General features: G+C 72.6%; 54 protein-coding genes (2 of these 54 cut by a window edge). 36 read left to right on the forward strand and 18 right to left on the reverse strand.

Going from position 1 to position 57,671, the window contains the following annotated elements; translation table 11 throughout:
- A protein-coding gene (locus C1701_RS14630) for a glycosyltransferase family 2 protein (RefSeq protein ID WP_103056035.1) crosses the window boundary here: on the reverse strand, positions 1-117 show its 5' portion. It extends 873 nt beyond the left edge of the window; only the first 117 of its 990 coding nucleotides appear in the window; it begins with the start codon at positions 115-117; the stop codon falls past the left edge of the window.
- Positions 118-224: 107 nt separating this feature from the next.
- Here C1701_RS14630 and C1701_RS14635 point away from each other — a divergent pair, with 107 nt between their 5' ends.
- The gene (locus tag C1701_RS14635; RefSeq protein ID WP_026419322.1) at positions 225-1,379 is read left to right on the forward strand and encodes a glycosyltransferase family 4 protein; all 1,155 of its coding nucleotides are present in this window, start codon (positions 225-227) and stop codon (positions 1,377-1,379) included.
- A 27-nt stretch (positions 1,380-1,406) separates the two neighbouring features.
- On the opposite strand, the gene C1701_RS14640 is transcribed toward C1701_RS14635, so the two are convergent.
- Positions 1,407-2,339, reverse strand: coding sequence for an arylamine N-acetyltransferase family protein (locus C1701_RS14640; RefSeq protein WP_103056036.1), 933 nt, complete (start codon positions 2,337-2,339; stop codon positions 1,407-1,409).
- A gap of 287 nt (positions 2,340-2,626) precedes the next feature.
- On the opposite strand from C1701_RS14640, the gene C1701_RS14645 reads away from it, so the two are divergent.
- Positions 2,627-3,778, forward strand: a complete 1,152-nt coding sequence (locus tag C1701_RS14645) for a glycosyltransferase family 4 protein (RefSeq protein WP_026419320.1) — start codon at positions 2,627-2,629, stop codon at positions 3,776-3,778.
- 121 nt (positions 3,779-3,899) lie between these two features.
- Positions 3,900-4,799 carry a glycosyltransferase family 2 protein gene (locus C1701_RS14650; protein ID WP_026419319.1) on the forward strand — a complete coding sequence of 300 codons (900 nt, stop codon included), beginning with the start codon at positions 3,900-3,902 and terminating at the stop codon, positions 4,797-4,799.
- 282 nt (positions 4,800-5,081) lie between these two features.
- On the opposite strand, the gene C1701_RS14655 is transcribed toward C1701_RS14650, so the two are convergent.
- Positions 5,082-5,543: a hypothetical protein gene (locus C1701_RS14655; RefSeq protein ID WP_035292470.1), complete on the reverse strand. Its 462-nt coding sequence runs from the start codon at positions 5,541-5,543 to the stop codon at positions 5,082-5,084.
- Between the two features lie 186 nt (positions 5,544-5,729).
- Between C1701_RS14655 and C1701_RS14660 the strand changes: the two genes are divergently transcribed.
- Both C1701_RS14660 and C1701_RS14665 read left to right on the forward strand, forming a co-directional pair.
- Complete coding sequence (locus C1701_RS14660) at positions 5,730-6,854, forward strand: sugar phosphate nucleotidyltransferase (RefSeq protein ID WP_051314089.1); 1,125 nt, start codon at positions 5,730-5,732, stop codon at positions 6,852-6,854.
- 95 nt (positions 6,855-6,949) lie between these two features.
- A complete protein-coding gene (locus C1701_RS14665; RefSeq protein ID WP_026419317.1) occupies positions 6,950-7,816 on the forward strand; it encodes a hypothetical protein in 867 nt (288 codons plus the stop codon).
- Here the strand turns inward: C1701_RS14665 and C1701_RS14670 are convergent.
- The 4 genes from C1701_RS14670 to C1701_RS14685 all read right to left on the reverse strand — a co-directional run bounded on the left by C1701_RS14670 (position 7,790) and on the right by C1701_RS14685 (position 11,692).
- The gene (locus C1701_RS14670) at positions 7,790-8,386 is read right to left on the reverse strand and encodes an NUDIX hydrolase (protein ID WP_026419316.1); all 597 of its coding nucleotides are present in this window, start codon (positions 8,384-8,386) and stop codon (positions 7,790-7,792) included. The two genes, C1701_RS14665 and C1701_RS14670, sit on opposite strands and share 27 nt — an antisense overlap.
- Entirely contained in the window at positions 8,383-9,819 is a 1,437-nt protein-coding gene (locus tag C1701_RS14675; protein WP_248784492.1) for a coenzyme F420-0:L-glutamate ligase, read from the reverse strand. The genes C1701_RS14670 and C1701_RS14675 overlap by 4 nt, the downstream gene beginning before the upstream one ends.
- A complete protein-coding gene (gene cofD / locus C1701_RS14680) occupies positions 9,816-10,826 on the reverse strand; it encodes a 2-phospho-L-lactate transferase (protein ID WP_103056037.1) in 1,011 nt (336 codons plus the stop codon). The genes C1701_RS14675 and cofD overlap by 4 nt, the downstream gene beginning before the upstream one ends.
- Positions 10,827-10,927: 101 nt before the next feature.
- Entirely contained in the window at positions 10,928-11,692 is a 765-nt protein-coding gene (locus C1701_RS14685) for a site-2 protease family protein (RefSeq protein WP_026419313.1), read from the reverse strand.
- Positions 11,693-12,079: 387 nt separating this feature from the next.
- Here C1701_RS14685 and C1701_RS14690 point away from each other — a divergent pair, with 387 nt between their 5' ends.
- Positions 12,080-12,337, forward strand: a complete 258-nt coding sequence (locus tag C1701_RS14690) for a WhiB family transcriptional regulator (protein WP_169533982.1) — start codon at positions 12,080-12,082, stop codon at positions 12,335-12,337.
- A 227-nt stretch (positions 12,338-12,564) separates the two neighbouring features.
- Here C1701_RS14690 and C1701_RS14695 read toward each other — a convergent pair whose 3' ends face one another.
- A complete protein-coding gene (locus tag C1701_RS14695; protein ID WP_016699407.1) occupies positions 12,565-12,915 on the reverse strand; it encodes a DUF3499 domain-containing protein in 351 nt (116 codons plus the stop codon).
- Positions 12,916-13,103: 188 nt separating this feature from the next.
- On the opposite strand from C1701_RS14695, the gene C1701_RS14700 reads away from it, so the two are divergent.
- The 7 genes from C1701_RS14700 to C1701_RS14730 all read left to right on the forward strand — a co-directional run bounded on the left by C1701_RS14700 (position 13,104) and on the right by C1701_RS14730 (position 20,928).
- Positions 13,104-13,577, forward strand: coding sequence for a metallopeptidase family protein (locus tag C1701_RS14700; protein WP_081715528.1), 474 nt, complete (start codon positions 13,104-13,106; stop codon positions 13,575-13,577).
- Between the two features lie 105 nt (positions 13,578-13,682).
- Positions 13,683-15,032, forward strand: coding sequence for a phosphomannomutase/phosphoglucomutase (locus tag C1701_RS14705; protein WP_026419311.1), 1,350 nt, complete (start codon positions 13,683-13,685; stop codon positions 15,030-15,032).
- A gap of 62 nt (positions 15,033-15,094) precedes the next feature.
- Positions 15,095-15,343, forward strand: a complete 249-nt coding sequence (locus C1701_RS14710; protein WP_026419310.1) for a Trm112 family protein — start codon at positions 15,095-15,097, stop codon at positions 15,341-15,343.
- A 5-nt stretch (positions 15,344-15,348) separates the two neighbouring features.
- On the forward strand, positions 15,349-16,473 hold the full coding sequence (locus C1701_RS14715) for a hypothetical protein (RefSeq protein ID WP_337662276.1): 1,125 nt from the start codon (positions 15,349-15,351) through the stop codon (positions 16,471-16,473).
- A gap of 65 nt (positions 16,474-16,538) precedes the next feature.
- Positions 16,539-17,765 carry a mannose-6-phosphate isomerase, class I gene (gene manA / locus C1701_RS14720; protein ID WP_026419308.1) on the forward strand — a complete coding sequence of 409 codons (1,227 nt, stop codon included), beginning with the start codon at positions 16,539-16,541 and terminating at the stop codon, positions 17,763-17,765.
- Between the two features lie 293 nt (positions 17,766-18,058).
- Entirely contained in the window at positions 18,059-18,967 is a 909-nt protein-coding gene (locus C1701_RS14725; protein WP_026419307.1) for a cation diffusion facilitator family transporter, read from the forward strand.
- A gap of 281 nt (positions 18,968-19,248) precedes the next feature.
- Positions 19,249-20,928, forward strand: a complete 1,680-nt coding sequence (locus C1701_RS14730) for an amino acid permease (RefSeq protein WP_026419306.1) — start codon at positions 19,249-19,251, stop codon at positions 20,926-20,928.
- A 610-nt stretch (positions 20,929-21,538) separates the two neighbouring features.
- Here the strand turns inward: C1701_RS14730 and C1701_RS14735 are convergent.
- Positions 21,539-24,100, reverse strand: coding sequence for a hypothetical protein (locus C1701_RS14735; protein ID WP_337661681.1), 2,562 nt, complete (start codon positions 24,098-24,100; stop codon positions 21,539-21,541).
- Between the two features lie 199 nt (positions 24,101-24,299).
- Between C1701_RS14735 and ahcY the strand changes: the two genes are divergently transcribed.
- From ahcY to secA, 9 genes are all read left to right on the forward strand, one after another.
- Positions 24,300-25,763 (forward strand): adenosylhomocysteinase, encoded by a 1,464-nt coding sequence (ahcY, locus tag C1701_RS14740; RefSeq protein ID WP_026419304.1) that lies wholly within the window; start codon positions 24,300-24,302, stop codon positions 25,761-25,763.
- A 972-nt stretch (positions 25,764-26,735) separates the two neighbouring features.
- A complete protein-coding gene (locus tag C1701_RS14745) occupies positions 26,736-27,377 on the forward strand; it encodes a dTMP kinase (protein WP_026419302.1) in 642 nt (213 codons plus the stop codon).
- Positions 27,361-27,981, forward strand: a complete 621-nt coding sequence (locus tag C1701_RS14750) for a hypothetical protein (RefSeq protein WP_026419301.1) — start codon at positions 27,361-27,363, stop codon at positions 27,979-27,981. Before C1701_RS14745 ends, C1701_RS14750 begins: the two co-directional genes overlap by 17 nt.
- A 225-nt stretch (positions 27,982-28,206) precedes the next feature.
- Positions 28,207-28,884 carry an MtrAB system response regulator MtrA gene (mtrA, locus tag C1701_RS14755; protein ID WP_026419300.1) on the forward strand — a complete coding sequence of 226 codons (678 nt, stop codon included), beginning with the start codon at positions 28,207-28,209 and terminating at the stop codon, positions 28,882-28,884.
- Between the two features lie 16 nt (positions 28,885-28,900).
- Positions 28,901-30,838: an MtrAB system histidine kinase MtrB gene (gene mtrB, locus C1701_RS14760; RefSeq protein ID WP_026419299.1), complete on the forward strand. Its 1,938-nt coding sequence runs from the start codon at positions 28,901-28,903 to the stop codon at positions 30,836-30,838.
- The gene (locus tag C1701_RS14765) at positions 30,835-32,625 is read left to right on the forward strand and encodes an LpqB family beta-propeller domain-containing protein (protein WP_026419298.1); all 1,791 of its coding nucleotides are present in this window, start codon (positions 30,835-30,837) and stop codon (positions 32,623-32,625) included. The genes mtrB and C1701_RS14765 overlap by 4 nt, the downstream gene beginning before the upstream one ends.
- Positions 32,626-32,704: 79 nt before the next feature.
- Positions 32,705-33,448: a ComF family protein gene (locus C1701_RS14770; RefSeq protein WP_051314088.1), complete on the forward strand. Its 744-nt coding sequence runs from the start codon at positions 32,705-32,707 to the stop codon at positions 33,446-33,448.
- A gap of 440 nt (positions 33,449-33,888) precedes the next feature.
- A complete protein-coding gene (gene hpf / locus C1701_RS14775; RefSeq protein ID WP_103056040.1) occupies positions 33,889-34,587 on the forward strand; it encodes a ribosome hibernation-promoting factor, HPF/YfiA family in 699 nt (232 codons plus the stop codon).
- 272 nt (positions 34,588-34,859) lie between these two features.
- Entirely contained in the window at positions 34,860-37,763 is a 2,904-nt protein-coding gene (gene secA / locus C1701_RS14780; RefSeq protein WP_026419296.1) for a preprotein translocase subunit SecA, read from the forward strand.
- A gap of 14 nt (positions 37,764-37,777) precedes the next feature.
- On the opposite strand, the gene C1701_RS14785 is transcribed toward secA, so the two are convergent.
- A complete protein-coding gene (locus C1701_RS14785; protein WP_337661682.1) occupies positions 37,778-38,410 on the reverse strand; it encodes an Rv3235 family protein in 633 nt (210 codons plus the stop codon).
- 281 nt (positions 38,411-38,691) lie between these two features.
- Between C1701_RS14785 and C1701_RS14790 the strand changes: the two genes are divergently transcribed.
- The gene (locus C1701_RS14790; protein ID WP_103057053.1) at positions 38,692-39,075 is read left to right on the forward strand and encodes an HAD-IA family hydrolase; all 384 of its coding nucleotides are present in this window, start codon (positions 38,692-38,694) and stop codon (positions 39,073-39,075) included.
- A 43-nt stretch (positions 39,076-39,118) separates the two neighbouring features.
- Here C1701_RS14790 and C1701_RS14795 read toward each other — a convergent pair whose 3' ends face one another.
- Positions 39,119-39,889 carry a TrmH family RNA methyltransferase gene (locus C1701_RS14795; RefSeq protein WP_030105011.1) on the reverse strand — a complete coding sequence of 257 codons (771 nt, stop codon included), beginning with the start codon at positions 39,887-39,889 and terminating at the stop codon, positions 39,119-39,121.
- A 167-nt stretch (positions 39,890-40,056) separates the two neighbouring features.
- Here C1701_RS14795 and C1701_RS14800 point away from each other — a divergent pair, with 167 nt between their 5' ends.
- The 4 genes from C1701_RS14800 (at position 40,057) to C1701_RS14815 (ending at position 44,885) form a co-directional block, all read left to right on the forward strand.
- Positions 40,057-41,529: a WS/DGAT/MGAT family O-acyltransferase gene (locus C1701_RS14800; RefSeq protein WP_026419293.1), complete on the forward strand. Its 1,473-nt coding sequence runs from the start codon at positions 40,057-40,059 to the stop codon at positions 41,527-41,529.
- Positions 41,526-42,035: a DUF6912 family protein gene (locus C1701_RS14805; protein WP_026419292.1), complete on the forward strand. Its 510-nt coding sequence runs from the start codon at positions 41,526-41,528 to the stop codon at positions 42,033-42,035. The genes C1701_RS14800 and C1701_RS14805 overlap by 4 nt, the downstream gene beginning before the upstream one ends.
- Positions 42,036-42,353: 318 nt before the next feature.
- Positions 42,354-43,982 carry an L-glutamate gamma-semialdehyde dehydrogenase gene (gene pruA / locus C1701_RS14810; protein WP_026419291.1) on the forward strand — a complete coding sequence of 543 codons (1,629 nt, stop codon included), beginning with the start codon at positions 42,354-42,356 and terminating at the stop codon, positions 43,980-43,982.
- 123 nt (positions 43,983-44,105) lie between these two features.
- A complete protein-coding gene (locus C1701_RS14815; protein WP_155886186.1) occupies positions 44,106-44,885 on the forward strand; it encodes a hypothetical protein in 780 nt (259 codons plus the stop codon).
- A 145-nt stretch (positions 44,886-45,030) separates the two neighbouring features.
- On the opposite strand, the gene C1701_RS14820 is transcribed toward C1701_RS14815, so the two are convergent.
- The 3 genes from C1701_RS14820 to aroA form a co-directional block, all read right to left on the reverse strand.
- Positions 45,031-45,909 carry a hypothetical protein gene (locus tag C1701_RS14820; RefSeq protein ID WP_026419289.1) on the reverse strand — a complete coding sequence of 293 codons (879 nt, stop codon included), beginning with the start codon at positions 45,907-45,909 and terminating at the stop codon, positions 45,031-45,033.
- A 175-nt stretch (positions 45,910-46,084) separates the two neighbouring features.
- Positions 46,085-47,098 (reverse strand): ribosome small subunit-dependent GTPase A, encoded by a 1,014-nt coding sequence (gene rsgA, locus C1701_RS14825; protein WP_026419288.1) that lies wholly within the window; start codon positions 47,096-47,098, stop codon positions 46,085-46,087.
- Complete coding sequence (gene aroA, locus C1701_RS14830) at positions 47,095-48,402, reverse strand: 3-phosphoshikimate 1-carboxyvinyltransferase (protein ID WP_103057054.1); 1,308 nt, start codon at positions 48,400-48,402, stop codon at positions 47,095-47,097. The genes rsgA and aroA overlap by 4 nt, the downstream gene beginning before the upstream one ends.
- A 320-nt stretch (positions 48,403-48,722) precedes the next feature.
- Here aroA and C1701_RS14835 point away from each other — a divergent pair, with 320 nt between their 5' ends.
- From C1701_RS14835 to C1701_RS14845, 3 genes are all read left to right on the forward strand, one after another.
- The gene (locus tag C1701_RS14835) at positions 48,723-49,499 is read left to right on the forward strand and encodes an SOS response-associated peptidase (RefSeq protein WP_026419287.1); all 777 of its coding nucleotides are present in this window, start codon (positions 48,723-48,725) and stop codon (positions 49,497-49,499) included.
- Between the two features lie 79 nt (positions 49,500-49,578).
- A complete protein-coding gene (locus tag C1701_RS14840) occupies positions 49,579-50,349 on the forward strand; it encodes an SOS response-associated peptidase (RefSeq protein WP_030105015.1) in 771 nt (256 codons plus the stop codon).
- Positions 50,350-50,363: 14 nt separating this feature from the next.
- A complete protein-coding gene (locus C1701_RS14845; protein ID WP_026419285.1) occupies positions 50,364-50,984 on the forward strand; it encodes an alpha/beta hydrolase family protein in 621 nt (206 codons plus the stop codon).
- 36 nt (positions 50,985-51,020) lie between these two features.
- On the opposite strand, the gene ybaK is transcribed toward C1701_RS14845, so the two are convergent.
- Positions 51,021-51,497 carry a Cys-tRNA(Pro) deacylase gene (gene ybaK, locus C1701_RS14850; protein ID WP_026419284.1) on the reverse strand — a complete coding sequence of 159 codons (477 nt, stop codon included), beginning with the start codon at positions 51,495-51,497 and terminating at the stop codon, positions 51,021-51,023.
- A 220-nt stretch (positions 51,498-51,717) separates the two neighbouring features.
- On the opposite strand from ybaK, the gene C1701_RS14855 reads away from it, so the two are divergent.
- Both C1701_RS14855 and rsrA read left to right on the forward strand, forming a co-directional pair.
- Positions 51,718-52,380: a sigma-70 family RNA polymerase sigma factor gene (locus C1701_RS14855; protein ID WP_026419283.1), complete on the forward strand. Its 663-nt coding sequence runs from the start codon at positions 51,718-51,720 to the stop codon at positions 52,378-52,380.
- Positions 52,377-52,718 (forward strand): mycothiol system anti-sigma-R factor, encoded by a 342-nt coding sequence (gene rsrA / locus C1701_RS14860; protein ID WP_026419282.1) that lies wholly within the window; start codon positions 52,377-52,379, stop codon positions 52,716-52,718. The genes C1701_RS14855 and rsrA overlap by 4 nt, the downstream gene beginning before the upstream one ends.
- A 69-nt stretch (positions 52,719-52,787) precedes the next feature.
- Here rsrA and C1701_RS28140 read toward each other — a convergent pair whose 3' ends face one another.
- The gene (locus tag C1701_RS28140; protein WP_372493020.1) at positions 52,788-52,862 is read right to left on the reverse strand and encodes a 50S ribosomal protein bL37; all 75 of its coding nucleotides are present in this window, start codon (positions 52,860-52,862) and stop codon (positions 52,788-52,790) included.
- A gap of 365 nt (positions 52,863-53,227) precedes the next feature.
- Between C1701_RS28140 and C1701_RS14865 the strand changes: the two genes are divergently transcribed.
- Together C1701_RS14865 and C1701_RS14870 are read left to right on the forward strand one after the other, a co-directional pair.
- The gene (locus C1701_RS14865; protein WP_026419281.1) at positions 53,228-53,443 is read left to right on the forward strand and encodes a biotin/lipoyl-binding carrier protein; all 216 of its coding nucleotides are present in this window, start codon (positions 53,228-53,230) and stop codon (positions 53,441-53,443) included.
- Between the two features lie 47 nt (positions 53,444-53,490).
- The gene (locus C1701_RS14870; protein WP_026419280.1) at positions 53,491-54,987 is read left to right on the forward strand and encodes a sensor histidine kinase; all 1,497 of its coding nucleotides are present in this window, start codon (positions 53,491-53,493) and stop codon (positions 54,985-54,987) included.
- A gap of 242 nt (positions 54,988-55,229) precedes the next feature.
- Here the strand turns inward: C1701_RS14870 and C1701_RS14875 are convergent, their stop codons facing one another.
- Both C1701_RS14875 and C1701_RS14880 read right to left on the reverse strand, forming a co-directional pair.
- Positions 55,230-55,484, reverse strand: coding sequence for a WhiB family transcriptional regulator (locus tag C1701_RS14875; RefSeq protein WP_016698240.1), 255 nt, complete (start codon positions 55,482-55,484; stop codon positions 55,230-55,232).
- Positions 55,485-55,764: 280 nt separating this feature from the next.
- The gene (locus C1701_RS14880) at positions 55,765-56,685 is read right to left on the reverse strand and encodes a diacylglycerol/lipid kinase family protein (RefSeq protein WP_026419279.1); all 921 of its coding nucleotides are present in this window, start codon (positions 56,683-56,685) and stop codon (positions 55,765-55,767) included.
- A gap of 182 nt (positions 56,686-56,867) precedes the next feature.
- On the opposite strand from C1701_RS14880, the gene C1701_RS14885 reads away from it, so the two are divergent.
- Both C1701_RS14885 and C1701_RS14890 read left to right on the forward strand, forming a co-directional pair.
- Entirely contained in the window at positions 56,868-57,338 is a 471-nt protein-coding gene (locus tag C1701_RS14885; protein WP_026419278.1) for a hypothetical protein, read from the forward strand.
- 51 nt (positions 57,339-57,389) lie between these two features.
- Positions 57,390-57,671: the 5' portion of a GNAT family N-acetyltransferase gene (locus C1701_RS14890; protein WP_026419277.1), read on the forward strand. The gene runs 201 nt beyond the window's last position; the window shows 282 of its 483 coding nt (coding positions 1-282); the start codon lies at positions 57,390-57,392; its stop codon lies off the right edge, out of view.

Here is a 57,671-nt window from a genome sequence, read left to right on the forward strand (position 1 = left end):
CGGCCGGGTCTGTGCCGCCAGCGCGTCCAGGCAGTGTTCGAGGTGGTCCCTCGCCCGCCAGGTCACGATGACGACGGTGCTGCGAGCCGATGTGGTCCCGGGGTCGGCCGTGTCCATGACCGACCAACCTACCCACGGGGCCGGGGCCGGTGGCGGCCGGCGGTCCCGGCTCCGGATCGTCCGGTCCCGGCGAAACGCCGCGGGGTTCGTGGCAGTGTTGGCGGGTGCCGCTCCTCGTTGTGCTCACCGAACAGCTGCTCGCTCCCGTCCCGGGTGGGACGGGCCGCTACACCCGGGAACTCGCCGCCGCGCTCGCCGGGACGGCGCCCCCGGGGTGGGATGTCGCCGGGGTCGTCGCGAAGCACGCCGACCCGGACGCCGCCGTGATCCCCGGGCTGATCGGACCGAAGTCGTTGCCCTACCCGAGGCGGGTGCTCTCCGCGTTGTGGGAACGCGGGATCCCGGTCTGGCCCGGAGGTGACTCGGTGCACGCGCCCACCCCGTTCGCCCCGCCGTCCGTGCCACGGGGGCGGGGGCTGGTGGTCACGGTGCACGACACCGTGCCGTGGACCCACCCCGAGACGCTGACCCGTCGGGGCGCGGCCTGGCACCGGCGGATGGTGGGCCGCGCCGCCCGCCGTGCCTCCGCGCTGGTGACCCCGACCGCGGCCGTGGCGGCGGAACTCGCCAGGCACCTCGACGCCGACCGGCAACGGTCCGGGGCGGGCACGATCGGCGCCACCGGCCCCCGGACCCACGTGGTCGGCGAGGGCGTCTCGGACGCGTTGCGCCGTCCGTTGACCGACGAGTTCCAGCAGCGGGTGGGCCGGAAGTTGAGACTGCCAGACCGGTACGTCCTCGCCGTGGGCACCGTGGAGCCCCGGAAGGGCATCGACGTCCTCATCCGGGCGATGGCCGGTGCCAGGGGCCCGGATCTCCCCCTGGTCCTGGTCGGAGCCAGCGGCTGGGGCGGGGTCGACCCCCGGCGGCTGGCCGAGGAGCACGGGCTCGCCCGCGATCGGCTGCGGGTGCTGGGGCGGATCGAGGACACCGAGCTGTCCGCCGTCCTCCGGCAGGCGACGGTCCTCGCGGCACCGAGCCGGGCCGAGGGTTTCGGGTTACCGGTCCTGGAGGCGATGGCCGTCGGCGTTCCAGTGGTGCACACCGACGTGCCCGCGCTCGTCGAGGTCGCGGGCGGGGCGGGTCTGGTGGTGCGAAGGGGGGACCCGGACACCCTGGCCGGGGCGCTGCGCGCCGTGGCCTCCGACTCCGGGCGGGCCCAGGCGATGATCCGCGCGGGTCTGCGCCGGGCCGAGCACTACGACTGGGAACGCGCGGCGCGGGCGCTCTGGCGGATCCACCTCGACGCGGTCGGCTGACGCCAGCCGACCGCGGCCAGGAGTGGTTCAGCCGGAGGTCTCCCGGTCCGCGCGGGCGCGCTCGCCGATCACCACCAACTCGTCGGCCTCCTCCGATGTCAGGGGAACGTCCAACACGTCGCGGAAGTACCCGGGGAGTTCGTCGGGCCCCAGGACGACCACCTCGTCCGGGGAATCGGGGCGGGACAGCGTCAGGTCCAGGCCGGAGAGGCTGTGCGCCGTCTCCTCCCCGCCGCGCGAGCCGAACAGGGTTCGGCGGAACGGCGAGGTCGGGTGGGTCGCCGCGAAGTGGTTCTGCACCACGTAGTCCACGCGGTAGTGGGGTTCCAGGGTGAAGCCGTAGAGGTCCTGCCAGTCCTCGCCGCGCGCCAACTGGAGTGCCCAGGTCCCGTCCTCCTCCCGTGCGAGGCGGTGCCGCCACCCGGCCCCCTGCCGAACCTCGGCTCCCGACACCAGGGGTGTCGGTTCCAGCACGCCCTGCTCGCCGACGCTGACGTCCGCCAACCACATCCGCTCCTCGGCCTCGACGAGGAGGGCGGCGTGCGCGGCGGGCCGCACGTTCCGGGAACCGAGCCGGATTCGGGTGCTCACTCCGGACACCCGGTAGCCGAGGCGCTCCAAGGCGGCGGCGAGCAGGACGTTCTGCTCGAAGCAGTAGCCGCCACGACGGCGCCGGACCAGTTTGTCCTGGAGGGAGGCCGTGTCCAGTCGGACACCCCCACCTGAGAGGAGGCCCAGGTTCTCGAACGGGACGGTGGTGGCGTGGGCGCGGTGCACCGCGCGCAGCGTGTCGGCGTTGGGGGCGCGGTCGCCGTCGTAGCCGATGCGGGCGAGGTAGGCGTCCAGGTCGAGATCGGCGGAAGCCCACCCCCGCGCGGTCTCCGGTGCCGTGTCGAGTTCCGGGCCGACCAGCGGATCGTGGGCGAGGGTGGTCGTGCTGTCCTGTTCGGTCGTCGTCATGCCACCATCGTTCAACCTGAACGATTGTTGAGGTCAAGGTCCTCGGGTCGGCCGTGCGGACACCTCGGACCACCACGGTCCGGCGGCCCGCCACCGTGCCCCGCCCGGCCGTCCCCAGGCGGGTCGACGGGAAGGGGAACGGCCACGGCCACGGAGCGCGGGAACCCGGGCACGGGAGGCGAGCGCGGACCCGTCGCCGAGGCGCGTGGACGTGGGGCTGCCCACTGCCGGCCGCCGATTCGGCCAAAGGCGCCGGATCGCGTGTGAAGCGGCCGTAGGCTTCAGTGGTGCGGTCTGCCGAACCCAGCGTCCTGATCGACGCCACCGCTGTGCCCACCGACCGAGGTGGAGTGGGCCGGTACGTGGACTCGTTGATCGCTGGCCTTGACGCCGCCGGGGCCCAGCTCAGCGTCGTCTGCCAACCTCGTGACGCCGAGCTGTACACCAGGACCGCGCCGTCCTCCCGGGTCGTTCCGGCCTCGGAGTCGGTGGCGACCAGGACGGCGCGCCTCAGCTGGGAACAGCTCACCCTGCCCCGGCTCGTCCGACGACTGGGCGTCCGGGTGCTGCACTCACCCCACTACACGATGCCGCTGGCCAACCCGGTGGCCAGCGTGGTCACCCTGCACGACGCGACCTTCTTCACCGACCCCGCGTTGCACTCGTCGGTCAAGGCCGGGTTCTTCCGGGGGTGGATCCGCGCGTCCCTGGCCCGCGCCACGCTGTGCGTCACCCCCAGCGACGCGACGACCAGCGAACTCGTCCGGTTGCTCGGCGCCAGGCGCAGCGCCATGTCGGTGGTGCCGCACGGCGTCGACACCAACCGGTTCCACCCGCCGACCCCGGAGGAGGTCGCCGAGGTTCGCCAGCTGCTGGGTCTGCGGGACGCGCCCTACGTCGCCTTCCTCGGCGCGCTGGAACCCCGGAAGAACGTGCCCTCGCTGATCCGGGGGTTCGCGAAGGCGTGCCAGGGACGGGAGGACCCGCCCACGCTGGTGTTGGCCGGTCAACCGGGCTGGGACGGTCAGGTCGAACGAGCCCTGGACTCGGTTCCCCACCGCGTGCGGGTGATCCGGCCCGGCTACCTCCCGTTCCGGAACCTCGCCGGGTTCCTGGGCGGCGCGGAACTGGTCGCCTACCCGAGCCTCGGGGAAGGCTTCGGCCTGCCGGTGTTGGAGGCGATGGCCTGCGGGGCCTGCGTCCTGACCACCCAGCGCCTCAGCCTCCCCGAGGTCGGCGGCGACGCGGTCGCCTACTGCGGGGTGGGGGCGGCGGACATCGCCCAGGCGATCACCGAGCTCCTGGACCAGCCACGGCGGCGCGCCGAGCTGAGCACCGCCGCGCTCACCCGGTCCAAGGAGTTCTCCTGGGCGGGGTGCGCCGCCGGGCACCTGGAGGCCTTCGCGCGGGCTGACTGGATCCACCGGCGCGGCCGTTGACCGTCTCCGACACGCCCCGCTCGCCGGCCGCGACACGCCGTTCGCGCCGCGGGAGCGCCAGCTGGACCGAGGACGCGGGGGGCCGGTGGCGCACGAGCGGTCCACGGCAGAATGGTCCGCCGTGACCTCGTCGAGTGCGCAGAGCCGGAAACCAGCGACCTACGGCGACGATGTCGCCGTCGTCACCGTCACCTACTCACCAGGGGAGACGATCGACCGCTTCCTGGACACCCTGGTCACCGCGACAGAACGCACCCCGAAGGTCGTCCTCGCCGACAACGGGTCCACCGACGGCGCCCCAGAACGGGCGGCCGAACGACCGAACGTCGAACTCGCCCCCACCGGGGGCAACCTCGGGTACGGGCGGGCGGCCAACCACGGTGTCGAGCGCCTCGGGGACGAGGTCGGCTGGGTCGTCGTCGCCAACCCCGATCTGGAGTGGACGCCGGGAAGCCTCGACGTGCTGTTGGCCGCCGCCGAGCGGTGGCCGCGCGGCGGGGCCTTCGGCCCGCTGATCCGGGAGCCCGCCGGCGACGTCTACCCGTCCGCGCGCCTCCTGCCCTCCCTGGGGCGCGGCGTCGGGCACGCCGTCCTCGGGAAGGTCTGGAGCGACAACCCGTGGTCCAGGGCCTACCGGCAGTCCGACACCGCCGTCGTCGAGCGGACCGCTGGCTGGCTCTCCGGGTCCTGCCAGCTCTTCCGCCGGGAGGCCTTCGACTCGGTCGGTGGCTTCGACCCCCGCTACTTCATGTACTTCGAGGACGTGGACCTGGGCGATCGGCTGGCACGGGCCGGCTGGCTCAACGTGTACGTGCCCAGCGCCGAGGTCATGCACGTCGGGGGAGCGTCCACCTCGACGGCGTCGGAACGGATGCTCGCGGCCCACCACCGCAGCGCCTACCGGTACCTCAGCGACCGGCACCAGGGGCCCGCCTGGGCTCCGCTGCGGTTCGCCCTGCGCACCGGCCTGAACGCCCGCTACCGCTGGGAGCTGCGCGGCTCCCGACGCACCGGGGGCTGACCCGGAGGTGGAGCGCGGTGACGGGGCACGGCACCGTCACCCCGGGCCGACGAGTGGCCGCACCCCGCCTCCGGCCGACCGGGACCCCGGCGTCCTCATCCGGAGGTGGCGCCCCGCCCAGCCCGTTCGACGCACCGGGCCCGAGTTCGTCCGGCGCCAGGGCCAGGAGGGCGGGTTGCCGCCGGCACGCGCGCGGGCCGGCGGCCGGCGCCGCGCCCGACCCGTGACGGCCAGTCGCGCCCGGTGGAGCGGGCGCTGGCCTGGGGAACGCGCCTGGGAGGCCTAGAACTGCTGGTTGTGCCAGGGCGGGGTGGTGCTCTCGGCCTGCTGGTGCCCGCCACCGCCCGGCCCCGGGTGCGGGGCCTGCTGACCACCCGGCGACGGCGGGGGCTGGTGCGGGGGCCGTTGCTGGGGCGCGGTCATGCCGTGCCCACCGGTCTGCTGCGCGGGCGGCTGCGGCCGGCCGGGGCCACCCGGACCCGGCTGCTGTCCGTGCTGACCGGGCTGGCCCATCCCGGGATGACCGGGGGCGGTGGGGGCCGGGCGCTGGTCCGGCCGGAGGACCACGGTGCTCTCCGCGTCGGCGAGTTTCCGGCCCGGGTCCGCCGCCGAGACCACCCGGCGGGGGATCTGCACGGTGCTGGCGGCGTCCATCGGTGAGGTGGCGTCATCGGGGGTCACGACGAATGAGCCGCGCGCCCTGGCACGCGCCAGGGCCGCGTCAGCACGGTTTCGGGGGTCCATCGGTGACCTCTCCTGACGTTGCCGCGGAGCCGCGGGGGCCGACGCGAGCGGTGTTCGGTGGGCGGCTGGAGACCTACTCGCGGTGTGTGACCGCGGCGCCTCGGTGGGTCCACTGCCCGCGCGCTTGGTCGCTCATGCCAGAGTAGGCCCTCCGACGTGGTTTCGATAGATCAGGAGGAGCGTCGCATGTCGGTGAGTCCAGCCGAGCCACCGGCGACTGAGTCCGGATCGCGACGAGCACTGCGCGACGTCGACGCGGTTGTGCTGGTCGGAGGCAAGGGTACCCGGTTGCGGCCCCTGACCCTCTCCGCACCCAAGCCCATGCTGCCCACCGCCGGCGTGCCGTTCCTCACCCACCTGCTCTGCCGGATCAGGGCCGCCGGGGTGACGAGAGTGGTGCTGGGGACCTCGTACAAGGCGGAGGTGTTCGAGCGGCACTTCGGCGACGGGTCGGCCCTCGGGCTCGACCTGCGGTACGTGGTGGAGGACCGTCCGCTGGACACGGCGGGCGCGATCCGCAACGCGGCCGCCGGCCTGACCGCCCGCGACGTGCTGGTGTTCAACGGGGACATCCTCTCCGGGGTGGACCCGGCCGCCGTCGTCGACACGCACCGCTCCTCGGGAGCGCACGCCACCCTGCACCTGGTCCGGGTGAAGGACCCCCGCAGGTTCGGCAGCGTCCCCACCGACGAGACGGGGCGGGTCCTCGCCTTCCTGGAGAAGACCGACGACCCACCGACCGACCAGATCAACGCCGGCTGCTACGTCTTCCGCCGCGAGGTCGTCGACGACATCCCGGCCGGACGGCCGGTGTCGGTCGAACGGGAGACCTTCCCCGGCCTCCTGGAGTCCGGAGCTCGGCTCCAGGGCCACGTCGACACGTCCTACTGGCTCGACCTCGGCACCCCCGCCGCGTTCGTCCGAGGCTCCGCCGACCTCGTCCGGGGTGTCGTGCACTCCCCGGCCCTCCCCCGCCCCGCCGGCCCAGCCATCGTGCTCGACGGCGCGAGGGTCGCCGACGACGCGAAGGTGCACGGGGGCACCGCCGTGGGCGAGGGGGCCGAGGTGGGTTCCGGCGCCACCGTCGAGGGGTCCGTGCTGTTCTCCGGTGCCGTGGTCGGCAAGGGCGCCGAGGTCCGGCGGTGCGTCGTCGGCGCGCGCGCCGTCATCGGGGCCGGGGCGGTCATCGAGGATTCCGTGATCGGCGACGACGCGGTCGTCGGCGAGAACTGCGAGCTGGTCGGCGGCGCCCGCGTGTGGCCCGGAGTGGAGCTGCCCTCCAACGGCATCCGGTTCTCGGCGGACGTGTGAACCGCGAGTCCGGGACGCGGTCGCGCGCGGCGGCCCGCCCGCCCGCCGGACACCCCCGGACACCCCTCACCCGGTCCTGGACCCCGGCCCGCCCGGTGGACCTGGGGGAGCTGCTCGGGCCACTCCGGCGGGGGAGCGGCGACCCGTGCCTCCGCACCCACGGCGACGCCTACTGGTGGGCGACCAACACCGACGAGGGCCCCGGGACCCTGGCGCTGCGACGGCACCGGGGGGCGGTCCTGGCGACGGCGTGGGGGCCCGGGGCGGCGCGGCTGGTCGAGGGGCTCCCGGCGCTGTGCGGCGCCGAGGACGACGACGGCGGGTTCGTCGCGCACCACCCGGCGGTCGCCCTCGCGCGCCGGACCCTGCCGGGGCTGCGGCTGTGCTCCACGGGCCGGGTGTGGGACGTGCTGCTGGCCGCCGTCCTGGAGCAGAAGGTCACCAGCACCGAGGCGTGGCGCTCCTGGCGTGAGCTGGCCCGCCGTTTCGGCGGGCGGGCCCCCGGCCCCGACGGGGTGGACCTGCGGGTCCCACCGGACCCGGCTCGGCTGCGGTCGATCACCGACTGGCAGTGGCACCAGTGCGGTGTGGACGGCGCGAGGAGGCGCACCCTGCTGGCGGTCGCGGGCGTCGCGTCCCGCCTGGAGCGCGCGGTCGAACTCGGCGGTGCGGAGGGACGGGCGCTGCTCCGCGTCGTGCCCGGCGTGGGGGAGTGGACGGCAGCCGAGGTCGCCCAGCGGGCCTGGGGCGACCCCGACGCGGTGAGCGTCGGGGACTACCACCTGTCCAACACGATCGGGTGGGCGTTGCTCGGCCGGCGGGTGGACGACGCGGGCATGCTCGCGTTGCTCGCCCCCTACGCCGGCCAGCGGCACCGCGCGGTCCGGTACCTGACGGCGGTCGGTTCCCGCGCCCCCCGGAGGGGGCCGAGGCTGTCACCCCGGGACTACCGGGCCTGCTGATCCGGCCTCAGCCGCACCGGCCGCCCTGGTCATCGCCAGGCTGACCATGGTGGGCACCGAGTCCACGTCCGCCGGCAGCGCCGCCAGCGGGAACCAGCGCAGGTCGAGCGACTCCGCGCTGAGCACCTCCCGCGCCGCCACCGGGGCGCGCACCAGGAAGCGGACGTCGAAGTGCCGGGTCGGCACACCGAGGGAGCAGGTCACCTCGTGGACGTCGAGGTGCAGGGGACGCGGGTCGATGCGCAGCCCGGTGATGCCGGACTCCTCGGTGGCCTCCCGCAACGCCGCCGACACCAGGTCGGTGTCCTCCGGTTCGCAGTGCCCGCCGAGTTGGAGCCACCGCCCGACCCGGGGGTGGAGCGTCAGCAGGGTGCGTTCCCCCGTCGCGTCCAGCACCAACGCGGAGGCGGTGAGGTGGCCGGCCTCGCAGGACCGGTGGCACGCGTCCGCCCTGGCGGCGAGGAAACCCAGGAAGGCCTGGCGCAGCGCCTCCTGCCCGGGGTCCGCCGTCCGCCACGAGGACAGGCAGCGCACGGCGTTGGTGTGGAGGTCCGGCCCTGGCGCGGTCACAGCTCCACCATGCCCTCGTCCAGGGCGGCCGGCGGGCGGGGGCCCTCGGCCGGCTGGGCCGGGTGCCCCACCGCCACGGTGCCCAGCGGTTCCCAGTGCTCGGGTAGCTCGAGCACCTCCCGCACCACCTCCGGGCAGAACAGGGTCGACGACACCCAGCAGGAGCCGAGGTCCTCGGCGGCGAGGGCGACGAGCAGGCCCTGCACCGCGGCGCCCCCGGCGACGGTGAACATCGACCGCTCCGCCTCCTGTCGCCGCGCGTCGGGGTAGTCGTGCGCCGCGTCCCGGACCAGGAAGGGCAGGACGAGTTCGGGAGCGCGGTGGAGCAGGTCACCCCGCCGCACCCGCCGTTCCGCGCGCTCGGCCGTCAGGCCGTCGCCGGCGAGGTCGGCCAACCACGCCCGCCGCATGGCCGCCAGCAGCGTCCGCCTCCGCACCGGGTCCCGGAGCCACACGAAGCGAACCGGGCGGCTGTGGTGGGGTGCGGGGGCCGTCAGCGCGGCACCCACGGCACGGCGCACCGCGTCGGGGCTCACCGGCTCGTCCGCGAACTCGCGGACCGACCGCCGCGACAGGACGGCCTCGGACCGCCCGCGTCGCACCGCCTCGGCGGTCCCCATGCGGAACAGGTCCTGCTCCACCGGCCGCACCAACGCGCGTGCCGTTGACCCGTCGTCCACCAGGCGCAGCCCGCGCACCACGGCGACCGGCACGCCACCCAGTTTGCCCTTGACCAGGTCGGCCGCGGCGGCGATCTCGTCGGCCAGCGCCACGGACGTCACCGCGAGTTCGTTGCCGTGCTGGTCGACCCGCCCGGCGTAACCGTGGAGCACCGGCAACCCGGAGGCGCCGATCGCCGCGTCGGTCTGCCCGTTCCGCCAGGCCCGGCCCATCGTGTCGGTCACCACGACCGCCACCTCGACGCCCAGCCGCTCCCGGACGCCGGCCCTGAGCCGCGCGGCGCTGGCGTCCGGGTCCTCCGGGAGCAGCGCGATCTGGTCGGTGGCGACGTTGGAGGCGTCGACCCCGGAGGCGGCCTGCACGATGCCCAACCGGTTCTCCGTGATGAGGCTGTTCCGGAACCGGGCGATCACCGAGACCGCCTCCTGGCCGACCAGTTCCCGCCGGGCGGCCTCGCGGGCCTCCGGGTCGCGGGGAACGGTCACCAACCGGCCCTCGGCCTTCGAGACGATCTTGCTGGTGACCACGACGACGTCGTGGTCCCGCAGCCAGGGGGCCGATCCGGCGACCAGCGCGGCCAGGTCGGTACCGGGCCGGACCTCGGGCAGCCCCGGGACCGGGAACAGTTCGAGGCGGCTCGCCGCGTGGTCGCCCTCCCGCACCGGCGGCGTGGTGGTGTCGGAACCGCCCCGCGCCGGGCCGGCGCCCTGGGGTGCGGGGCTCTCCTCGTGGGGGGTGGACGTCGTGCTCATCGGGTCACCTCAGCCAGATCGAAGGCCGCCTCCACCATCGCAGCCGTGGCGGCGACGTCGGACATGAGCAGCGGCACGGAACGCACCGCCGCGCCGGGGACGACGGCGGTGTCCCCGGTGTGCACGAGCCAGCCGTCGAGCAGGCCGGAGCCCCCCTGCCCCCGCCCGCCGTAGTGCCGGCCCACCCCCTCGGCGGTCGAGGGGACCCCGAGGGCCCGGAGACAGGCGTCGGCCATGCCCCGGAGCGGTTTCCCCGCGATGATCGGGGACACGCCGACCACGGGGGCGGAGGTGGCGCGCACAGCGTCCCGGACGCCCTCGACGGCCAGGATCGACCCGATGCTGACGACGGGGTTGGACGGCGCCAGCAGCACGATGTCCGCTTCGTCGAGGGCGGCCGCGACGCCGGGGGCCGGGGTGGCGGTCTCGGCGCCGACCTGGCCTATCCAGTGCGCCGGTAGGCCAGCCCTGTGCCGCACCCACCACTCCTGGAAGTGGATCGCGCGCCGCTCCCCGGAGTCGGGGTCGTCCACCGAGACGTGGGTCTCCACCCGGTCGTCGGACGCGGGGAGGAGCCGGACCCCCGGCCGCCACCGGTCGCACAGGGCCTCGGTGACGGCGGACAGGGGGTAGCCGGCGCGGAGCATGCGGCTGCGCACCAGGTGCGTGGCGATGTCCCGGTCGCCGAGGCCGAACCAGTCCGGGGGCGCGCCGTAGGCGGCGAGTTCCCCCTTCACCGCCCAGCTCTCCCCCGCGCGGCCCCAGCCCCGTTCCTCGTCGATGCCACCGCCCAGGGTGTACATGCAGGTGTCGAGGTCCGGGCAGATCCGGAGACCGTGCATCCAGGTGTCGTCGCCGGTGTTGACCACCGCCGTCACCTGGTGTTCCCCCACGTCGCCGCCGGAGCCCGAGGTCGGTTCCCCGACCGGGGGCAGTCCGAGCGCGGCCTTGACCCCGAGGAGGAAGCGAGCGCCCCCGACTCCCCCGACCAGCACCACGATTCTCACGAGGCGTCATCCTCGCATTCCCCGATCACGGCCACCGCCGGGAGCCGTCGGAAGCGGGTCGGACGGGCGGCGCGGGGCGGGGCGGGCAGCGGGGCTCGGGCCTACCGCCAGAACCGGAACTCCGACCCGCCCCAGGCGGCCAGCATGGCGTCGCCGCCGATCAGGCGGAACAGCTCGGAGGTGAGGGTGAACAGCCCGTCGGTCAGGTACGGGAAGCCGATCTGGGGCAACCCCAGCAGGACGGCGAAGAGCGCGAGCGGGGCCCAGGGTCGGGCCACCGACCCGTAGTGCCGCCACTTGGCGGAGAGGTGCGGTTCGAGCGCCCCGTACCCGTCCAACCCCGGAACCGGGAGCATGTTCAGCACGAAGGCGATGATCTGGACGTAGGCCAGGTAGGACAGCGCGGCCGCCAGCGTGAGCGGGGGCTGGGTCAGCGACACCGCGGCGACGAGCAACCCGCCCAGGGCGAGGTTGGTCAGCGGGCCGGCGAGGGAGACCCCGCTTTCCACCGCACGGGAGCGCAGCGCGTGCCGGTTGATCCAGACCGCCCCGCCTGGCAGCGGGATCCCGCCCGCCATCAGCAGCAGGATCGGCAGCAGCAGGCTCAGGACCGGGTCGGTGTACCGCCGGGGGTCGAGCGTCAGGTAGCCCTTGTCCCTGACCGACAGGTCCCCGCCCCGGTAGGCGACGGCGGCGTGACCGAACTCGTGGAGGCACAGGGAGACCGCCCAGCCGCCGAGGACGACGAGCACGACTCCCGCGGTGGCGGCGGCGGAGGCGTCGACGAGGGTCAGCGCGCCGCCGGCCACGGTCGCCGCGAGGATGGCGAGGAAGAGCGGGCTGAGGCGAACGGGAGAACTCGTCACGAGGCCAGTGTCCCCCACCTCCCGGGGGCGACCGGTGGGAGAGAGGTCCCTCCCAGCCGGCCCGCCGCCACCGCCCGATCGGTGGGCCTTTCGCGGCGCGTCGCTGTCAAGCGGCTGTCCGTGGGTTTCCGGGAAACCTCCTGATGGCCTAGCGAGTTCGGCGTTCCGCACCCGCCTTCGGGAACCCCGTGCGCTGGTAACTCGTTCGGCTGACTATCGCTTGACCCCTAGCGGTTACACAGGTGTAATCACATCGGTGTCATTCGTCGACCGAGGGGGCCGACGGGTGGCGTCCGCCAACCGGGGAGTGCGGAAGGCGAGGAGGCGGACGTGCGGGAATTCGAACTGGACCGTGAGACAGAGCGGGGGACCGTCCAGCTTGGGGAGTTGGACGTGCTGACCGGTTTGTTCGATACGGGAGAGGAAGAACAGGACTGGCAGGAGCGCGCACTGTGCGCGCAGACCGATCCGGAAGCGTTCTTCCCAGAGAAGGGTGGGTCGACCCGGGAGGCGAAACGGATCTGCTCCGGCTGCGAGGTGCGCTCCGAGTGCCTCGAGTACGCGCTGGCGCACGACGAACGTTTCGGCATCTGGGGCGGACTGTCCGAACGTGAGCGACGCAAGCTCAAGAAACGCGCGGTCTGACGCCGCGTGTGCGGAGCCCCTCGGCACGCCGAGGGGCTCCGTCGTTCCCGCGCCCAGGGGGCGGCCCGGAGCCCCGTCTGGCGTTCTCGCCACGGGCGCCCGGTGGCTGCGCTGCGTAGTCGGAACTCGGTCAGGGCACCCCCGCCGCGGTCCGGAAGTGATCTTGGCCACGTCGGTTGTCCCGGGCGGGTCGGCCACCCGTTCCGGTCCGGCGACCGGACCCCGCCTCAGTCGTCATGGGGATTCCGGAGTACTCGCAGGTGTGGCCGACCAGGGCTGGTCACCGACTCCTCGGGCACCTCTGCCTGCCGGTCGACGCGACCGGCCTCGCGGACTGCCTCCGCGAGCGCGGTCAGATCGTCGACCGACGGTTGGGACAGGGCGAACTCGCCCTCGTACCGGACTACGTCCCATCCCTTGGGTGCCGTCAACCTCATCGCGTGCGCTTCGCACAAGTCGTAGCTGTGTGGCTCGGCGTAGGTGGCCAGGGGCCCGACAACTGCGGTGGAGTCCGCGTACGCGTAGGTGAGCGTGGCGACAGCCGGGTTGGTACACCCGGTTCGCGAGCACCGTCTCACGCTCCGCACAGCGGGGACGATAGCGCCTGTCCGCCCTGGCGAGTAGCAGCCACGCGGATGACACGCTTTCGTGATCCATTCCCCGCCGGTCACGCTCCGGTTCCGCCGGTCCGCCGGTGGGTGCTCCTGGGCAGCCGGTCCGGTGACGGCGGACCGGAAGGGCTGCCTGGTCCCGTACCCTTGGCCCTGTGGCGGTAGCGCGCGGATACCAGAGGCGAACTCGCTGCCGACGTGATCGGCGGGGGCGTGGCCTGCGAGGCACGCTGTACCCGCCGTCGATGCCGGCGGCACGCAGTCGGGCGGAGCGGTTCGACGCCCTCGTGCTGGAGGCGCTGGAGCCCATCGAGCAGCGGTGGCGGGCGGAGCTGACCCAGCTCGACGTCGCCGTGGACGATGTGCCCGAGCTGCGCGCCGGCTACCGGCCGGACGGCGACCAGGGTGATGTCGTGGGCGACGGCGAGATCCCCCTCGCGCGGCTCGTACCGGCGGGCGTCGACCGGCGCGGCGTTCCCACCAGGGCCAGGGTCGTGCTCTACCGCCGGCCCCTGGAGGCGAGGGCGCGGGACGGCGCGGACCTCTCCGACCTCGTGCACGACGTCCTGGTCGAGCAGGTGGCCAGCTACCTCGGTCTTGATCCGGATGTCGTGGAGGGTGAGGGCTGACCGGAGGCTTTGCCCACCGACCCGTTCTGGTGACCGCTCCGCGCCGGTACCCTTCGGAGGCCAGGGTCGGCGAGATCGGGGACGGCCCGCAGTGAGGGAGGCGGCGTGCGCGACCTGTCCGACATCGTGAAGGCCTACGACATCCGCGGTCTGGTCGGTGAACAACTCGACGAGGACGTGGTGCGGGACATCGGCGCCGCGTTCGCGCGACTGGTGGGCGGCCCGGAGATCGTCGTCGGCCACGACATGCGGGAGTCGTCACCCGGGCTCGCCGCGGCGTTCGCCGAGGGGGTCACCGGCCAGGGGATCGATGTCGTGAGCATCGGTCTGGCCAGCACCGACATGCTGTACTTCGCCTCCGGCACGCTCGACCTGCCCGGCGCGATGTTCACCGCGAGCCACAACCCCGCCGCCTACAACGGCATCAAGTTGTGCCGGGCCGGCGCGGCGCCCGTGGGCCAGGACAGCGGCCTCGCCGAGATCCGCGAGATGGTCGCCACCGGCGTCCCGGGTTTCGTGGGGAGGCAGGGAACGGTCCGGCAGCGCGACCTCCTCGCGGACTACGCCCGCTACCTGCGCGAACTGGTGGACCTGTCCGGTTCCCGGCCGCTGCGCGTCGTGGTCGACGCCGGGAACGGGATGGGCGGCCACACCGTCCCCAGCGTCTTCGAGGGGCTGCCGATCGAGATCGTCCCGCTGTACTTCGAGCTCGACGGCGAGTTCCCGAACCACGAGGCCAACCCGCTCGACCCGAAGAACCTGGTCGACCTACAGGCGCGGGTCCGCGCCGAGGGGGCCGACGCGGGACTCGCGTTCGACGGGGACGCCGACCGCTGCTTCGTGGTGGACGAGCGGGGAGAGGCGGTGTCCCCGAGCGCGATCACCGCGCTGGTGGCCGTGCGGGAACTGGCCAAGGAACCGGGCGCGACGGTGATCCACAACCTGATCACTTCCCGGGGAGTTCCCGAGATCGTCACCGAACACGGCGGGAAGCCCGTCCGCACCCGGGTCGGCCACTCCTTCATCAAGCAGACGATGGCCCAGACGGGGGCGATCTTCGGCGGGGAGCACTCGGCCCACTACTACTTCCGCGACTTCTGGCGGGCGGACACCGGCATGCTCGCCGCGCTGCACGTGCTGGCGGCCCTGGGCGAACAGGACCGGCCGCTGTCCGAGCTCACCGCCGCCTACCAGCGCTACCAGGCGTCGGGGGAGATCAACTCGACGGTGGACGAGCCGACCGAGCGGCTCGCGGCGGTGCGGTCCGCCTACGCGGACCGCCCCGAGGTGGTCCTCGACGAGTTGGACGGCCTGACCGTCTCGCTGCCCGGGGGAGCGTGGTTCAATCTGCGCCCGTCGAACACCGAGCCGCTGTTGAGGTTGAACATCGAGGGACCGGACGAGGCGACGGTCGCGGGACTGCGCGACGACGTGCTCGCGATCGTCCGAGGCTGACGTCGACGACGAGTCAGAGGGCGGCGTGCCGGCCTTGCGACTCCCGGTGAAGAGGAGGAACCGTGGCCGTTGATCTGAACCCCCGTCTGCTGGACGTGCTCGCGTGCCCGTGTGACGAGCACGGCCCCCTGCGGACCGGTACGCCGTCCGACCCCGACGCCGACTACCTGACCTGCACCCTGTGCGCCCGACGGTTCCCGGTCCGCGACGGCATCCCGGTGCTGCTGCTGGACGAGGCCGAGGGCGGCCCGGACGCGGCGCGGGGGACCGGAACCGGCGCACCGACCGGTGGGGACTCGGCGAGCAGGTGATCCCGGTGCTCGACGACACCCTGCTCGACGATCCGGCGTGGCTCCAGCAGGCCGACACCGCCGGTCTGCTCCGGGCGGCCGCGACCCCGGGAGCCCAGGTGCGGGCCACCGCCGGCGCCGCGGTCGAGGCGGGCCTGTCCCGCCTCGTCAGTGAACGGCCCAGGGCGCTGGTCCTGCTCTCCAGGAGCGCCGCCGGCGCCGACGCGGCACCGTTGGTGACCGCGCTGCTGGGGCCGGAGTGCCCGGTCCCCGTGGTGACCTCGCCCGACGTCCCGCGCTGGGTCGGCCCACTCGACGTCGTCGTCGTCCACGTCGACGACATGGTCGACGAACCCGCCCTGGCGGAGGGCGTGTACCGAGCGGGCCGGCGCGGGGCGCGGGTGGTCGTCGCCGGGCCCGGCGACGGGCCGGTGGCCGCCGCGGCGGCCGGCGGGCAGGCGATCCTGCTCCCCACCCGGGTCCCGGTCCCACCGGGGTTGGGGCTCGCGGCCGCCGTCGCGCTCACCCTCGCGGTGACCGACGCGCTCGGGCTGCTCCGCGTCGACCTCGACGGTCTGGCCGACCGGTTGGACCACGCGTCGGAGCGCGACCACCTCTCCCACGAGTCCTTCGTCAACCCGGCCAAGTCGCTGGCGCTGCGGTTCGGGGAACGCCTGCCGCTGCTCTGGGGCGTCGACCCGGTCGCCGTCGCCGTGGCCGGCCACGGCGCGGGCGCGCTGGCCGGGTTCGCGGGTGTCGCCGCCGACGCCACCGGCTACCAGCAGGCCGAACGCCGTCCCGCGCTGTTCAGGACCGCCGTCTCCCAGGGCTCCGACGGGGACATCTTCGCCGACCCGGACGACCTGTCCGGGCAGCAGCGGGTGCGGGTACTGCTGGTCAGCGTGCCCGCCGGACCGGCCGTGTCCCCGGTCCCGCCCCGCCCCGACCAGCGCGAGGCGGACCTCGTGCTGCGGAGGGCGACGGACCGCCTTCCCGCCGCGGACCTCCTCGTTCCCGGTGAGGAGTCGCAGGGCGACCCGGTGACCGGCGCGTTGTCCCTCGCGTGCCGACTGGACACCGCCGCCGTCTACCTCGGTCTGACCACCGGGGCGATGGGCGGCTCGGCCGAGCTGCGGCCGTCCGGCGTGTGACCGTCCGGGCGGCGGCCAGCGCCGGCCCGGCTTGAGACCAGCGGACAAGCGAACGAGAGACGACAGTGGACCTGCTGCGCAATCCGGTGCGCCCCTATGCCTGGGGTTCCCGCACCGCGATCTCGGAACTGCTCGGTCGACCGATCCCGGCGCCCCACCCCGAGGCAGAACTGTGGCTCGGCGCCCATCCCTCCGACTCCTCGGTCCTGGTGCGGCCGGACGGTACCGAAGCCGCCCTCACCGAGCTCCTCCACGCCGATCCGATCGGGCAGCTCGGCAGCAAGTGCGCCGACCGGTGGGGGCCTCGGCTCCCCTTCCTGATGAAGGTGCTCGCCGCCGAGGAACCGCTCAGCCTCCAGGCCCACCCGTCCTCCGAGCAGGCGGAGGAGGGGTTCGAGCGGGAGGAGGCCGCGGGCGTTCCCCTGCTGGCACCGACCCGGAACTACCGCGACAGCAGTCACAAACCCGAGTTGATCTGCGCGCTCACCGAGTTCCACGCCCTCGCCGGTTTCCGGGACGCCCAGGTGACCCTGCGGTTCCTCGACGCGCTCGACGTGCCGACGCTGCGGCCCTACACGGGCCTGCTGGCCGCCGAGCCCGGGCCGGGTGGGCTGCGGGCGCTGTTCACCACCCTCATCACGCTGCCGCAGCGCGCCCTGGACGTGCTGCTCCCGCCGGTGCTGGAGGGCTGCGTCCGGCACCTGCGGGAACGCGGCGCGTTCGGTCAGGAGTGCCGGACGGTGCTGGAGCTGGGGGAGGCCTACCCGGGGGACGCGGGGGTCCTGGCCGCCCTGTTGCTCAACCGCGTCGTCCTCCAGCCAGGGGAGGCCATCTACCTCCCGGCGGGGAACCTGCACAGCTACCTGCTGGGCACCGGGGTGGAGATCATGGCGAACTCCGACAACGTCCTGCGCGGGGGACTCACCCCGAAGCACGTGGACGTGCCGGAACTCATGCGGGTGCTGGACTTCGCCCACGGCCCGATGCCGGTGCTGACCGGTGACCAGGAGGGCCAGCACCTGACCGTCTACCGGACCCCGGCCGAGGAGTTCCAGCTGTCGCGCATCGACTGGGACGCCGACGAGGTGGCGCCGGTCGCCCTGACCGGCGCCACCCCCCAACTGCTCCTCTGCACGGACGGTCAGGTCACCCTCACCAGCCCCGAGCACGGTGAACTGGAGGTGTGCCGGGGGCAGTCGGTGTGGCTCCCGGCGGAGGACCCACCGGTGCGGGTGCGCCCGGCGACCGGGGCCCGCACCCAGCTCTTCCACGCCACCGCGCCGCTCGGCTGACCACCGCCGAGGGGCCGGCGGTCGTCGCGCCGGCCCGGCGGGCACGCCCCCCGTTGGTCGCGGTTCGTCCGGTTCGTGGCGACCACGCCATCGCGCGGGCCCGGCCCGTCCACCCCGACCCGGGTGGGTGATCAGAGCGCGGTGGGACTCGTGCCACCCAGCCGGCTCCCCACGCTCTCGCTACCGTGACCAGCGCGGCGGCGGGTGAGGCGCCCGGGCACGGGTCTGCCGCTGCGGCGCTTCCACCCGCGGTCAGCGCGCTGACCCGGGGTCGGACCACGGGAGGGCGGGGCGTGGCAGGGGAGGAGAGCACCAGGGCGGTACTGGCCGCGCTGGCCGCGAATCTGGGTCTCGCGGTCGCGAAGTTCGTCGGTTTCCTCGTCACCGGGTCGTCGGCCATGCTCGCCGAGAGCGTGCACTCGGTTGCCGACACCTCGAACCAGGGGCTGCTGTTGGTCGGGAAGCGGACCTCCCGGCGGAGGGCGACACCGGAACACCCCTTCGGGTACGGACGGGACCGCTACTTCTACGCCTTCGTGGTGGCCCTGCTGCTCTTCTCCCTCGGGTCCGTGTTCGCCCTCTACGAGGGCGTGCGCAAGGTGTTCGGCGCGGAGACCCTCACCTCTCCCCTGGTCGCCGTGGTGATCCTGCTCGTGGGCATCGGGCTGGAGTCCCTCAGCCTGCGGACGGCGGTGCGCAACTCCCGGGCCGCGCGGGGGACCCGGAGCTGGTGGCGGTTCATCCGGCAGGCCAAGGAGCCCGAACTCCCCATCGTGCTGTTGGAGGACAGCGGTGCGCTGGTCGGGCTGGTACTCGCCCTCGCCGGTATCGGCCTCACCGTGCTGACCGGCGACCCGGTGTGGGACGGAGTGGCCACCCTCGGCATCGGCGCGTTGCTCGGGTTCATCGCGGTCACCCTGATCATCGAGACCAAGAGCCTGCTGGTGGGCGAGGGGGCGAGCGCCGAGGAGGTGCGGCGCATCCGGGAGGCGCTGGTCGGGAGCCGGGTATCCCGCGTCATCCACCTGCGGACCGAGTACCTCGGGCCGGAGGAGCTGCTGGTCGCCGCCAAGATCGCCGTGACGGCGTCGCTCTCCACCCGCGAGGTGGCCGCCGCCATCGACGAGGCGGAGGGCAGGCTCCGCGCCGCCGTTCCCGTCGCCCGCCTCGTCTACCTCGAACCCGATCTCGACCGGGGGTGAACGGTCGACGGGCGGGTGGGAGGCGCTGCGGCGCGGGCGGTGTCCCACCCGGTGAGCCGACCACGACCGTGGCCCCGCGGGCCTGGCTCGCCCGCCGCCCGGACGGCGAACCGGTGCGAAACGACCGAATCGTCCGGTGGGCGGGTGCGACCAGTGCTCACCCCCGTGTGGCCAACGTCAAATGGTCTGGACTTCAGCGCCGCGAGGACTATCGTTTCGGTGACTTTCCAACGGTGGGGCCTCGGGGGGAACCCCGGGGAAGGCAGTGAGGGGCGAACGACATGGCCCGGCATGGGCTGATGCGAACCAAGAGCGTGGAGCAGTCCATCGCCGAGACGGACGAGCCCGGTACGCGACTCCGCAGGGACCTCACGGCCTGGGACCTGACGGTCTTCGGTGTCGCGGTCGTCATCGGAGCGGGGATCTTCACGTTGGCGGCCAGAACCGCCGGGAACGTGGCCGGCCCCTCCGTCTCGTTGTCGTTCGTCCTCGCCGCGATCGCGTGTGGCCTGGCCGCGTTGTGCTACGCCGAGTTCGCCTCGACCCTGCCGGTCGCCGGTTCGGCCTACACCTTCTCCTACGCGACCTTCGGCGAGTTCCTCGCCTGGATCATCGGCTGGGACCTGATCCTCGAGTTCGCCCTGGCCTCGGCGGTGGTCAGCAAGGGCTGGTCGGACTACCTGCGTGAGGGACTGGCCCTGCTGGGTCTGGACGTGCCCACCACCGTCACCCTGGGGTCGCTCGAGTTCGACTGGGGCGCCGTCCTGCTCATCGCCGTGCTGACGCTCCTGCTGGCCCTGGGCACCAAGCTCTCCTCCCGGGTCAGCCAGGTCATCACCGCCATCAAGGTCGCCGTCGTGCTGCTCGTGATCATCGTGGGCTTCGCCTACGTGCGGGCCGAGAACTACTCGCCGTTCATCCCCCCGGCCCAGGGCAGCGCCGAGGGTGGCGGTTCCGGGCTCGACCAGTCCTTGTTGTCGTTGGTGTTCGGCGTGGAGACCAGCACGTACGGGGTGTTCGGCCTGCTCGCGGCGGCGTCCCTGGTGTTCTTCGCCTTCATCGGATTCGACGTGGTGGCCACGACGGCCGAGGAGACCAGGAACCCGCAGCGCGACCTGCCCCGAGGCATCCTCGGTTCCCTGCTCATCGTGACCGTCCTCTACGTGCTGGTGGCCCTCGTGCTGACCGGGATGCAGAGCTACCAGGAACTCGCCACCCAACCCGGAGGGCAGGACGCCACCCTGGCGACCGCGTTCGCCGCGAACGGGGTCGACTGGGCCGCCGGGGTGATCTCCGTGGGGGCTCTCGCCGGTCTGACCACCGTGGTGATGGTGCTCATGATGGGCCAGATCCGGGTCCTCTTCGCGATGTCACGGGACGGGCTGGTGCCCCGGAGGCTGGCACCGACGGGCAGGCGCGGCACGCCGGTGCGGGCCACCCTCCTGGTCGGTGGGGTGGTGGCCGTGGTCGCCGGTTTCCTCCCGGCGCACGCGCTGGAGGAGATGGTGAACGTCGGCACCCTGTTCGCCTTCGTCCTGGTCTCCGCGGGGGTCATCGTCCTGCGCCGCACCCGGCCGGACCTCAAGAGGGGATTCCGGGTCCCGCTGGTCCCGTTGATCCCGATCCTCGCGATCCTCGCCTGCGTCTGGTTGATGTTCAACCTGACCGCGCTGACGTGGGTGCGGTTCTCGATCTGGATGGCGCTGGGCGCGGTGATCTACTTCGTCTACGGCTACCGGAACTCCACCCTGGCCAGGCGGGAGCGGATGGCGACGGCCCCGGCGGGCGCGGCCGCTGGCCCGGTGCCCTCCGAGGCGGGCGACGCTGCCGGGGGACGCGGCGGGGCGGGACCCCGGGGCCCGGCGACGGCCCAGGACGACGGTGCGGACGGTGCGTCCGGCGGCGGGTCCACCTCCGACGGCACCGGGGACGGCTCCTCCTCCGGCGCTGCGGGTGACTGACCTGACCCGGTCGGTGGCGGGGCCGTGGGGCGAGTCGGCCGGCGGGATTCGACGCCGCCGGTGACCGGTCGGCGTCGACCGCCCACGGCTCGTGCGGAGAGGAGCGCCGTGCCTCGGGGGTCGGTCCACGCTCGCCACCGGCCCCCCGACGCACCGCGGCCCGCTCCCAGCCGCCCCGGTTCGGGGCCCGTTCGCGGGCACGGGTCGGGTGGGGGTTCCTCCCGGACAGCCCGGTCCACCACCCGCGCGTCGGCGGACCAGTCCGAGGCCGGGGGCGGCCCCACGAGAACCCGGGACGGACGCGGCCGGCGGCGCCGCCGTCGAGCCGGACCCGGGCGGTGCCTCGGGTTGACCCCTCCGGGCGCCAGGGGGACCGGGGAACCCGCCCGAGGGAGCCGGGGAGTGCGGCGTCACGTCATCCAGGGCACCACGCGGATCTCCCCGCGCGCCGGCGGCCAGCTCCTCGGCGTCCCGGCTCGTGACGGCGGTGAGCGGCGTCCTCTCCGCTCGGGGGCGTGGTCCCAGAGCCCGGGCCCGAGGGTCACCCCAGGGCGCGCGAGCGCTCCTCGCGTGCGGCTCCGGGCCGGCGACGCCCGTCGACCCCGAACGCTCAGCCGCCCTTCACCGGCAACTCGGCGGCACGTTCCCAGGGAGTGCTGCGGCCCCGGGGGATCTCGGTGGGAGGTGGCACGGGGTCGGATAACGACGTCTTCGACGGTCGTCCCGGCGGTCGTCCTCGGCCCTCCGGGTCGGCCGGGCCACCACCACCGCCGTCGATCGGGTCCGCCGCTCCTGGTGGAGGGGACTGGCCGGCGGCGGCGCCGTCCGAGCCCACCCCCAACGCGCTGAGCAGGCTGCCCGTCGTCGGGGTGTCCCTCGGTGGCAGTTCCAGGCCGGCCGCGATGGCCACCGCGCGGTCCCACTCCGGGTCGACGGGGTAGTCGTAGTGCGAGAGCACCCCGGGGCTCCACCGACGACCGGTGAACGGCCCCCGCATCGGGTCGGGGAGCCAGTGGTCGCCGCCGAGCACCAGGGCGCCGTTGGGGCTCCGCGTCGCGGCGGGCAGGGGGCCGACCGAGCCGTCGGCGCGGAACCCGACGCCGATCAGGGTCCCCTCGTAGACCTGCCGGTTCCAGGTGGTGACCGGCCCGCCCAACGGGTCCGTCCCACGGCAGAGGGAACGCCACCGGCCCCGGAGCGCGCCGGACAGCTCCGCCAGGGAGGACAGCGGCACCACCGAGGGGAACGCGCGCGCGTAGATCCACTGGAGCTGGGAGCCGTGCGTCACCAGACCGACCCGGTGCCGGTCCGCGTCGGGCAGGGACTGCGCGAGCCGCGCCGCCGTGACCGCCGCCAACAGACTGCCCTGGCTGTGCCCGGTGATGACCACCCGGACCCCGGGGTCCTTGAGGTGGTGGACCACCCGGTCCGCCAACTCGGGGATGACCTTCAACGCGTAACAGGGCGGCACCGTCGGGTGGGCCTCCCTGGGCCAGAAACTCGTCAGGTCGGCGAGGATGCCCAGCACCTTGGCGGTTTCCGGGCGCCGTTTCGCCAGGTGGACGGTGCGCAGCAACGCCAGGGCCAGCGCGGCGAGCACCACGACCCCGATCCCGGCGAGCGGGTCGAACCAGTCGGGCAGCGAGACGTCCGCGAGCCGGACGACCAACGCGATCAGCGCACCGGCACTGAGCACCCCGGCGACCAGCAACAGGATGTGGTGCAGGTGCCGGCGCTGCGCCGCGGCCCACCACCAGGCCCTCGCGCCTACTCGGGAGTCCTCCGGTCGGCCCGCGTGCAGGAGCGTGGTCTCGGGCGGGGCCAGTCGGTCGCGGCGCTCGGCGAGCCAGCGGCGGAAGAGCACCACCGGGACGACGACCGCGACCGCGACGACGGCGAGAACGGCACCGGCGCCCCACAACAGGGTGATCGCCTCGTAGCCCTCCGGATCGGCGAGATGTCCTCGCCCCAACAACTGGCGGACGGTGAGCGTCAACCCGGCACCGAACCCGGCTCCCAACAGGGCGGCCAGGGTGAGCACCGGAGCCGAGAACCAGCCCCCGGCCCAGGGGCGCTGGTCGCGCGGTTGCCCGCGCCACTCCACCCGCGCCAGCCAGGCGGCCGGGACGAGCAGGGCGCCGAACAGGACGCAGCAGAGCGCGAGCAGGGCGGCGACCACCTCGACGGTGAGCGTCGATGCCGGCAGCTCGGCGGGCAGCGGGCCCAACCGGACCGACACCAGGGCCACGAGCAGTACCGACGCGCCGACCATGACCTGGGACGGCCAGGACCCCAGGAACCGCCGGAGCCTTCCCCCCAGGCCGCCCCTGGCCCGCAGCTCCGGTGGGTCGTCCAACAGGGCGGTGGCCAGGAGCCCGAAGAGGAACAGGGCGGCGGCCGACCACCACAACCAGTCGTTGGAACCGTCGGTGGCGCCGGTGGGCCCGCCCAGCGCGAGGATCGCGACCACCGCCAGCGTCGCCACGGTGTGCGTCATCCGGAGAACGGGGGTGTCGGGGTCGGCGATGACGGTCTCGCCGGGGAGGCCGGCGAGCCGGCTGCGCCGCCGCTCCGGGTCGGCGGGCAACGGGTCCGAGGACCTGTTGACCTTCCAGCTCACCGTCGACACCCGGTGCAACACGGCGACCAGGGCCACCACCGGGAGCAGGCCGAGCACGGCGCGTCCCAGGTCCCACCCGCGCAGGGAGTCCGGCGCGAACGGCAGGCAGGAGGAGCCGGGCCGCAGGCACTGCGTCGCGACGAGGTCGAGGAAGATGACGGTGAGCTGGGACACGAGCAGGCAGGAGAGCAGGAGCGCGGCCAACCGGAGCAGGGCGCGCAGCAGGTGGCCGAGCCCCCGGGAGGCGGCGCTGCCCTCCCGCACGGGAGGCAGCATCCAGTGCGCGACGTTGGCCATCGCGAAGGGGAAGAGCAGTGCCCAGGTCGCCTTCGCGAACCCGCCGGAGGTCATGCCGCCCCAGACGTAACCCTCGACGACACGTGGCACCGGCCGTCCCCCGGCGTTGAGCATCGGTCCGGGCGCGGGTCTGCGGAGCCGGTCGGCGGGGCGGACGAGTTGGCCGAGGCCGTCCCCGGCCACCTCGACGGCGGACACCGATCCGGTCAGGTCCTCCGGGGTGGTTCCGAGAACGCCGTGGACCCTCAGCTCCACGACGCGTGTGTCGGGCCCGGGTATCACCACGGCCACCGCCCTCCCTGCCCCGTCGTGCTCCGTGCGATCGATTATCGGTTCTCCGGTGGTGGATCGGTGGCAATCCTGGGCTATTTGATCGTCACTGGCGAGTATTGGGGCTCCGGCGTGGCGAACGGTAGTGTGCGGGGGCTGTTCCCATGTCGTGAGGAGACGCCTGATGAGCGCCGAAAGGCTCCAGACCCGTGCCGGTATCGAGTTCGCCATCGCAGACCTGTCACTCGCCGACTTCGGACGCAAGGAGATCCGGCTCGCCGAGCACGAGATGCCCGGGCTGATGGCGCTGCGGCGGGAGTACGCGGGCACGTTTCCGCTGCGTGGAGCCCGTATCTCCGGATCGCTGCACATGACGGTGCAGACCGCGGTGCTGATCGAGACGCTGGTGGATCTGGGCGCCGAGGTCCGGTGGGCGTCCTGCAACATCTTCTCCACCCAGGACCACGCGGCGGCCGCCGTCGTCGTGGGTCCGAACGGCACCGAGGAGGAGCCCAAGGGCGTCCCCGTCTTCGCCTGGAAGGGGGAGACCCTGGAGGAGTACTGGTGGTGCACCGACAAGATGCTCACCTGGGGTGGGGGCGCCCTGCCCAACATGCTCCTCGACGACGGTGGCGACGCCACCCTGTTGGTGCACAAGGGAACGCAGTACGAGAAGGCCGGCGTGGTTCCCTCGGCGGCCGACGACGACCCCGACGAGTGGAAGGTCATCCTCGACCTGCTCGGCCGCTCGCTGAAGGAGGACGACTCGCGGTGGACGCGTGTCGGGGAGTCCATCCTGGGCGTCACCGAGGAGACCACCACCGGCGTCCTGCGCCTGTACCAGCTCGCGGCGGCCGGTGAGCTGCTCTTCCCCGCCATCAACGTGAACGACTCGGTCACCAAGTCGAAGTTCGACAACCGGTACGGCATCCGGCACTCGCTGATCGACGGCATCAACCGGGGCACCGACGTCCTCATGGGCGGCAAGGTCGCGGTGGTGTGCGGCTACGGTGACGTGGGCAAGGGCGCGGCCGAGTCGCTGCGGGGTCAGGGCGCCAGGGTCATCGTCACCGAGATCGACCCGATCTGCGGTCTCCAGGCCCTGATGGACGGGTACCAGGTGTCCACGCTGGACAGCGTCATCGACCAGGCCGACATCGTCATCACCACCACGGGCAACAAGGACGTCGTCAGCGCCGAGCACATGTCCCGGATGAAGCACCAGGCGATCCTGGGCAACATCGGGCACTTCGACAACGAGCTCGACATCGCGGGGCTCGCCCGGTGGAAGGGCGTTCGGCGCGTCAACATCAAGCCGCAGGTCGACGAGTGGGTCTTCCCCGACGGCCACTCGATCATCGTGCTCTCCGAGGGGCGCCTGCTGAACCTGGGCAACGCCACCGGGCACCCGTCCTTCGTGATGTCGAACTCCTTCTCCAACCAGGTGATCGCCCAGATCGAGCTGTTCACCAAGCACGAGGAGTACGACAAGGAGGTCTTCCGGCTGCCGAAGAAGCTCGACGAGAAGGTCGCGCGCATCCACCTGGAGGCGCTGGGTGGTGAGCTGACCAAGCTCACCAAGGAGCAGGCCGAGTACATCGACGTCGCCGTCGACGGCCCCTTCAAGTCCGAGCACTACCGGTACTGACCGTCCCAGTCCCCGGCGGATGCCCCGCCGGGGGCCGCTCCCGGTCGCCCACCTGTCGCCGGCGGGCTCCCGTGCGGTGCCGGGTCCGCGTCTCGGCGCGGGCAGCGGCTCCGCCCGGCCCGAGGAGCACCCCGTCCCGCCCGAGGGCGGCGGTCCCGCGCGCCCTCCCGACGATGTGCCGGACTCCGGTTGGTCGGGGCGCCCCGCAGCCGAGGGACCATCCGGCCGTGGTGGGTCGCCCGCTGCCGCCGCGTGACGCGCCCGGGTGCCCTCCGGGCGGGTCGTGGTGGTGGCGGTCCTCGGTCCCCCCCCGTTCGGCGCGCGCCCTGCCTCGGGGGGCAGCACCTCCCCCCGCCCCTCGTCGCGAAGCCGCCACCCTCCCCTTGGCCAAGGCGCCGGTGGCCGGGCTCCGCCCAGCCCCGAGCCCGGCGGTGATCTCCTCGTGCTGGCTGGGCGCGGGCGGGGCCGTGCACCCGGCCCGGAGGAGGTGGTGCGCGAGCCAGCCGCCCCCGTCCGAGCACGGGGCTGGCCGCCGCTGCCGCCGGGCAGCGCCCCGCTGGTGGGGTGCCGGCTGAGCGGTCCGCCCAACCCGTGGTGCCGACGGGAGGCGTCGAGGCGGCTGGTGGTGCCGGCGGCGCGTCGCGGGGCCCGGAGGGCGACGACCGGTGCCGGACCTGGGTGCCACCACCGCCGGGGCCGGCGCCGAGGGGCGGACCGCCCCTCGGCCGTGCCGTCCTCACGCGTGCCAGTCCCGCCGGCGGCGCGAGGACGCGCGGGCCCGCGCCCGCCGCCAGGCGCGCCTCATCCGAGGGGTGCGGAGGGGGTTCGCGGCCCAGGAAGCTCCCACCGCCTCGGGCGGCCGCCCACCGCCGTGGTTCGCCGTCGCGACGTCGTGCGCCTGGTGACCGGCCACGAGCGACATCCGTGGGCCGGCGTCCGCGGGCTCCCGAGGGGTGGCTACGGTGTGCGCCCGTGGGACGCTTGATCGGGATCGAGGGCATTGACGGAGCGGGCAAGCGGACCTTGTTCGGGAAGCTGAGCACGGCACTCACCGAACGCGGGCTGAGCGTGCGCGGTCGAGCCTTCCCCCGCTACGGCGTGGACGTGCACGCGGACCTGGTGCGGGACGCCCTGCACGGCGACCTGGGTCCGGTCTCGGACTCGCCGCACGCGATGGGCCTGCTGTACGCGCTCGACCGGCGGGACGCGGCGGAGGGCCTGCGAGCGGACCTGGAGCGGTACGACGTCGTGCTGCTGGACCGCTACGTGGCGTCGAACGCCGCGTACGGTGCCGCCCGGCTGCGCCAGGACGCCGACGGCGACTTCGTGCGCTGGGTGCACGACCTGGAGATCTCCCGCTTCCGGCTGCCCGTCCCCGACGCGCACCTCCTGCTCAGCGTCACCCCCACCGTCGCCGCCTCCCGAGTGACCCGCCGTGAGGCGACCGAGGTGGGGCGCGAACGTGACATCTACGAGTCGGACGCCGACCTCCAGGCTCGGTGCGCCGCGCTCTACGAGCAGCTCGCCCGACGCGGCTGGCTCGCGCCCTGGACGGTCGTGGACGCGGTGTCCACGGTGGATACGAATCGGTTGGTCGATGAACTCTTCGGCTGAACAGCCGCACACCCTCGTACTCGCCCTGCTCGACGAGGTGCGGTCCGAGACTGGCCTGCCCGTGACGGACTGGGTCCGGGAGGAGCACGGCGACCACTCGATCGTCGAGGTCTGCCCGCCCGACGCCGCCGGTGACGTCGTGGTGTGGCTGCTCGGCCAGATCGCGCTGGTCTTCCTGGACATCGCCGAGCCCGTCGAGTTCGACCTCCGGGAGGAGGGTGAGGCGGAGCGCCTCCACTCGCTGTTGCTCGCCGCCGCGCGGGGGCAGGTCGAGTTCGACGAGCTGGTGGGCAGGTCCGCGAGCCACCCCTACGCCGTGCGCTGGCCCGGCGGCGAGCACCGGGTGACGGTGTCCTCGTGGACCTGGATGTGGCGGCGGCGCATGACCCACCGGGTGCGGCGGTTCCCCTCCTGGACGGGGGCGGCGGAACCCGGCCGGGTCCTGGCCGACGTGCCCGACGGGCACCCGACGGGCACGAGCGAGGACGACGGCGCTCCCCCCGGGGAGGGCTTCCTGGTCGCACCCCGCGAGAGCCTCGAGAGTCCCCCCACGAAGAGCGTGGAGGCCGCCGGAACGGCCTTGGGAGGCAGCCGTTCCGACTAGCCCGACCCCGTCCCGACCACGCCTGCCCCACGCGTAACGAACCGGTCACCGGAAACGGTCTAAGACCGGGGGATACAACGTGATTCGAGTCACCACGGCGTGGAAGAGGGGGAGCTGGTGCGAAATGCGAGCACCGTGCACGGCGAGCGGTTCGGTAACAACGGTCACGTCTCACGTCCCTGGGTGGTGCGTTCCCGCAGGGCAGCCAATGCGACGATATCCAGCATGAAGTCGCGTGTACTGGTAGTTGACGACGACCCCGCACTCGCCGAGATGCTGACGATCGTCCTCCGGGGCGAGGGATTCGACACCGCGGTCGTCGGCGACGGCACACGCGCCCTTCCCGCCGTGCGGGAGCTCAAGCCGGACCTGGTGCTGCTGGACCTCATGCTCCCCGGGATGAACGGCATCGACGTGTGCAAGGCGATCCGCGCCGAGTCGGGCGTTCCGATCGTGATGCTGACGGCGAAGAACGATACGGTGGACGTCGTGCTCGGCCTCGAATCCGGTGCCGACGACTACGTGGTGAAACCGTTCAAACCCAAGGAGTTGGTGGCCCGCCTGCGTGCCCGGCTCCGGCGGACCGAGTCCGAGCCGGCGGAGGTGCTGAGTATCGGAGATCTCACCATCGACGTGCCCGGACACGAGGTGACCAGGGAGGGACGACCGATCTCGCTGACTCCGCTGGAGTTCGACCTGCTGGTCGCCCTTGCCCGCAAACCCCGGCAGGTGTTCACTCGTGAGGTCTTGCTGGAACAGGTGTGGGGTTACCGGCACGCCGCCGACACCCGGCTGGTGAACGTCCACGTGCAGCGGCTGCGTTCCAAGGTCGAACGCGACCCGGAGCACCCCGAGGTGGTACTGACCGTTCGTGGGGTGGGATACAAGGCCGGCCCCCCATGACCCGTGACGGGACCGGGTGGTGCGGGTGAGGAGTTCTGATCGCGGCGGTGAGTCGTTCCACCGGCGCGCCGCCCGGCGGGTCCGGCGAGCTCATCGCCTCGTCCGCCGGCGGCTGGGAGCAGCCGCCGGGTTGTGGCGGCGGTCGCTCCAGGTGCGGGTGGTCGTGAGCACGTTGGCGCTTTCCTCCGCCGTGGTGTTCGTGTTGGTGATGGTGCTCCAGACGCAGATCATCTCGCGGCTGATCGACGGCAAGCGCGACGCCGCGCTGGAACAGGCCCAGACCAGCAGGGAGATCGTCAGCAACGAGTTGCGCGGCTCCAACCCGAACTCGGACGGTTTCGGCACCCAGCTCAGCGCGGCGAGGAACACGCTCAGCACCAGGACCGACCAGGACTCGTCCGGGTCAGCCGGCGTCTTCGACCCGGTGCTGGCCGACTTCTACGGGCGCCAGACCGAGACGGGGGAGCCCCTGGCCCAGTCCGGCCCCCTCGACGACATCCCGGAGGACCTGCGGCGGCAGGTGGAGGACGAGAACAGCCTCGCCTCCCAGATCACCACGGTCGACCGCGACGGGCAACCCGTGACGATGCTCGCGGTCGGCATTCCCGTGCCCACCGTGAGCCGGACGATCCAGCTCTACCAGCTGTACCCGCTGACCCCGGAGCAGCGGACCATCAGCCTCGTGCAGAGCACGCTGCTCGTCGGAGGGCTCGCGCTGGTCGTCCTGTTGGGCGGCGTCACCTACCTCGTGACCAGGCAGGTCGTCCGACCGGTCCGGGAGGCGGCCGAGGTCGCCGAGCGCTTCGCCGACGGGGACCTGGACGACCGGATGCGGGCGACCGGTGAGGACGAGGTGGCCAGGCTCGCCGAGTCCTTCAACGCCATGGCCGAGAGCCTCCAGGGGCAGATCCGCCAGCTGGAGGAGTTCGGCCAGCTCCAGCGCCGATTCACCTCCGACGTCTCCCACGAGTTGCGGACGCCGTTGACCACGGTCCGGATGGCGGCGGACGTGCTGCACGCCTCCCGAGACCAGTTCCCCGCCGGCCTCGCCCGCTCCACGGAGCTGTTGGTCAACGAACTGGACCGCTTCGAGTCCCTGCTCAGCGACCTGTTGGAGATCAGCCGACTGGACGCCGGGGTGATCCAGCTCAGCGCGGAGAGCGTGGACCTGCGGCCGGTGGTGCGCAGCGCCGCGGAGTCGGTGCGCGCGATCGCCGCGACGGCGAAGGTCCGCATCGACCTCCACCTGCCACCCGACCCGGTGATGGTCGCCATCGACTCCCGCCGCATCGAACGGGTGCTGCGCAACCTGCTTGCCAACGCCGTCGACCACGGTGAGGGCAAACCCGTGGAGGTCAGGGTCGGTGAGAGTTCCGCCGCGGTCGCCGTCACCGTCCGCGACTTCGGCGTGGGGCTCAGGCCCGGTGAGGAGGAGCTGGTCTTCAACCGCTTCTGGCGTGCCGACCCCTCCCGGAACCGGCACAGCGGTGGCACGGGGCTCGGGCTGGCGATCAGCCTGGAGGACGCCCGCCTGCACAACGGCGAGTTGGAGGCGGTCGGTGAACCCGGGGAGGGCGCCTGCTTCCGGCTGACGCTGCCCCGGCGTCCCGGGATCGAGCTGACGCGGAGCCCGCTGCCGTTGATGGTGGCGGACCCGTCGTGGGGCGGTGCCCGCTCCTACTACGACGCCGAGCGCCTCGTGGCGGGCGGGGTCCAGGACGACGGGCTCGCCGATCTCGTGAGCGGTGCCGGGCCCGAGGACGGCGCTCCAGCGGGGCCACCCGCTCCGGCACCGGTCGAGGACCCGGACCACCAGGAGGACTCGGTGCTGGTCGGCGCGGAGGACGACGTGGCGGTGGCCGAGGCGCGGGCGACGCGGGAGCGGTTGGAGAAGCTGGGCCTTCCCAGCTGGTCCGAGGCGTTGACCGGCGACCGGGGGAGGGACTCGACGTGACGTCGGGGCGGAGCGGACCTGGTGGGGGAGGACCGGCGGCGAGCCTGCTGGTGATGCTGCTCGCGGGAGTGAGCCTGCTCGCCGGGGGGTGCGTGGCGATCCCGGAGTCCTCCACGGCCACCGTGGCGCAACGGATGGATGACGGGATTCCCGGCGGTGACGTCCAGGAGCCCGACCCGGAACTGGACGCCCCCGAGCTGGCCCGTGCCTTCGTGCAGGCGAGCGCGCGCCCCGACGACGACCACGCGGAGGCGCGTGCGTACCTGACCGACGACGCGCAGCGCCAGTGGGACACCGAGTCCCGCATCACCCTGGTGGACGAGCTCCAGCTGGTGATCCACGACCAGGAACTCGCCGTGAGCGAGGCCCCGGACGATGTGGCGGTCGTCCGGGTCACCGCGCGCCGCATCGGCCGGATCGAGCCGGACATGTCCTTCGTGCCCGACTGGGGGACGCACGACATGCGGCTGGTGATGACCAAGGAGAGCGAGGAGCGGGGGTGGCGGATCAGCCAGCCCCCGACCGACGTGGTCATGACGGTGGACGACTTCAACCTGAACTACCAGCAGGTGCAGCTGTACTTCCACGCCAGTGACCGGCCGGGCCTGGTGCCGGACCTGCGGTACATCCCGGCGCAGCCGAGCACCGCGCATCCCGGGAAGGTCGTCGAGTTGCTCCAGAGCGGTCCCTCGGCCAGCCTCGCCGGAGCGGTGGCTCCCGTGCTGCCCCGGGGCGCGGCGATGCGGTCCAACGTCAGCGACGCGCGGGACGCGGTGATCGAGGTCAACCTGTCGAACCTGGGGAAGGACCCGACACCGGAGTCCTACCGGCGGATGGTCGCGGGCATCGTGCTCTCCATCCAGTCGGTCACCCCGCGTCCGGTGCGGGTGATGTACGAGAACGTCGACGTGCTGCCCGAGAAGAAGCTGTGGCGCATGGTCGACTTCCGGGCGGAGATGCAGGCGTTCGCCCCCAACCTGGACCTGCCGGGGCTGATGGTGCGCAACGGCCGGGTGGAGACGTTGACCGGGGAACCGGTGCCGGGGCCGGCCGGCGCGGGCGACTACCGGGCGGAGACGGCCGCGCAGTCGGTCGACGGGAGCCAGCTCGCGGTCGTGGGCCGTGACCTGGGCGGTCGGCCCACCCTCTGGGTCGGTGGCTACGGCGAGGACCTGCTGCCGGTGGAGATCGACGCCGAGACGCTCACCAGGCCGACGTGGCGGGCTGGCACCTCCGAGTTGTGGACCGTCGCCGACGGCGACACGGTGCTGCAGGTGGTGGCCACGGGGCAGAACGGCTGGGTGACCAGGCCGGTGCCCCACCGGCTGCCGGACGACCAGTTGCCCGTCACCGATCTCCGGCTGTCCCCGGACGGGATGCGGGTGGCCGTGGTCGGGGGTGACGACCTGCTGGTCGCCTCCGTGTCCAGCGACAACGAGGGGCCCAGGATCGGAGGGCACCACGTGTTGCACCGCATCGGGGAGGAGATCCAGGCCCGTTCGGTGGCCTGGCAGTACCCGGCCCCCGGGGAACAGGGCAGCGAGTACCTGATCGTCGCGGTCAGCGGGAAGTACCCGGTGATGCGGATCAGCCCGGACGGCATGGTCTTCCAGCGCTACCAGCAGTCGAACCTGACCCAGGACGTCACGACGGTGACCGCGTTCCCGAAGAAGGACGTGATGGTCGCCGACCAGAACGGGCTGTGGACCGTGCAGGACGTGAACAGCTACTGGCAGCAGCACACCGCCGTCAAGAACGGCGGCGCGGTACCGCTCTACCCCGGGTGACACCCGATCGGTCGGAGTCGGCCGCGATCGAGCGTCGGGAACCCGGTTTCCGTCGGTCCCGCTCGGGAGGCTCCGAACCATGCGTGCGCTGTGCGACTCGGTGCTGGACCTGCTCGTCCCCCGCTGGTGCGTGGGCTGCGACCTCCCCGGGGTCGACCTCTGCGACGGCTGCCGGCGTGGGCTCGGCCGACCCCGCGCGGTGACGAGGAGGCCGGTCGCGGTGGCGGCGCCGGTGTACGCGCTGGCCGAGTACGCCGGCGCGACCAGGTCCGCCGTCCTGGCGTTCAAGGAGCGGGCCAGGCGGGGGCTCGCGGTGCCCCTGGGCCGGGCCCTCGCCGAGGGGATCGGCGGTCCGCACCGTCCCGCAGGAGCTCCACCGAGGCTGGGGCGTGACGAACCGTGGTGGCTCGTCCCCGCGCCGTCCCGCCCGGCCGCGGTGCGGAGGAGGGGCGGGAGCCACGTTCTGCGGCTGGCCGAGGTCGCCGCGGCGGGACTCCGCGCGGGTGGCCTGGCCGTCGGTGTCGCGGACGGCCTGCGGCTGGGACCCGGTGCCAGGGACTCGGTCGGTCTGCCGCCCGCCGAACGGCTGGCGAACCTCGCCGGCCGGGTCGTGGTGCGCCCCCGCCGCCTGCCACCCCGGGGAGCGGAGGTCGTCGTGCTGGACGACGTGGTCACCTCCGGCGCCACCGCCGCCCAGTCGGTGCGCTCCCTCCTCGACGCCGGGCTGCGGGTGCGCGCGGTGGTGGTGCTGGCGGTGGCGGGCGGGGGTTCGGCGCGCCTCGCGGGTACCGGTGGAACGGCGCGTGGCGATTACCTGACGTGACTCCCGGGGTTTCCGCGCTCGCCCGATCGGTTGGTTTCCCGCGAATTTTTCGCGACCAATTCGGGAACTTCGGGTTGCGCGCACCCGTTACCCGGGTATGAGGCGATTACGAGGCGGCGGCAGTGAGGGCGGAGGTCAGCCCGGTGGGACACCGGGTCGGATGAGCATGCCCTCGGTCGTCGACGTCTCGGGACCGCCGAGGGGTGCTGTGACCGTCGGTAGTCATCGCGCATCGCTCTCCACGGGGCTGGGCAATACCGACGGATGGGGCTAACGTGCTCGGCTATCAGTCGCGGAGGGCCAGACGAACCGGCCGGATGACACCGCCGGAGGGAGGCGATCAACTCATGCCATTGGCGTCGTGAGGCCGGATGAGCCCGGGCGCGCTCCGACGCCACCGTTTCACGCATCGCTCGCAGATCGCGCGAGGGAGGTCGTTTATGGACATCGTGGTCAAGGGTCGTAACGTCGAGATCCCGCAGCACTACCGGGTGCACGTGGCGGAGAAGCTGGGCCGACTCGAACGTTATGACCGCAAAGTCATCCGCTTCGACGTCGAGTTGTTCCACGAACCCAATCCGCGGCAGGCGAAGAACTGCCAGCGCGTCGAGATCACCGGCAAGGGACGCGGACCCGTGGTCCGCGCCGAGGCCTGTGCCCAGGACTTCTACGCGGCGTTGGACGTGGCGGTGAACAAGCTGGAGAACCGGCTGCGCCGCATCCACGACCGGCGGAAGGACGGCAGGCGCAAGGCGAAGTCCATCGCGGAGACGATGGCCGGGACCGCCGCCGGTTCCGCCGAGTGGCCGAGCCTCGTCGGGATGCCGTCGGCCGGCGGAGGCGCCGGGAACGCTGATCGCGGGCAGACAGGGAGGACGACCGTGCTGGACACGACCGAGCGCCAGGTGGCTCAGGCCGAAAACGTGAGCGAGATCCCCTCCCAGTGGAGTTCCGACGAACCCGGCCGGATCGTGCGCACCAAGGAGCACCCGGCCGAGCCGATGACCGTTGACCAGGCCCTCTACCAGATGGAACTGGTCGGCCACGATTTCTACCTCTTCTCCGACGCCGACAGCGGCCGTCCCAGCGTCGTGTACCGGCGTCGGGGTTTCGACTACGGTGTGATCAGTCTGGTCTGACTGCCGTGAGTGACGGTTCGCGGCACGGGCCATACTGAGAGTGCGACCGTGCGAGTGGTCCCCGCCCGACAGGATCGGGTCGGGGACCGCCCCGCGAGTGGGGGCGGTGAGGTCGGTGTTCCCGGTGGGCGCGTCCGCGTGGCACCGACTCCGGGGCGCTCCCGCCGGTCATGCTTGCCCCGCACGGACGTATCGCACTCCCAATCCGCGCCTAGTATGGCGGCAAAGCGCCTGTGGCGGGCGCGTGACGATCAGCTAGTGAGGTCGACCGAATGGTCCTGTCCCGACTGCTCCGCGCCGGCGAGGGCAAGACTCTCAAGCGCCTGCGCAACATCGCGGCGCACGTGAACTCGCTCGAGGAGGAGATCGCCCCGCTGACCGACGATCAGCTGCGGGCGAAGACCGACGAGTTCCGCAGCCGTCACGCCGATGGCGAGAGTCTCGACGAGCTGCTGCCAGAGGCCTTCGCCGTCGTGCGGGAGGCCGCCAAGCGCACGCTGGGCCAGCGTCACTTCGATGTGCAGCTCATGGGTGGCGCCGCCCTGCACCTCGGGCAGGTCGCCGAGATGCGCACCGGTGAGGGCAAGACGCTCACCTCGTCGTTGCCCGCCTACCTGAACGCGATCTCCGGTGAGGGCGTTCACGTCGTCACCACCAACGACTACCTGGCCAAACGTGACTCGGAGTGGATGGGCCGGGTCCACCGCTTCCTGGGCCTGGAGGTCAGCGTCATCGTCGCCCAGATGACCCCCGAGCAGCGACGGGAGGCCTACCGGGCGGACATCACCTACGGCACCAACAACGAGTTCGGTTTCGACTACCTGCGCGACAACATGGCGTGGAACCTGCGGGACTGCGTGCAGCGCGGCCACAACTTCGCCGTGGTCGACGAGGTGGACTCCATCCTCATCGACGAGGCCAGGACCCCGCTGATCATCTCCGGCCCGGCCGACCAGTCCTCCCGCTGGTACCAGGAGTTCGCGCGGATCGCGCCGCTGATGGAGCGGGAGAAGCACTACGAGGTCGACGAGCGCAAGCGCACCATCGGTGTGACCGAGGCCGGTGTGGAGCTGGTCGAGGACCAGCTCGGTATCGAGAACCTCTACGAGGCGGCGAACACCCCGCTCGTGGGCTACCTGAACAACGCGTTGAAGGCCAAGGAGCTGTTCAACAAGAACAAGGACTACATCGTGCGCGGCGACGACGTGATGATCGTCGACGAGTTCACCGGCCGGGTGCTCGCGGGGCGCCGGTACAACGAGGGGATGCACCAGGCCATCGAGGCCAAGGAGCGGGTCCCGATCAAGGCCGAGAACCAGACGCTGGCCACCATCACGCTGCAGAACTACTTCCGCCTCTACGACAAGCTGTCCGGGATGACCGGTACGGCGCAGACCGAGGCGGCCGAGCTGCACCAGATCTACAAGCTGGGTGTCGTCACCATCCCGACGAACCGCACGATGCAGCGGAAGGACCAGCCGGACCTGGTCTACAAGACCGAGGTGGCGAAGTTCGAGGCCGTCGCCGAGGACATCGAGGAGCGGCACCGCGAGGGGCAGCCGGTGCTGGTCGGGACGACGAGCGTCGAGCGCTCCGAACACCTCTCCAAGATCCTCACCAAGAAGGGTGTCAAGCACGAGGTCCTCAACGCCAAGCACCACGAGCGGGAGGCCGCCATCATCGCCCTCGCCGGTGTGCGGGGCGCGGTCACGGTGGCCACCAACATGGCGGGCCGGGGAACCGACATCGTGCTGGGTGGCAACCCCGACTTCATCGCGGACAAGGAACTCCGCGACCGGGGCCTGGACCCGGTGGAGACCCGGGAGGAGTACGAGGCCGCCTGGGACGCGGAGCTCGACAAGGCGAAGGCCGAGGCCGAGGCGGAGGCGGAGCTGGTCAGGGAGGCCGGCGGTCTCTACGTGCTGGGCACCGAGCGCCACGAGTCGCGGCGCATCGACAACCAGCTGCGCGGTCGGGCCGGGCGGCAGGGCGACCCGGGTGAGACGCGGTTCTACCTCTCCCTGGGCGATGAGCTGATGCGGCGCTTCAACGCCAGCATGGTCGAGATGGTGATGACCAGGCTGCGGGTGCCCGACGACGTCCCGATCGAGCACAAGATGGTGACCAGGGCGATCCGCAGCGCCCAGACCCAGGTCGAGCAGCAGAACTTCGAGATCCGGAAGAACGTCCTCAAGTACGACGAGGTGATGAACAAGCAGCGGACCGTCATCTACGCCGAGCGCCGCCGGGTGCTCGAGGGTGAGGACCTGCGCGAGCAGATCCACCACATGATGCGGGACGTCTGCACGGCCTACGTGGAGGGCGCCGCCGACGACGGCTACCCGGAGGACTGGGATCTCGAGCAGCTGTGGACCGCGCTGCGCACGCTCTACCCGGTCGGCATCGACTGGAAGGAACTGCTGGAGCAGGACGGCAAGGGGCTGACGAAGCAGGGTCTGCTCGACGCGGTGCTGGCGGACGCCGAACGCGCCTACGAGCGGCGTGAGGCGGAGATCAACGAGCTGGTCGGCGACGAGAACGCCATGCGTGAACTGGAGCGGCGGGTCCTCCTCTCCGTCCTGGACCGCAAGTGGCGCGAGCACCTCTACGAGATGGACTACCTCAAGGAGGGCATCGGCCTGCGGGCGATGGCGCAGCGGGACCCCGCGATCGAGTACCAGCGCGAGGGCTTCGACATGTTCAACGCGATGTTGGACGCGTTGAAGGAGGAATCGGTCGGTTTCCTGTTCAACATCCAGGTCGAGCCGCCGGAGGACAAGGACCGCAAACGCGCCGCCGGCGAGGGCGAGGACAAGGTCGCGGTGACCGTCAGCTCGGGTGCCGGCAGCGCGGACCCGGCCGCCACCCCCGGCCAGGCGAGGACCAACGGCAACGGCGGCCGTCGGCCAGCGGCACCCCCGCCGCCGGCGGCGGAGCAGGCGCCCGTGCCCGCGGCACTGCGAGGCAAGGGGCTGGACGGCCCGGGGCGTCAGCAGCTGAACTACTCGGGACCGGACGAGGCCGGCGCCCCCGCCAACCAGGGTGGTCGAGGCGGCGGCCGCTCGGGTGGCACCGCGAACACCGGCGGGAACCAGGCCGGCCGGAGCCAGAGCGGTAACCGGAAGGACCGCCGGGCGGCCGCGCGGGCCCAGTCGAAGCGCGACCGGCGCGGCTGACCCGGCCAACGGCGTCACCGCCGGCCCCCGTCCACGACGTGACCGGTGCGCCGTGTCCGACCGACGAGGTCGAACACGGCGCACCGCCATGTCCGCCCCACCCTGACGAAGCGGGCGACCAGTGCCTGCCGGCGATCACCCAGGGCCACCAGACCGCTGGCCTCCACCCCGGACCACTCGCCCCGCGCGTCGAGGACGGTCTGGGCGCGCAGCGAGCACAGCCGGTAGGGGGCCGCCGGTGGCGCTCCGGGACCGCCGGGGCGGAGCTCGCGGACCAGGGCTGGGGCCAGCACCGCCCGCAGCTGGCTCGCCGGCCTGCGGCGGGCGAACACCTCGACGATGACGGTCAGGGCGGGCCGCGCCACCCGGTACGCGAGCCGTTCCCCGGCGCGGGTACCACCGGGCAGGAGCACCGGTCCCTGGGCGGCCAGTGCCGCCAGGCCGCTCCGGTGCCACGCCGGTTCGTCGACCGGGGTGCCTTGCTGGGGCGGTGGCGGAAGCGGGCGCAGCGGCGGTTCGAACTCCGGCAGCGGGCGGAGGCGCAGGGCGGGCAGGACATCGGCCAGCAGCCGCTCAGCCTCGTCGCGGACGAGGCCCGGGCTCGGCGGGACCAGCAGTGACGTGCCGGCGGCGAACGAACGTTCCACGGGATCTCCCAGGTTCCGGGACACGGGACACCTGGCTGATCCCCGAGCACCACGCCTGCGGTCACCCGGCCGGGATTTTCACCTGATCAAGTGGTCCCGGTCCACCGTGCGACGTGCGGACGCGACGGTGGGGAGCGTTCTCCCCGTACCGAGCGCCGGACGCGGGCGCTGGCCACCCACCTGACCTCGGGCACGGCCAACCCGGACGACGGACGGCGGTCGTCCCACCTTGGCGCACTACCCTGGGCCGCGTGTCGTCGGATTCGTTGGTCGGCCTGGTCATGGATGTCGGCGGGGTGTTGACCGACCTCGGCGGGGTTCCGGCGTCCGAGGAGCCCCCGCTGCTGGGCGCGGTGCGGCTGTTGCGCCGCCGAGGCGTGCGGACGGCCGTGCTGTCCAACGCCCAGGGGTACCCGCCCGATGCCGGCTGGCGCGCCGACTTCGACGCCGTGGTGGTGTCCGGCGAGGTCGGGATGGGGAAGCCGGACCCGCGCGTGTACCGCCTGACCGCCGCTCGACTCGGTCTCGCCCCCTCCCGGTGCGTCTTCGTCGACGACCTCCCCCGCAACGTGCGTGGTGCCGTCGCCGTCGGCATGGTCGGGGTGCGGCACGACACCGTGGCCGCCACCCTCGAGGAACTGGACGCGCTGTTCCCGGAACGGTGAGCCGTCCCGAACTCCCCGGCGCTCGCCTCGCCCTCGGCGTCCGTCACCCGTCGTGGGTCAGGCCCCGGCGCACCAGCTCGAAGCAGAGCACCGCCGCGGCGCTCGCCACGTTGAGCGACTCGACGCCGCCGCCGAGCGGGATGCGGGTCCACCTGGTCACCTGGCGGTGCACGTCGACCGAGATCCCCTCCGTCTCGCCACCGAGCACGAAGGCCACCCGCTCGTCGGGGAGGGTCAGGTCGAACAGGGACCGGTGGGCGCTCGCCTGCATGCCCACGACCTGGTAGCCCTCGGCCGCCAGCTCCTCGACGGCACCGGCCGCGGTGGCGCACCGGAGCACCGGGGCGTGGAACGCGACGCCAGCCGATGCCTTCACCACCATCGGGTCGATCGCCGCCACGCCCCGCCGGGGCACCACGATGCCCTCCACGCCCGCCGCGGTCGCGGTGCGCAGGATCATGCCGACGTTGGCCGGTGTGGTGATGCCGTCCAACACCAGCACCGTCCTCGGCGCCGGGCCCTCCGAGAGCGCCAGGGACAGCGGACGCATCCGGCGCGCGACGACGTCCGCGAGAACCCCCTGGTCGTGGCGGCCGTTCCCGGCGAGCACCTTCACCCGTTGCGCGGTGGCGCGCTGCACGGTCACCCCACGACGCTTGGCCGCCCGCAGGATCTCACCGGCGGAGTCGCCGCTCGCGTTGGTCGCCAGCACGACCTTGTCCACGGTGAGCTCGGGGTCCGCCAACGCCTCCAGCACCGGCTTGCGGCCGTACACCGTGACGAAGCGGTCCTTCGGGGAGATGGGGGTCTGCATGGCGTCAGCATCGCAAGCCCCCGGCACCGGGGGAGGAGCAGGCCCACCGGGAGCCGCGTCCCGGCCGATCGCCAGGGCGGACGGGGCCACCCGGGCGGCTCGTCCGGCGGCGGGCCGGAGACCCGGAGGGACCGTCGCGCCACCGGCCGCTGTGCCAGGATCGAGGCATGCCCGATCGTCTCTCGGCCCTGGACGCGTCCTTCCTGTACCTGGACGACGCCACCACTCCGATGCACGTGGGCACGGTGCTGCTGCTCCAGCTGCCGCGCCGGTCATCCCGCTCCGCCGGGGCGGGGGAGGCGGCGACGCCCTCGGCCGAGTACGACTGGTTGGTCTCCCTGATCGAGCAGCGGCTCGCGTTGGTGCCCCGGTACCGGCAGAAGGTGGTGGCGGTCCCCGGCAGGTTGGCCAGGCCGGTGTGGGTCGACGACCCGGACTTCGACATCGGGTACCACGTCCGGCGGTCCGCCCTGCCCAGACCCGGCAGTGAGGAGCAGCTGAACGAGCTCGTGGCGAGGCTGATGTCCCGGCCGCTGGACCACTCCCGCCCGCTGTGGGAGATCTACCTGGTGGAGGGGCTGAGCCGCAACCGGGTCGCGGTCATCACCAAGACGCACAACGCGGTCGTCGACGGGGTCGCCGGGGTGGACATCGGCCAGGTCCTCCTCCGGTCGAGCCGTCGTCCTCCCCAGCAGGACCCGGAGCTGTGGATGCCGGAGCCGCAACCCTCGGGTTCCCAGCTCGTCCTCGACGCGGCGTGGGAGGCGGTCCGCCAGCCGGGTGAGGCGGTGGAGAACGCCCGCCTGGCCGCGCTCGACCTCGCCGCCACCGCGCGGAAGCTGGTGGGCGCGGTCACCGGCGTCGCCTCCGCGTTGCGGACGGCGGTGCGTCCCCCGCCGGCGGGCCCGCTCAACGTCGCGATCTCCAGCCAGCGCCGGTACGCCGTCGCGCGTACCTCGTTGACCGACTACCGCAGCGTGCGGCAGCGGCACGGTGGCACCGTCAACGACGTGGTGCTCGCAGTGGTGGCCGGCGCGCTCCGCAACTGGTTGCTGTCGAGGGGGGAGGCGGTCTCCGCGTCGACGACGGTGCGGGCGATGGTGCCGCTCTCGGTTCGGACGGTGGCAGCGGAGGCGTCCGGGCGGGTGACCGAGGGGGCGTGGCACCAGGACCCGGGGGCGGGACAGGTGTCCGCCTACCTGGTGAACCTGCCCGTCGGTGAGAGCAGCCCGCTGGTGCGGCTGCACCAGGTCAGCCACGAGATGCGGGCCCACCAGGAGTCGGGGCAGTCGGTCGCGGCGAACGCGCTGGTCCGGTTGTCGGGGTTCGCCCCGCCGACGCTGCACGCGCTCGGGGCCCGGGCGGCGAACTCCTTCTCCCAACGCCTGTTCAACGTCATGGTGACGAACGTCCCGGGGCCCCAGGTGCCGCTGTACGCGGGAGGGGCGAGAATGCGGGAGATGTTCCCCGTGGTGCCGCTCGCGAAGAACCAGGCGCTGTCGGTGGGAGTGACGTCCTACGATGGCGGTGTCTACTACGGTCTCAACGGCGACCGGGACGCCATGTTCGACGTGGATGTGCTGGCTGGGATGATCAACGAGTCGGTCGAGGAACTGGTCGGGACGGTGGGTGCTGCGTGAGGGTCTACGTTCCGGTCACGGTGACGATGTTGCGGAGCCTGGTCGACACCGGTGAGCTACGGGCGATCAGCGGGACGGCGTTCGCTCTGACCCCGATGCTCCGGGAGTCCTACGCCTCGGGTTCCACGGACGAACTCGAGTACGCCGCGATGCTGGAGGCGGCCCGCGCCTCGCTGCGGTTGCTCGCGGCGGAGTGGGCCGAGGACCAGAAGACCCCGGCTCGTCGCGGGGTGGTGGCGGCTGACGTCGAGGACGTCCGGCTGCGGCCGGACCTGGACGCCGCGGTCGTCCGACTGGCCGGGCCGGTGACCTCCGCCGAGGTGGCCGCCGTGCACCTCGACGACCCCGCCGCCGAGGACGCGGTGCGCACCGCCGCCGAGGTGGTCGACGCCGCCGACCTGGGTGACGACGACGCGGAGTTCCAGATCGGCGAGGCGGAGGACCACGAACTCGCCTGGTACGCCCCGCAGGAGCTGCCCTTCCTGCTGGAGCTGATGGAGCCCTGAGGCAGGGCGGTTCACCCGCCGCCGCCAGGGGCGCCGGCGTCCCGCGCGCGTCCTCCGTCCGTCACCCGCCCCCCGCCTCCTGGCGCCGTCGAGGGGCGGCTCCCGGCATGCCGCGCCGGGTTCACCACGTCGTTCACGAAGCCGTCGGTCGCTCCGCTGACGTCCTCCGCACCCCGACGTGCCGTCGCCGGACCGACGGTCACGAGGCGGTCTCCGTGCCACCATGGAGGCAGGGATCGAGCAGAACCGGCCGGCGGCCGGGACAGCGCCCGCGCCCCAGCAGCCGGTGCGCCACCAGGCGAGGAGGCGAGTCACCCGATGGACGCCGTGACGTCACCACCAACCCCCTACAACGAGCCGGTCCGCAGCTACGCTCCCGGCACCGAGGAGCGGGAGAGCCTGCGGCGGAGACTGGCTGAGCTGGGCGGCACCCGCCACGAGCTCACGCAGACCATCGGCGGGGTCCAGCGCCTGGCTGGGGGGAAGTCCTTCGACGTGGTGCGGCCGCACGACCACTCCCAGGTCCTGGGGGTGAGCGCCGAGGCGACCCGGGAGGACGTGGCGGAGGCGGTCCGCGCGGCCAAGGACGCGTCGGGCGCCTGGGCGGAGACCTCCTACGACGAGCGTGCCGCGGTGTTCCTGCGTGCGGCGGACCTGCTGGCCGGCCCCTGGCGGGACACCATCAACGGCGCGACGATGCTCGGGCAGTCCAAGTCGGTCCAGCAGGCCGAGATCGACGCGGCCTGCGAGTTGATCGACTTCCTCCGGTTCAACGCGCACTACGGCCGACGCATCCTGGCCGAACAACCGAGGTCGACACCCGGGGTGTGGAACCGGCTCGAGTACCGTCCCCTGGACGGGTTCGTGACGGCGATCACGCCGTTCAACTTCACCGCGATCGCGGGCAACCTGCCGACGGCGCCCGCCCTGATGGGCAACACGGTGGTCTGGAAGCCCACGCCCACCCAGCAGCTCGCCGCGCACTTCACGATGCGGGTGTTGGAGGCGGCCGGCCTGCCCCCGGGCGTGATCAACCTGGTGACGGGGCGCGGGGAGGCGGTCAGCGAGGTCGCGCTCACCGACCCGGGTCTCGGGGGCCTGCACTTCACCGGATCGACCGGTACGTTCCGCATGCTCTGGCGGACGATCGGCGAGCACCTGGACACCTACCGCGCGTACCCGCGCATCGTCGGCGAGACCGGCGGCAAGGACTTCGTGGTCGCGCACTCCTCCGCTGACCCAGCCGCCCTGGTGACGGCCCTCGTCCGGGGTGCGTTCGAGTACCAGGGGCAGAAGTGTTCCGCGGTGTCCCGCGCCTACCTGCCCCGGTCGTTGTGGGAGTCGGGTCTCCGGGAGGAGCTGGCGGACGTGACGAGGACGATCCGCTACGGCGACATCAGCGACTTCTCGAACTTCGGTGGGGCGGTGATCGACGCCCGCGCGTTCGCCAAGCACCGGGCGCTGTTCGACCGGGTGGCCGACGATCCCTCGGTCGACGTCCTCGTGGGAGGTGGGACCGACGACTCGGTCGGCTACTTCGTCGAGCCCACGGTCCTGGTCGGGACCGACCCGGGGCACGAGGTGTTCGCCACCGAGTACTTCGGCCCGATCCTCGCGGTCCACGTCTACGAGGACGGTGACTACTCGCGCGTGCTGGACCTCGTCGACGAGGCCAGCCCCTACGCCCTCACGGGCGCCGTCTTCGCCACCGACCGCTCGGCGGTGGAGCAGGCGCACCGGCGACTGCGGTTCACCGCCGGCAACTTCTACGTCAACGACAAGCCCACCGGTTCGGTGGTCAGCCAGCAGCCCTTCGGCGGGTCCCGGTCCTCGGGGACGAACGACAAGGCGGGTTCCGTCTTCAACCTGGTCAGGTGGACCAGCCCGCGCTCGGTCAAGGAGACCTTCGTGCCTCCCACCGACCACCGGTACCCGCACATGGGCTGAGCCCGTCCGCCCCACCGTCGAGTGACGGGAGGGGGCGTCCCCCCGGGTGGAGACCTAGCCTGGGACGGCCAGCGGGATCGTTGGTGGCCGGCCCCAGCGCTGGTGAGGACCCTGGAGGACGCCGTGAGCCGGATCGCCCGGGTGGTCGGACCAGCCCTGCTCGTCCTGGCGGTCGCCGCGTGCGCCGGCCGGTCCGAACCGGGTCGACACCACTCGCTGTCGGAGCTCGTCGAAGCGACGGTGGCCGCCGTCGAGGAGGCCGGCAGCGCGCGGGTGGGCGTCACGGTCGGCCGCAGCGCGGATGTGCCGCCGCTGAGCGGCGACTGCCTGGTGGTCTACGCGGATCGGGAACCCGGGGTCGACTGCTTCGTCCTGGGGGGTACCGAGACAGGAAGCAGCCAGGACCGGTTCCTCGCCGTCGGGGACGGGGTGTTCGTCGAGACGGCGGAGATCGCCAGGGATCCGCACCGCCCACCCTGGCTGGCGCTCGGCCCTGGCGGGCAGTACGAGGGCCTGGCGACCACCGCCGAGCTGGTGCGGCGCGCGGTCTCGCCCGTCGGTGTGCTGCCACCCGGTGGTGACCTCGTGGCGGTGGTGGCGGAGGACGGCGACGACCCCGTGCTGCGGTACACGGTGGAGGTCGACCCGGCCTCGGCGGTGGCGGCCGCGCGCGACGAGGCGGACCGCGCCCACTACCGGGCGCTGACCGATCACGGGGTGCCCCGCGTCGTCGTCGACCTCTGGGTGGACGTCGAGGGCCTGCCGACCAGAGCCGAGGTCCGCGCCGTCACGGCTGACGGCGCCGAGCACGTGACCGAGGCGGTCTTCTCCCGGTGGGGGGAGGAGCGGGTGGCCCTCGAGCCACCGCCGGCGAGCGAGGTGGCGGAGGCTCGACGAGGGTGAGGGCCGCCCGAGGCCCGAGGCGGGATCGGGAGCGGGTGGGAACGGTCGAACGCCCGGCCGGATGATCCGGCCGGGCGTTCGGCATGTGGTCGCGGCGGCGGAACCGCCGTCCCGGGGCGCGAGACGCGGTCTCCCGGTTCCGGCGTCAGCCGGTCGGGGCGCCGGAGGGCACCTCCAGGTCGTTCGCGCTCACCGTCTCCTCCTCGGCCGGGACGGTGATGTCCACCGGCTCGCCCCAACCCGAGTAGGTGACGATCGTGGTGGTCGCCTGGTCCTCGGCGCCGGGGATCTCCTGGTCGAGGACGACCTGGACCGGCAGGTCGGCGTCGTTCAGCCAGATCTGCTGCTCGATGGTGTCGACACCCTGCTGCGCGAGCATCTGCATGGCCTGCGCCTGCATCTCGTCCTGCACGAGCTCGCCGGCCCTGGCCACGTCGAGGCTGACGGTGTAGCGGGTGGCCTGCTGGCCGTTGACCTCCTCCTCCGCGCTGTCCACGATGGAAAGGGCGTCCTCGGCCTCCTGCAACATCGCCATCGGGTTGCCCGAGGCCGCCGCCTGCTGGCCGAGCATCTGGAACATCGCCCCGGCGCCCGCGGCCTCCTCGTTCGGGTCGATCTTCAACCAGCTCTTGCCGGGCTCGAACTCCTGCCCCAGGTTGAGGTACATGATCTGGCCCACCTGCACGGACCGCACGGGGCTGGGGGAGTCGGGGACGTCCATGCTCGTGGAGCTGTCGACGGCTCCGCCGTCCTGGTACTCCATGACCCCCTCGCCGCTGATGCTCGCGCCGGCGGCCTCGCCCTCGTAGGAGAGGGTGACGGTTCCCTCGGCCATCATGGCCTCGTTCATCCGGGTCATGAGTTCCCCGGCGTCGCCGTGCTCACCGGAGCCCTCGGCGTCGCCGCCCTCCGCCTCCTGGGACGAGCCGGGAGTGGTGTCCTCCGCGGTGTCCTCCGCGTTCCCGCAACCTGCGGCCACCCCGGCCAGGGCGACGGCGAAGGCGGCGATCGTCGTCTTGCGCACTGAGAATCTCTTCCTCTCACTCCACCCGAGTGCTCTTCGTCGCCCGAGTCTTCCGAGATGGACGTACCGCGAGGGCAACGGGTTCCCACCGTCACACGATTACGTTGGTGGTTTTCCCACTTGGGTGAAGATCCAAACATGTTTCATCACGCGGAGTACGTGCGTCGGCCGCAACTCACCCTTCCGTGTCCTGGCCAGCGCGGGAGAGCAGCAATCGGCGGAGTGAGTCGAGCCTGCCCTGGGAGCCGTCCCCCTCCTCGACGTGCCGGTCGAGGTGGCAGCCGGGGTCCTCGGGGGCGCCGAGGTGGCCGCAGTGCGGGGGGCACTCCTCCGCCGCCTCGGCCAGGCCGGGGAACGCCGAGACGACGTCGTCCGCGCTGATGTGGGCGAGACCGAAGGACCTGATCCCGGGGGTGTCGACGACCCAGCCGCCGCCTTCGAGCGGCAGCGCCACCGCCGAGGTCGAGGTGTGCCGCCCCTTCCCCACCGAGCTGACCTCGCCCGTCGCCCGGCGGGCGCTGGGCACCAGGTGGTTCACCAGTGTCGACTTCCCCACCCCGGAGTGCCCCACCAGGGCGGAGACCCGGCCGGCCAGCCTCGACCGCAGCTCCGCCGGCTCGGTGTCGTGGCGGGTGACCACGACGGGCAGGTCGAGGCCCTCGTAGCCGGACAGGATGGAGTCCGGGGAGGCAAGGTCCGACTTGGTCAGGCACAGCACCGGTTCGAGCCCGCCCGCGTAGGCGGCGACGAGGCAACGGTCGATGAACCCGAGCCGGGGCGGTGGGTCGGCGAGGGCGGTGACGATGACGAGCTGGTGCGCGTTGGCCACCACGACCCGTTCGTAGGGATCGGTGTCGTCCGCGGTCCGCCGCAGCACGCTTTCCCGGTCGGAGACCCGGACGATCCTGGCCAGCGTGTCGGCGGCTCCGCTGGTGTCGCCGACCAGGCTGACGCGGTCCCCCACCACCACCGGCGTGCGTCCCAGTTCCCTGGCGCGCATCGCCGTGACGAGCTGGTCCGGATCAGCGTCCAGCGCGCAGGTCCACCGGCCCCGGTCCACACCGACGACCAGCGCCGCCACCGCGTCGGCGTGGTCGGGCCGCCGCTTGCTGCGCGGCCGCGACCCGCGCCGGTTCGGACGTACCCGGACGTCGGACTCGTCGAGCTCCCGCCAGCTGCGGCGGCTCACCCGACCACACCCTCCGTCCGCTCGGCGTCGGAGACGCCGGCTCCCCCGCCGAGCATGGCCGCCCACATGCCGGGGAAGTCGGGGATCGTCTTGCTCGTCGTGCCGATGTCCTCCACGGAGACCCCGGGCACCCGGAGGCCGATCACGGCGCCCGCGGTGGCCATGCGGTGGTCGGCGTAGGAGCGCCACCGCCCGCCGTGCAGGGGCGCCGGTTCGATCACCAACCCGTCCTCGGTCTCCCTGGCGCGCCCCCCGAGCCCGTTGATCTCGCTCACCAGCGCGGCGAGCCGGTCGGTCTCGTGGCCTCGGAGGTGCGCGACTCCCCGGATCCGGGAAGGGGTGTCCGCCAGGGCCGCCACGGCCGCGACGGTCGGGGTCAGTTCCCCGACCTCGTGCAGGTCGGCGTCGATGCCGACGAGGCGGTCCGGTCCGGTCACCGTGACTCCCCGGTCGTCCAGGACGACCTCGGCGCCCATCTCGGCCAACAGCCCCCGGAACACGTCACCCGGCTGGTGGGTCGCGGACGGCCAGTGGGCGACGGTCACGCGGCCACCGGTGACCGCGCCGGCGGCGAGGAACGGGGTGGCGTTGGAGAGGTCGGGTTCGATCTCCCACGTCCGCGCCCCGATCGGACCGGGCTCCACCCGCCACACGTCCGGCGTCCCGTCGTCCACGGTCACGCCAGCCTCGCGCAGCGCGGCCACGGTCATCACGACGTGGGGCATCGACGGCACCGGGGGGCCCGCGTGGCGGATCGTGACCCCGCGGTCGTAGCGGGCACCGGCGAGGAGCAGTCCCGAGACGAACTGGGAGGAGGCGGAGGCGTCGATGGTGACCTCACCGCCCGGCAGGTGACCGGTGGCGTTCAGGGTGAAGGGCAACCGGTCGCCCGCCACCTCGGCGCCGAGGTCGCGCAGCGCCGTCAGCACGGTCGTCATCGGGCGGACCCGGGCCCCCGGGTCGCCGTCGAAGTGGACGGGACCGTCGGCGAGGACCGCGGCAGCGGGGACGAAGCGCATCACCGTCCCCGCGAGGCCGCAGTCGATGCGCGCGCCTCCGTGCAGCGGACCCCCGGTGACCTCCCAGTCCCCGTCGTCGAGGTCGCGCACACCGATGCCCAGCGACCGCAACGCGTCCGCCATCAGGGTGGTGTCCCGGCTCCGCAGCGGGTTCCGCAGCACCGAGACCCCCTCCGCGAGGGCGGCCAGCAGCAGTGCGCGGTTGGTCAACGACTTCGAGCCGGGAACCGAGACGGTCGCACCGACGGGTCCTGCCGCGCTCGGCGCGGGCCACAGTTCTGCCATGACCCGATAATCCCGCACCACCCCTTCCCCGACCTCGACCGGCACCGGTGAGGCCTCGCCGGGCGGAGTTCCGCCGGACCGGTGCCCGGGCAGGGGAGGGGACGTCACCGGAAGGGGGTGAGCTGACCTGGAGGTGGAGGCACCCGCCTTCACTCGTTCAGGGAAGCCTCCGTCACGCAGTGCCATGAAGTTGCGACACGAACCGCCATTGACCCTGGTCATTGGCCCTGCGAGCACGAGAGCCCTGCGTACCGTTGGACGCGGAGGGGGTGCTTCGACGTCGTTCCGACCCGTGGTGGGAACGACGAAAGGGGAACAGCGTGTGCGGAAGGTATGCCTCGACGCGGAAGCCGGCCCAGTTGGCGCGGGAGTTCGACGCGGTGGACGTCACCGGGGGCGACGCGCCCGGTCCCGACTACAACATCCAACCGACCCACCCGGTGTTAGTCATCACCGGAGATCACCCGAACGAGTGGAATCGGTCGGTGGGGGGCCACCGGGCGGGACGCATCGTCCGGGTGATGACGTGGGGGCTGGTGCCACGCTGGGCGAAGGACCCGGCCATCGGTTCCAGGATGTTCGCCGCGCGTGTCGAGACGGTGGCGGACAAGCCGGCGTTCCGCGACGCCGCCGCCGCCCGCCGCTGCCTGCTCCCGGCCGACGGCTGGTACGAGTGGGTGCGGGGGCCGGGCCGGAAGTACCCCTTCTACTCCACGCGTTATGACGGGTCGGCGCTGGCGATCGCGGGCATCTGGTCCTCGTGGAGCGATCCGGAGCCGGGATCCACCCGCCGACTGGACACCTGCGCGGTGCTGACCACACCCGCGGTCGGACCCCTCGCCGCCATCGGCGAGCGGATGCCCCTGCTGCTGCCACCCTCGGCCTGGGATCGGTGGCTGGACACGACCGCTGACGTGGACACCGTCTCCGACCTGATGGTCCCCCCGCCGGCGGCGGAGCTGACCGCCATCGAGGTGCGGCCGGTGTCCCGCGAGGTCAACCGAGCCCAACACCACGGCCCCCGGCTCACCAGGCGCTTCGACTGGACCAGCGTGACCCCCGACTTGGACACCTCGGCACTCCTTCGGCAAGGATGATCCCCGGACCCACCGGCGACACCGGGGCGGCGCGGCCCCTCCCGTCGCCGGGACAGCGACGCGGGGAGACGAATCGCCGATGTGCGGTAGGTACGCGATCAGCCTGGATCCGGCGCGACTGGCCGCCGAGTTCGACGCGGTGGACGGTGCGGAGGGAGCCGTGGGACCGGATCACAACGTGACGCCCACCCGCCTCATCCCGATCATCGTCGAGCGGTTCCCCGTCGGGGCGGACTCCGAGGACCGCAGGCCCGCGCCGGTGCGTTCGGTGCGGGCCGTGCGCTGGGGGCTCGTCCCCCCGTGGGCACCGGATCTGACCAGCGGACCGCCCATGATCAACGCCCGTGCGGAGACCATCACCGAGAAACCCGCCTACCGGCAGGCGGTGCGCCGCCGCCGGTGCCTCGTCCCCGCCACCGGGTGGTACGAGTGGCAGCCCAACGAGTCCGGGAAGCAGCCGTTCCTCAGCGTTCGGCGGGACGGGCGCCCACTGGCGATGGCGGCGGTCTTCTCCACCTGGTGGCCCAAGGACCAGCCCAAGGAGAACACCGCACCGGTGGTGAGCTGCGCGGTGGTGACCACCGAGGCCCAGGGCGAGTTCGCCCGGGTGCACCACCGGATGCCCCTGGTGCTCGGTCGGGAGCACTGGGAGGAATGGCTCGACCCCGGGGCGGAGGAAGTCCGTCACCTGCTCGACGACCCGGCCGTCGTTCCGCTGGACGAGTTGACGATGTACCCGGTGTCCAAGGAGGTCAACAGCATGCGCAACAACGGTCCGCACCTGGTGGATCCGGTCGAGCTGGAGGACCGCGAGCCACCGTCGCCGGCTCCTACCCTGTTCGAGGCCTGACCTCCGTGCCGGCCATGGAGGTGGAGACGCCGGTCGGCACCGCCCGGGTCGAGGTGCACGGCGCGGCCCAGGACCGGGGCGTCCTGCTGCTCGGCCACGGTGCGGGGGGCGGTACCGACAGCCCTGACCTGGTCACGGCCACGCGAGCGGCGGTGGACGCGGGGGTGCACGTGGCGGCGGTCGAACAGCCCTACCGGGTGGCCGGTCGTCGGGCGCCCGCTCCGGCCCGGCAGCTGGACGCCGCCTGGCTGGCCGTCGCCTCCGCGCTGGCGAGCGACCGCTTCCCGGAGCTGCCGCTGTTGTTCGGTGGGCGCTCGTCGGGGGCGCGCGTGGCCTGCCGCACGGCGGGTGCGGGGGGCGCGGAGGCGGTGTTGTGCCTGGCCTTCCCGGTGCATCCCCCCGGGAAGCCGGAGAAGCACCGGCTGGCGGAACTGGACGGGGTCGACGTCCCGGTGCTGGTGGTCCAGGGCGCGAGTGACCCCTTCGGCCGTCCCGAACCGGCTCCGCACCGGCAGGTGGTCCTGGTGGCGGGCAACCATTCGTTGCGGGGGGAGCAGGACCTGGTGTACCGGGCGGTCCACGAGTGGCTCGACCGGGTGCTCCGCCCCCTCGACCTCTCGGACTCGACCGCCTGAGCTCGCCCGCGCCCCCGGCACGGGGACGGGTGCCCGTCAGGCGCAGAGCGCGGCGACGGTGCCGTTGGTCAGCCTCACCAGGTCCGCCGGGGCGAGTTCGATCTCCAGGCCGCGGCGGCCACCGCTGCAGAAGATGGTCTCGAACCGTTCGGCGGAGGCGTCCAGCACCAGCGGAAGGCGCTTGCGCTGCCCGAGCGGCGAGATGCCACCGGCGACGTACCCGGTGGCCCGCTCGGCGTCGACCACCTCGGCCAGCCGTGCCCTCTTCACCCCCACGGCGGCCGCGAGCGCCTTGAGGTCCAGCTGCCTGGTCACCGGGATGACCCCCACCAGCAGGGTCCCCGCCGAGTCCGCCACCAACGTCTTGAACACCCGCTCGGGCGCGACCCCCAAGGCCTCGGCCGCTTCCAGGCCGTAGGACTCGTGCCTGGGGTCGTGGTCGTAGCCGTGGAGGGTGTGCGGCACGCCCCGCCTGCTCACCAGCGTGGTCGCCGGTGTCCCGTGTCCCGCCATGCCGGAAGGATAGGCGGGCCGGCCGAAGGGAGGACCGGGTGACCGCGGGCACCCCGGGAATGCGAGCGGCGTGGGACGCGTTGTGCGCGACGTGGTCACAGATGTCGTAACGCGCGAAAGCGGGCACGACGACGTAGGGTTGGCGGCGGTCGCCGGCCAGCGTGGTCGGCCCACGTCGAGGGTGACCGCCGGGCTGTCCGCGCGGCGGGGAAGGAGGCCGGTGACCGGAAGGTCCGAAGCCGGACGCCCCGCTGGTGAGGGCACGTCCTCGCAGGGTGGGGACCAGCCGGCGGAGAGCGCCGCCGAACGGGCGGCGCGGTTCGAACGGGACGCCATGCCGCTGCTCGACCAGCTCTACGGCGCGGCCCTGCGGATGACCAGGAACGCCGCCGACGCCGAGGACCTCGTCCAGGAGACCTTCCTCAAGGCCTACGCCGCCTTCGAGTCGTTCGCCTCCGGCACGAACCTGAAGGCGTGGTTGTACCGCATCCTGACCAACACCTACATCAACGGCTACCGCAAGAAGCAGCGGCAGCCCCAGCAACAGCCGACCGACGAGATCGCGGACTGGCAGCTGGCCCAGGCCGAGAGCCACACCTCGCAGGGGCTGCGCTCCGCCGAGGTGGAGGCGCTGGACCGGTTGCCGGACACCGCGGTCAAGGCGGCGTTGCAGGAGCTCGCCGAGGACTTCCGGATGGCCGTCTACCTCGCGGATGTCGAGGGCTTCTCCTACAAGGAGATCGCGGAGATCATGGGAACACCGATCGGAACAGTGATGTCCCGACTCCACCGAGGCCGGGCACAGCTGCGCGAGCTGCTCACGGACGTGGCGAGGGACCGTGGATTTCTCCGTTCGGGGCAGCGGGAGGTGACTGGCTCGTGAGTTGTGGCGACGCGACGACCCCGTGTCACGAGGTCCTGGGTGAGCTGTGGCTGTACCTCGACCACGAGTGCGACGAGAAGCGCCGGGAGGTGCTGCAACGGCACCTGGACGAGTGCGGGCGTTGCCTCGAGCACTTCGGGATCGAGGAACACCTGAAGGAGCTGTTGGCCCGCAAGTGCGGTAATGAGCAGGCCTCGGCCGACTTCAAGGAGCGGCTGCGCGCCTCCATCAGGGAGACGGTGCTCGCACAGGCGGAGGTGACGGTGGAGCCCGCGGCGGGCGGGGCCCGAACCGTGGAGGTCACCCTCACCAACCAGCGGGTGGACGAGGAGGCCTGACCGGCCCGGACGGCATGTCGAACGGCGACGGGGGCCCGGAGCACGCGCTCCGGGCCCCCGTCGTCGGCCTCAGGAGTTGGGCCGCTTGCCGTGGTTGGCCTTGTTCTTCTTCCGGTCACGCTTCTTGCGCGCACGCTTTCCCATGCGTTCCTCCTTCGTGGGGCCTCCACACGCCTCGCCGTGGTGGAGGAGCGACCGGTACCGCCAGGCGGAGCCGGGCGCAGGTCTACCCGTCAGTCTGACACCTGGCCCCGGATGGGCCGGCCGGGGGTTGGCCCGCGGTGATCCCCGGCCGGCCGAACCGCGGCCCGGGCGGTGTGGGGGCACGCGGGCCGCCGCGCCGACCTGGCGGAGCGGGAGCCGACCCCGCACCGGTGGGTGGGGGTGCGGGAGGGCCGAGGTGGGTAACCCGGTCCCAACGCCCGAGGCGGGCGGTCCGGGCCGAGCGTGGCGTGGCCAGGGGCGTGGTTGGATGGTCGGAGGGGACCTCCGAGCGAAGGCGGGACGGTATGGCCGAGGAGATTCGGGCCGAGATCGTGGGAAACGTGCTCCAGGTGCTGGCCACCGAGGGGCAGGCGGTCGACGACGGGGACACCCTCGTGCTCCTCGAGTCGATGAAGATGGAGATCCCGGTGCTCACGGAGATCGCGGGGACCCTCTCCCGGTTGGCGGTCGCCGAGGGAGACGTGGTCCAGGAGGGCGACCTGATCGCCGTCGTCGAGTGACGGGACGACCGTGACCGGAACCTTCTTCCTCGGACGGGGTGGTGGCCTTGTCCACGCTCAGTGACCTGCTCGCCGAACACACGACCCTGTCGGACGGAGTCGTGGACCACCTGCAGATGGTGGTGGCGGAGTGGCAGCTGCTGTCCGACCTCTCCTTCGCGGACTTCCTGCTGTGGACCCCGGTGGAGAACGCCGACGGCGAGGTCGACGACGGCCGGTTCCTGTGCGTGGCGCAGGCCCGGCCCACCACGGCGCCGACGGCGCACCCCGAGGACCTCGTGGGCGGCGTCGTCACCTCCGTCGAGCACCCCCAGCTCCGGCGAGCCGTCCTCGACGGGCGCATCTGCCGGGAGGAGGAGCCGAAATGGCACCTCGGGGTGCCCGTGCGCCGGGAGACGATCCCGGTCCGGTACGGCAACCGGGTGGTCGCCGTGTTGAGCCGGGACACGAACCTGGCGATGCCGAGGGTCCCGAGCCCGTTGGAGATCTCCTACCTGGGCAGTGCCTCGGACCTGTGCCAGATGGTGGCCGACGGGAGTTTCCCCACGAGCGAGCCGGCCCCCGACGTGCACACCAGTCCCCGGGTCGGCGACGGTCTGATCAGGCTCGACGCCACCGGATCGGCGGTGTTCGCGAGCCCGAACGCCCTGTCGGCCTACCACCGGATGGGACACGCGGCCGACCTCCTGGGCACCCAGCTCGCGCCGCTGACCCGGGCGTTGATCTCCGATCCCTTCGACGCGACGGAGGTCGCCCAGCGCATCAGGCTGGCCGTTGACGGCCAGCCGAGCATGCGGATGGAGGCGGAGGCCCGAGGTGCCACCGTGCTCTTCCGCGCGTTGCCGCTGCGGCCCCGAGGGCAGGCGGCGGGAGCGCTGGTGCTGGTGCGTGACGTGACCGACCTGAAGCGGCGGGATCGGGCCCTGATGTCGAAGGACGCCACGATCCGTGAGATCCACCACCGGGTGAAGAACAACCTCCAGACCGTCGCCGCCCTGCTGCGCCTCCAGTCGAGGAGGATGTCCACGCCGGAGGCGCGGCAGGCGCTCCAGGAGTCGATGCGCCGTGTGACGTCGATCGCGTTGGTGCACGAAACCCTGTCGATGTCGGTGGACGAGAGGGTTGATCTCGACGACGTGATCGACCGGGTCATCCCGATGATGAGCGACGTCGCGGCCGCGGAGAGCCGGGTGGCGGTCCGCCGGGACGGCCGGTTCGGCGTCGTCCCGGCCGAACTGGCGACCCCGTTGGTGATGGTGCTGACCGAGCTGGTGCAGAACGCGATCGAGCACGCGTTCAGCCGTGGGCAGCGCGGCGACGTCTCGTTGTCGGCGAGCCGGTCGGCGAAGTGGTTGGACGTGCTGGTCAACGACAACGGCAGGGGACTACCGGCCGGCTTCTCCCTCGAACGCGCCGACGGGCTCGGACTCCAGATCGTGCGCACGTTGGTGGACTCCGAGCTCCAGGGGTCGCTGAGCCTGCGACGAGGTGAGCCGGTGGGGACGCAGGCGGTCCTGCGTGTTCCGCTCAAGCGCCGCCGTTGATGGCCGGGGCTCCTCCGGATGGCGGAGATCATTCCGCTGTCCGGGGTGACATCCCGCTACTGGGGGAACGGGCGGCGCGCCGGGGTGGGACGTCGCTCCGATGTTCGGTCCGACGTTTGTCGGGCACTCGGAATCGTCTCGATTCCCGTCGCGCATGACGGGTTCGGAGGAAGGGAAATGCCCCGAACATGAAAACGCCGAGAGCTCGGGGGCTCTCGGCGTGATCAGAGGGTTCGCGCGGCTCAGGCGTTGCTCCGTGCGCGGGTCCGGGCATTGCGCCGCTTCAGCGCGCGTCGCTCGTCCTCGCTCATTCCGCCCCAGACGCCTGCGTCCTGCCCGCTCTCCAAAGCCCAGGTCAGGCACTCGGAGGACACCGGGCACCGTCGGCAGACGGCCTTCGCCTCGGCGATCTGCAGGAGGGCGGGACCGCTGTTGCCCACGGGGAAGAACAGCTCAGGGTCCTCGTCACGGCAGGCCGCGCGGTGGCGCCAGTCCATTGTTACGTGCTCCTCGCTAGGCGCGATGCAACGCGCCGGTCGTTGTTCGGGGGTAAGTGTGGCGGGTGCTTGTGAAGGCTTTCACGTGCCTTGCCTTGTGAATGCTTTCACGAACTGGCGCAATGTCAAGGGGTTAGATCCAATCAGGTGAGGCAGCTCACCTGTAAGATCAAATTTGATCACGCTGAGTAGCTACGGGTGCGGCCAAGTCGGGGAGCTCGCTGGCCGAACCACACCCTATGGCGGTATGACACTCGCGCCCGTTGTGATTGCCCGGGAATCAGACTACTACCTGTAGGGCGTTTCGTGTTGCGGAGAACTCGATTGTGGTGTGGTGACCGAGGAAGTCGCCGTCGACCTGGAGCCCCGTCGGCCTCGCGCAGCGCACCACGACCGAGGGCACGTCGTCCACCCGCAACACCGCGCGTCCCTTGGGTTCCCGCGACGAACTGACCACCTGCCCGAGGTGTCGGAGCACGGTCGGCAGCGCGGTGGAACGAAGACCGAAGACTCCCAGGCCGCCGTCGAAGGACGCCCCGGGGTTCACGTGCAGCGGCCGGCGACCGAGGTAGGTCCAGGGGTCGGTGTTCGACACGAACGCCAGGTGGAGACCGGTGACCGGTTCCCGACCGGGGAGCGTCGCGGTCAACAGGGGGCGGCGACCGACGAGCCGGAAGTAGTTCGCCACGGCGATGCGCACGTAACGGGCGGCACTCGCCTCGCGGCCCCGCGCGCGCAGGCGCTCGACGCCGGCGATCACGTCGGCGTCCCAGCCCACCCCCGCGTTGAACGTGAACCACCTGCCGTTGGCCCGGCCGAGGCCCACCCGTCGGGACCGCCCCTCCTCGATCGCGGTGAGCAGCTGGTGCGTCGCCTCCACCGGATCCCTGGGCATGCCCAGCGCACGGGCGAACACGTTGCCCATGCCACCGGGAACCACGCCCAGCGCGGGGACGTCGTCCCGAACACCCCGGCGCAACAGACCGTTGACCACCTCGTTCACCGTGCCGTCACCGCCGAGGGCCACGACTAGATCCACGCCGTCATCCATGGCCCTCGCGGCGGCGTCCGCGGCGTGCCCCCGGTAGTCCGTCTCGGCGACCTCCAGCCGGACGGTGCTCGCCAGTGCGTGCGCGAGCACGTCCCGAACCCCGGACGTCGTGGAGGTGGCCTGCGGGTTGACCACGAGGAGCGCGCGCACGCATCGCAGGGTAGGCCAGCCCGTCGCGTGATCGCGCGTCGCCTGGCCGGGCGATCCCCAGCGCGCCCCGTGATCGCCACGCGTCCCGCGCGTCACGGGCGGCCGCGCCACGTCGACCTCGAGCTGGTCGGGGTTATCATCGGCGTTCGGAACTCCCGCCCCCCATCCCGTGAGGTGTCCCCGTGCGCTCCGAGTCGCCGCCGCGGTCCGTCCGACTCGCCGGACTTCTCGTCGCCCTCCAGGGGCTCGGGGGTCTCGGCTTCGTCGCGGTCTTCCTCACCAGGGAGATCGGCGGCGTCGGGCAGGAGACCGGCGGGAGCGGGTTCGGCCACGTCGCCTACTTCAGCCTGCTCAGCGTCGGCGTGCTCGCCATCGCCGCCGGGCTGCTGCGCGGTAAGCCGTGGGCCAGGACACCGGCGCTGTTCGTGCAGATCCTGCTGTTCGCGGTCGCCTGGTACGCCTTCGGCCCCTCCGAACAGCGGCTCGCCGGCGTCGCCCTCGGCGCCGTCTGCGTGGCGACCTTCGTCGCGCTGTGCACCATCAGGGCCCGCCTCTGGTCGGTCAACCTGACCGAGGAGGAGCTGGCACGGCGGGCCGGAGAGCCTCTCCCCGCCGGGGCCGGGCCGGGGGACGATCGTCCCGAGAACTCCTGACCTCGTCGACCCGACCGTCGAACCCGATCACGGACGCCGGAAGGACCTCTGATGCGTTTCCGAGAGGCGAACTCCGCCGACTGGCCCAACATCTGGCCGATCTGGCACCGGATCGTGGCCGAGGGCGAGACCTACATGCTGCCCGACGTCGGCCAGGACGAGGCGGCGAGCTACTGGATGCTCCCCCCGCCGGCGAAGGTGTTCGTGCTCGAGGAGGACGGCGGGCTCCTCGCCACGGCCCTGCTCAAACCGAACCAACCGGCCGGAGGCGACCACGTGGCCAACGCCTCCTTCATGGTCGACCCTGACCAGGCCGGTCGCGGGCTCGGACGA

This window comes from Actinoalloteichus sp. AHMU CJ021, from assembly GCF_002895405.1.
GTDB lineage: Bacteria > Actinomycetota > Actinomycetes > Mycobacteriales > Pseudonocardiaceae > Actinoalloteichus_B > Actinoalloteichus_B caeruleus.

Coding starts and splice junctions, on each gene's coding strand:
- C1701_RS14640 (WP_103056036.1), bottom strand. CDS start 2,339: ATGACGACGACCGAACAGGACAGCACGACCACCCTCGCCCACGATCCG.
- C1701_RS14655 (WP_035292470.1), bottom strand. CDS start 5,543: ATGGACCCCCGAAACCGTGCTGACGCGGCCCTGGCGCGTGCCAGGGCG.
- C1701_RS14660 (WP_051314089.1), top strand. CDS start 5,730: ATGTCGGTGAGTCCAGCCGAGCCACCGGCGACTGAGTCCGGATCGCGA.
- C1701_RS14675 (WP_248784492.1), bottom strand. CDS start 9,819: ATGAGCACGACGTCCACCCCCCACGAGGAGAGCCCCGCACCCCAGGGC.
- C1701_RS14730 (WP_026419306.1), top strand. CDS start 19,249: ATGGCCCGGCATGGGCTGATGCGAACCAAGAGCGTGGAGCAGTCCATC.
- ahcY (WP_026419304.1), top strand. CDS start 24,300: ATGAGCGCCGAAAGGCTCCAGACCCGTGCCGGTATCGAGTTCGCCATC.
- C1701_RS14750 (WP_026419301.1), top strand. CDS start 27,361: ATGAACTCTTCGGCTGAACAGCCGCACACCCTCGTACTCGCCCTGCTC.
- mtrA (WP_026419300.1), top strand. CDS start 28,207: ATGAAGTCGCGTGTACTGGTAGTTGACGACGACCCCGCACTCGCCGAG.
- C1701_RS14770 (WP_051314088.1), top strand. CDS start 32,705: ATGCGTGCGCTGTGCGACTCGGTGCTGGACCTGCTCGTCCCCCGCTGG.
- hpf (WP_103056040.1), top strand. CDS start 33,889: ATGGACATCGTGGTCAAGGGTCGTAACGTCGAGATCCCGCAGCACTAC.
- secA (WP_026419296.1), top strand. CDS start 34,860: ATGGTCCTGTCCCGACTGCTCCGCGCCGGCGAGGGCAAGACTCTCAAG.
- C1701_RS14790 (WP_103057053.1), top strand. CDS start 38,692: ATGGATGTCGGCGGGGTGTTGACCGACCTCGGCGGGGTTCCGGCGTCC.
- C1701_RS14795 (WP_030105011.1), bottom strand. CDS start 39,889: ATGCAGACCCCCATCTCCCCGAAGGACCGCTTCGTCACGGTGTACGGC.
- C1701_RS14800 (WP_026419293.1), top strand. CDS start 40,057: ATGCCCGATCGTCTCTCGGCCCTGGACGCGTCCTTCCTGTACCTGGAC.
- pruA (WP_026419291.1), top strand. CDS start 42,354: ATGGACGCCGTGACGTCACCACCAACCCCCTACAACGAGCCGGTCCGC.
- aroA (WP_103057054.1), bottom strand. CDS start 48,402: ATGGCAGAACTGTGGCCCGCGCCGAGCGCGGCAGGACCCGTCGGTGCG.
- C1701_RS14840 (WP_030105015.1), top strand. CDS start 49,579: ATGTGCGGTAGGTACGCGATCAGCCTGGATCCGGCGCGACTGGCCGCC.
- C1701_RS14845 (WP_026419285.1), top strand. CDS start 50,364: ATGGAGGTGGAGACGCCGGTCGGCACCGCCCGGGTCGAGGTGCACGGC.
- ybaK (WP_026419284.1), bottom strand. CDS start 51,497: ATGGCGGGACACGGGACACCGGCGACCACGCTGGTGAGCAGGCGGGGC.
- C1701_RS14865 (WP_026419281.1), top strand. CDS start 53,228: ATGGCCGAGGAGATTCGGGCCGAGATCGTGGGAAACGTGCTCCAGGTG.
- C1701_RS14875 (WP_016698240.1), bottom strand. CDS start 55,484: ATGGACTGGCGCCACCGCGCGGCCTGCCGTGACGAGGACCCTGAGCTG.